Source organism: Myxococcus sp. AM011, assembly GCF_013372595.1.
In the GTDB taxonomy this organism is placed as follows: Bacteria; Myxococcota; Myxococcia; order Myxococcales; family Myxococcaceae; genus Myxococcus; species Myxococcus eversor.
On the sequence record NZ_JABXEM010000036.1, the window covers coordinates 1 to 54,824 of the forward strand.

Here is a 54,824-nt window from a genome sequence, read left to right on the forward strand (position 1 = left end):
GGTCACCGGAGACCTCCCCCGGCCAGGAGCGCCCGAGGGCGGGGTCGGAATACGATGACGCGATGACCGCGAAACCGCCCTCCACCGCGCGCAGGCGCGTCCCCTACTCCGGCCTCTGGCTCGATGGGTTCAGCCTGACGGCCGTTGCCAGCGGGGCGCTGCTCGCGGGGGGACAGGGCTGGCACAAGGACGGCGGTGGCTCCACGCCCCGGACCTCCGCGGGCGCGGCGTTCTGGGACACCTCGCGGGAGGAGTGGCTGGAAGTGCCCGGGCTGCCCGAACCCCGGCAGGACCACGCCGCGGTGGCGCTGCCGGGCGGCCGCGTGCTGCTCATCGGCGGGAGGGACAACCCGCGCCCGGAGCTGGACAGCACCCTCTTCTGGGAGCCGGACACCCGACGCTTCGTTCCGGGGCCGACGCTGCTGGCGGCGCGCTCGAACCCCGTCGCGCACGTGCTGCCGGACGGCACCGTGGTGGTGCTGGGCTCGGACCACGACCATGACCTGGAGCGGGGAACGCGCGCGGAGCTGCTGCGCCCCGGCGCCACGGCGTGGGAGCCCGCGGGCCAGACGGTTCGCATCTTCCACACCGGCCCCGTGTGCGTGAGCGGCGAGCGAATCATCATCGCCGGTGGACGCGACAACGGCTTCGGCTTCGCCATCATCGAAGGCCAGCATCTGGCGCCCCCACTCAACCTGAGCACCGAGGTCTGGGAGCCCTCGGGCCGGACATGGAGGACCGCGCCCCATCCGCTCACCGAGGAGCGGGACGATGCCGCCGGCGTCACCTTGTCCGACGGACGCATCCTCGTCGTGGGCGGCTGGAACCACGGCACCGTGCTCATGAGCGCCGAACTCTTCGACCCGCGCACCGAGCAGTGGACCGCGACGGGCGCGCTCGGCCTCGCCCGCTCCAGCTTCACGCTCACCGCGCTCGCGGACGGACGGGCCGCGGTGTCCGGTGGGCTGCGCTCGGACCCCTACGGTGAAGCCACCGACGTGGAGGTGTGGAGTCCGGACACCGGGCGATGGAGCCCCGGGATGCCGCTCGCCGTCGGCCGCGCCGGGCACCTGGTCGTCCCGCTGGGCGACGGCGCGTACCTGGTCGCGGGCACCACGCGCGTGGCGCCCGATGGCTCGCTGGAGACGACCTCCGAGGTCTGGCGGCCCTGAAGGCCGTCCCTCTTTCCCTCAGCACACACCCCGACGGAGACAGCATGGACAACCCGGAGCTGGCTCGCATCCCTGGCGTCAACCCCCACGTGCCCGACGCCGCCCGCATCTACGACTACACCCTGGGAGGCACCCACCATTTCGAGGTGGACCGCCAGGCCGCGGAGTTCATGTTCTCGATGGTGCCCTCCACCCGGAAGTGGCTGCGCATGCTGCGCGGCTGTCTGCGCACCGCCGCGCTGCGCCTGTCCTCGGACGGCTTCCGGCACTGGGTGGACTTCGCGTCCGGCCTGCCCACGAGCGACCACGTCCACTCCGTGCTGCCCAAGGCCAAGGTGCTCTACAGCGACATCAACCCGCTCACCATCGCCACCGGCAAACACCTGCTCGGGGACAATCCGAACACGCGCTACCTGGAATGCGACATCCGCTCCGCGGGCGACTACCTGAAACGCCCGGACGTGCAGGCCTTCCTCGACGGAGAGCGGCGCGTGGCCTTCGGCGCCAATGGCATCACCGTGTTCCTCTCCTCGGAGGAGAACCGGAAGTTCTTCAAGGATTTGTATGACTGGGCCGCGCCCGGCTCGAAGCTCTTCGCGACCTTCGAGACGAAGGCCCCGGGATTGAGCACGCCGAAGTGGGAGCAGTTCGTCGGCATGTTCCAGAAGATGGGCGAGTCCTTCCAGCTCTACTCGCTGCGCGAGTACCTGGACCTGTGCGGCCCGTGGACGCCCGGCCCCGGCGGGGTGATGACGGTGCGGGAGTTCCTGGGCCTGCCGCTGAACCACATCACCGAGGAGGACCGCGAGGGCGTCGGCATCGAGTTCTACGCGGTCATCCTCGAGAAGCGCTGAAGCCCGCGCGACGCTTGGGGAGAGCAGGCCGGCGGGCGAGCCCTCTCCCGAGGTGTCGCCCTCCAGGAGACCGACACGGCCATCGCCCGGCTCCTGGCGGATCGAACACCCGAAACCCCGCAGTGCCGTCTGCCTCACCACCGCTGAGTGCCTACCGTGTCGAGCAGGCAACGCAACGACTCGCGACAGGTGAGGAGGAATCATGTTCCGGAACAGAAGACGTCAGGTGCTGACGGGTGTGGTGTTGGGGACGGCCCTGGTGCTCGGCGGATGCAGCTCATCGCGCTCCGCGAGCAAACAGCAGGTCGACGAGTCCTGGATGGCGCGGGTGCCCGAGTCGCAGCTCGGCGACGTGCGCAACGCCCAGGCGGAGCGCCTCAAGGCCCAGGACGAGGTGAAGCGCGCGGAGGTCGCCGTGAAGGACGCGGAGCGCGCGGCCCAGGTCGCCGAGCGCAATGAAGAGGCCGCCAGGCTCTCCACGGATGCGAACAAGACGGCCGTCGAGGCCGCGCAGGCGACCGGCCGGGCCTCCAACATCTCGCAAGCCCAGTCCGAGCTGAAGACCACGGAGACGAAGCAGGCGGCCGCTCACGCCCAGCTCCTGTGGCGTCAGCGCGCCATCGATACGCAGAAGGCTCGCAAGGACCTGCGTCAGCGCGAGCTGGAGCTGGCCGACGCGCGCCTGCGTCAGGCCGAGCTGGTGGCGCTGCGCAACAGCGATGACGTGCGCGCCAAGGAGCTGTCGGAGGCCGAGTTCACCAGCGCGGTGGCCAACGCCCAGCGCAACACGGAGGAGGCGCAGCGCCAGGTGGACGAGCGCCTTCGCGTGGAGCGCCAGGCCCGGAGCGACTGGGAGAAGCTGAACGGCGAGGCACGGGGTTACGGCGGCAGCGGCCCGTCCGACGGCGAGTGACGCGGGACGGAGTCCTTCCGGCCGGCCGCCGCTACCTGGGCGGCGGCCGGAAGACGTACTGGAAGACGGGCTCGTCCTGGCCGGGTGGGTACTGCGCGTCCAGGAACGCGAAGTACGCGTGGCCCGCGATGAAGGGGTCCCCCAGGCTGTCGTAGAGCACGCTCACCTGCGTGGCCTTCCCGGACGCGTCCACCTGGACGCCGAGCTTGAGGTTGCCCTTGAGCTCCGGCAGCTCCTTGAGGCGCTCCATGTAGAGCGCCACCAGGCCCAATGACACCCGGTTGTAGATTTTGTCCGACGCGCCCCTGGCCGGCGTCGCGGGCAGGCGGAAGCGCCGCACCAGGTCCGCCGTCTCTCCTTCCGCCTCCGGCACCTTCCGCTCCGGGGCCGCCAGCGCCGCGCGGTAGGACACCAGCGCGTCCTTCCAGCGCTCCTGCTTCATGCACAGCCGGGCCCGGCGCACGTGGATGTCGGAGCGCTCCGGCGCCCGCTCGGACGCCTTCACCAGGAAGCCCTCGCTGGCGGCGGCATCCCCGCGTGCCTCGGTCAGCTCCGCCAGTCGCAAGTGCGGCTGCGCGTCCTTCAGCTCCACGTCGATGAGACGGACCAGGGCCTTCTCCTCGTCCGCGGGCCGCGACAGCTCCGCGTAGACACGGGCGAGCAGCGACAGGGCCCCGGGCTCCGCGCCCCCCAGCTCCACGTACCGCTCCAGCGAGCGCGCGGCCTTGTCCTTCTCGGACGCGGCGAACCACAGGTCCGCCTGGAGCCGGTGGGCCTCCCTGTCCGCGGGCTTGAGGGCGACCAGCTTCTCTCCCGCCGACGCCGCCGCGCGCACGTCCTTGGCCGCCTGGGCCAGCGAGGCCAGCTTGCGCAGCGCCTCGGGTTGCTCCGGCCACGCGTCCACGGAGCGCGACAGCTCCGCGCGCGCCTCCGCCTCCCGACCGGGCTTCGCCGCCAGCAGCAACCCCAGCGCGGTGCGCACCTGGGGCGCGTCCAGCCTGGACAGCGACTCGCGCAGGCGCGCCTCCGCCTCCGCGGGCTTGCCCTCCGCCTGGAGCAGCAGCGCCTCGCCCCACAGCGCGGGCGCGAAATCGGGCGACGTCCGCTTCGCGGCGGCCAGCGGTCCTCTCGCCTCCGACAAGAGGCCCCAGCGGATGTAGATGAGCCCCATGCCCAGGTGCGGCCAGGGGTTCTCCGGCTCCAGCGTGGCCAGGGCCTTCAGCTCGTTCCAGCAGGTGTCCGCCGGGAAGGTGAGCCATGCCCGGTAGACGCGCGGCATGAGGTCCCGAGGCCGGGTCCGCCCCTGCTCTTCCAAATCACTGTCGAGCACGCGCAGCGTCCCGCGCACCCGGGCCGTCTCCACCTTGCGCAGCATGCCCATGACCTCGTCGGCTGCGGGCTGGGTGCTCTTTCCACTGGCCGCGCTGGCCGGAGCGGCCAGGACCAGGGACAGCAGCAGCAACACGCGCGGCGGGAGCAGGGACATCATGGAGTCGCGCGGAAGATACCAGACGCCCACTCGTCCGCCTTCGCGGTCTTCCAGACCCCAGGGCCACGCCCGTTCCCAGGGGGACCAGTGGACCTGCCGGGCTCCAGCGCGTGGGCCTCACGCTTCGCCCCCACCGCGCGCCGGGTTTCACACCCTGGCGCGCGGCGGCAAGGCCCGAGCCGCCCCTGGCGCACGGGCCAGGAGCGACTCGTCACGACAGACGACTCAGCCGATCTCCACCTTGCAGGTGGAGCTGCAGCCGTCGTTGCTGTTGGTGTTGCCGTCGTCGCACTCCTCGTTGCCCGGAGCCTCCGACTGCGTCTTGCCATCGCCGCAGCGCGGGCCGAGCACGCAGCCGGGCGCGCACTGGCCGTAGCCACCGGCGTTGACGATGTCGTCGCACTCCTCGCCCGTGTCCACCTCGCCGTTGCCGCACGTGGCGGCGCAGACGGTGCGCTTGGTCTCGAAGTTGTTGAGCGTCAGCCGGTAGGACGACGCCGACGTGTGGCGCTCGGCCTGGAACACCACGACTTCGTAGATGCCGCCCACCGTCAGACCGAGCGCGGCGGCCTGGGTCGACACCCGGACCTCGCCGTTCTCGGCGCCATGGACGCCGCCCAGGTCCAGCGCGAGCGTTCCGTTGATGAACACCCACACGTCGTCGTCACCCCGGAAGTTCAGCAGCTCGGTGCCCTTGTACTGGAACCAGTAGCGCACCTCGCTGGTGAAGCTGAAGTTCTGGCTCCGCTGGGGCTGCCCGTTGTCCAGGCGCAGGTTCTCCAGGCCTGCGGCCACCCAGCTATCCGGATGGTCGTTCAACGGGAAGAACCGCCCCTGGTCGAACTCGTACGAGCCATTGCCCTGGCGCACCATGTCCAGCGTGCCGACGACGGTCTTGTTGTAGCCAGGGGTGTCCGTGTACCACTGGTGGAAGGCCGCCGCGCCATGCGTGGTGCCGGAGGCGACGCCCGTCTTGGCGTACTCGGGCTTGCCACCCGGGTAGGACTTGCCCTCGAGCGTCGTGGCCAGCTTCGTCTTCACGATGCCCTTCTCGGCCCCGTTCCCGTTCTCGAAGTCGATGTGGCCACGCGGAGTCGCGCCCTGCGCCTGCAGGTCATACCCGCGGAAGTCGCGGAAGACGGCGGCGAGCGCGATGGTCGCGGGCGGCTCCGTCTGGATGACCTGGCACACGTAGCCCGACTCCAGCTTGCACGTGGACGAGCAGCCGTCGTTCGAGCGGGCGTTGCCGTCGTCACACTGCTCGGAGGTGTCGTTGGGCAGGATGATGCCGTCGCCGCAGGTGGCCTGGCACACGCCATTGGCGCAGCGCGGCTCGCGCTTGCACGTGGGCGAGCAGCCATCACCCATGTCCTTGTTGCCGTCGTCGCACTCCTCGGTGCCCTCGATGACGGTGTCACCGCACGTCGTCTTCGCGCAGGCCGCGCCGACCGTGGGGCACTTCCAGCCCTCCTCGAGCTTGCACGTGGGCGAGCAGCCGTCATTGGGCGTGACGTTGCCGTCCTCGCACTCCTCCTCGCCGACGCGGTAGCCGTCGTTGCACTTGGCGGCGTGGCACCGGCCGCCGACGGAGGGGCAGTTCCAGCCCGGCTCGATGGTGCACGTCTCGCTGCAACCGTCGTTGGACAGCACGTTGCGGTCATCACACTGCTCGGGGGTCTCCACCTTGCCGTTGCCGCAGCCGAACAGCTTGACGCAGGCCTGACCGGGGACCTCGCAGGACCAGCCCTCTTCGATGGTGCACGTCGCGGTGCAGCCGTCACCGCTCACCTTGTTGCTGTCGTCGCACGCCTCACCCGTCTCGCGGGTGCCGTTTCCGCAGGGGTCCGACGTACAGGGGCCGCCGTCACAGAGGACGCCGCCATCACCACCGTCGGGGAGGCCACCGCCACCGCCGTCGGGCTTGCCATCACTGCCACTGCCTCCGCAGGAGGATGCGATTATCGAGAAGAGAAGAGAGGCGAGTACGAGACTCGCGAGCCGCGTTCCAACAGGGGGGACGGTCGCCATGGACACCGATGCTGGAAGTGCACGCGGTGCGTGTCAACGCGGTTGCGCATCCACCATCCCGCACCACCCGTGAAAATGCGGGGATTGCGAAGATGTGAAGGAAGAGCGGACTGAATCACCTGTTTTCGTGTCTCAAACCCACATCCCCGTCCATGGCGCACGTGTCGGACCCGGACTCGGCCGCCCTGACCTGGATGCCAGGGGGCCTGTCTCAAGCGGTGTCTCAGCGCGCGGCGTTTCGGAGGTATTGGGCGTAGAAGCGGACGGCCTGCGCGTAGGCCGTCACCGCGATGCGCTCGTCCTTGCCGTGGATGCGCGGCAGGTCCTCGCGCTGAAGTAGCACGGGGAAGAAGCGGTAGACGTTGTCGCTCAAGCCCACGAAGTGCCGCGAGTCGGTGGCGGCCACGTTGAGGTACGGCGACACGAGGACCTCGGGGAACACCTGGCGCAGCGAGCGCTCCAGTTCGCGCCAGGATTCGGAAGTGGTGGGGGACACCGGCGAGGGCTCGCTCTGGAAGTCCAGCGTGCCCACCTCCACGCGCGCGTCATCCACGGTGGCCTTCACGTGCGCGAGCACGCTGTCGACGCTGTCGCCCGGGAGGATGCGGAAGTTCACCACCGCGCGAGCGCTCGGAGGCAGGACGTTGTCCTTCACGCCGCCCTGGAACACGGTGACGGCCGTCGTCGTGCGCACCGCCGCGTTGGTGGTGGGCCTGGCGGTGAGCTGGGAGACCACGAGCGGCTCGGTGAGCCAGAGGTTGGCGAAGAGCAGCCGCATGCCGAACGGCATCTCCGGCCCCACGCGGGTGAACAGCTCGCGGCTGCCACCCTGGAGCCGCGTGGACATGGGCGCGGCCTCCAGCCTCGACACGGCGGAAGCCAGCACGCCCACCGCGGTGCTCGGCGGCGGCATGGACGAGTGGCCGCCCTCCCCCTTCACCGTCAGCACCACGCTGACGAAGCCCTTCTCGGACGTGCCCACCAGCGCCACCGGCGCGCTCACGCCGGGCACCGTGCCGGACGTGATGACGCCGCCCTCGTCCAGCACGGACTCCAGCCGCACGCCGCGCTCCTGGAGCAGCTTCGCGATGACCACCGCGCCCGCCTGGCCGCCGACCTCTTCGTCCGCGCCGAACGCGAGCAGCACCGTGCGCCGGGGCTTCTCCCCCGCCGCCAGCAGCGCCTCCACCGCTTCCAGCTGGGCCAGCACGCTCCCCTTGTCGTCCAGCGCGCCGCGCCCCCAGACGAACCCGTCCGCCACCACGCCGTCGAACGGGGGATGGGCCCACGCCTCCTCCGTGCCGGGCGTCACGGGCACCACGTCCAGGTGCCCCAGCAGCATCATCGGCCGCAGGGAGGCGTCCGTGCCCCGCCACGTGTAGAGCACCGAGTGCGCCCCCACCGGCTCGCGCTTCAGCTCGGCATGGACGCGCGGGAAGTGCTCTCGCAGGTAGGAATGCAGGGCCTCGAACGCCGCGTCGTCCGCGGGAGTGCCCTCCGATGCGGCCACCGTCTTGAGTCGCAGCGCCCCCGACAGGCGCGAGGCCAGGGCCTCCGCGTCCACCGTCAGCGCCGTCGCCGGCTCCGGCACCACCTGCCGGGAGCGGAACGTCAGCGTCCGGACGACCAGCACCACGACGAGGAGACTGACCCCAAGGGCCACGGACAGGAGGAGTCGTTTCATGAGCGGGTGCGCCCAACCTAGCAAAGGAGCTACCGGGCGACCTGGGAACGTCCATTTCCCGGCCTTCGGTTTCTCAAGATATGAGACGAGGCCAAACCCTTGTCCTGGGGTAATCACATGCAGTATTGCTACACAATTCCAGCACAGGAAATGTCAGGCTTCCCCGTATAATCGGTAGCTTGGTCCATGAGGTGCGCAGGTGAAGACTCGACACGCAGCGCAGTGGCAGCTCGTCCTGGCGGTGGGAGTGGGGGCGCTGCTCGGGGGATGCGGCAAGAGTGACGAGGGCCCGGGCCTTCCGGCCGAGCCGTCCGCGGTGGAGGCACAGGCAGCGGACTCCCAGGCGCTGGTGACGTGGACGCCTCCGACGAGCGACGGGGGCCATCCGCTCCTGTACTACGTGGTGCGCTGCCAGCCCGCGTGCGGCGGCGCCATCGTCAGCGCGGGCGAGCGTCAGGCCACGGTGATGGGCCTCAACAATGGCTTCGAGTACCTGTTCAAGGTCTCCGCGGTGAATGCCCGGGGCGAGGGCATCTCCTCCGTCCCGTCCGTGCCGGTGATGCCGATGCCGGGCATGTCCATCAGCAACCCCACGGTGCCCGGGCAGCCGCGCTCCGTGCGGGCGACGGCGGGCAACGGGCAGGCCTACGTCAGCTGGCTGCAGCCTGCGAGCTACGGGGGCCGCGCGCTCACGAAGTACGTCATCACCGCCGAGCCTGGGGGCAGGTCCGTCACGGTGGACGCGCCGGCCGCGAGCGTGAGCATCCCGGACCTGACCAATGACAAGCCGCACGTGTTCACGGTGAGGGCCGTCAACGAGGTGGGCGAGGGCCCCACGGCGATGGCCGGCCCGGTGACGCCGCGCCCCGGTGGTGCGCCGGCGAGCTGGGTGTCGGGCTACTACGTGGGCTACCAGCGCGACATGCTGAAGCCGGCGGATGTGGATTTCAGCGGGCTGACCCACATCGTGGTGGGCCGCGTGCGCCCCCGGTACGACGGGACGCTCTTCACGGACTTCGACGTCACCGCCTACGAAGGGCCCATCATCGCCAAGGCGCTGTCGGCGGGGGCCCGGCTGGCGGGGAAGAAGTCCCTGCTGATGGTGGGCGGCTTCGGTGAGCACGACGGGTTCGTGCTGGCGTCCACGGGGGAGAGCCGCATCGTCTTCGTGAAGGAGCTCATCCGGGCGATGGAGGAGCTGGGCTACGACGGGCTGGACCTGGACTGGGAGCCCATCAACCTGCCGCCCGCGGGCAATGACGGAGAGCTGCTCATCGCGCTGATTGACGAGCTGCGCGCGGCGCGCCCGGACATCATCATCACCGTGCCGGTGAACTGGCTCAACTCCAACTTCGGGATGCCGGAGGTGGAGGAGAAGTTCATGGCCCGGCTCGCCGAGCGCGTCGACCAGCTCAACATCATGTCCTACAAGATGAGCGGCCACTGGGGCGGCTGGGAGAGCTGGCACTCCAGTCCCCTCAAGGACGAGGCCCCGAACCGCCCCACCTCCGTCGCCTACTCCGTGGAGGGCTACCTGAAGGCGGGCGTGCCGCGCGGCCGGCTGGGCGTGGGCATCGGGTTCTTCGGCACCTGCTGGCAGGGCGTGACGGAGCCTCGCACGCCGCTGGACGGCCGGCCCGACGTGCTCGAGGGCCAGAGCGACAACGCGATGAGCTACGCCAACATCATGAAGAACTACTTCCCGATGGCGGAGCGGCACTGGGACGAGAAGGCCGCCTCGCCCTACCTCTCCTCCCCTTCCGTGAATGGCCCGGGCCACTGCAACTACATCTCCTACGAGGATGGCCAGTCCGTCTTCGCCAAGGGCCAGTGGGCGCGCTCGCAGGGCCTGGGAGGCACCATCATCTGGACCATCAACCAGGGACACCGGGACGGGGAGCCCCAGGGCAAGCGGCACGAGCTGCTCATGGACGTGAAGCGCGCGTTCCTGGACCCCTGAAAAAGCTCCGGGGGCACGAAGCGGCGGATGGCCGTGCTTCGCGCCCCCGGGGGTGTCACCGGACGAAGTCGCTCAGGGCTGCGACTTCGTCTGCGCGGCGGCGGGCACCGGGAAGCCGCGCTTGCGCATCAGCGCGTTGATGCCGGCGTCGCGCCCGCGGAAGGCGCGGTAGCCCTCCGCCGGGTCCACGGTGTTGCCCACGGCGAAGACGCTCTTGCGCAGCTTCTCCGCCACCGCCTTGTCGTAGGCGCCCTTGCCCTCGGTGAAGCCCTCGAAGGCGTCCGCCGTCAGCGTGTCGGACCACAGGTAGCTGTAGTAGCCCGCCGAGTAGCCGTCGCTCGCGAAGACGTGGCCGAACTGCGGCGTGCGGTGGCGCATGACGATTTCCTTGGGCATGCCCAGCGCCTTGAGCGTGTCGCGCTCGAAGGCATCCGCGTCGATGTTCACGTCGCCCGCCAGGTGCAGCTTCATGTCCACCAGCGCGGAGGACAGGTACTCCACCGTGCCGAAGCCCTGGTTGAACGTCGCGGCCTTTTCGATGCGCGCCACCAGCGCCTGGGGGATGGGCTTGCCCGTCTGGTGGTGCAGCGCGAAGGTGTTGAGGACCTCGGGCGTGGCCAGCCAGTGCTCCAGGAGCTGCGAGGGGAACTCCACGTAGTCGCGCGCCACGCTGGTGCCGGCCAGCGACGGATAGGTGACGGACGAGCTGAGGCCGTGCAGCGCGTGGCCGAACTCGTGGAACAGCGTGCTCGCGTCCTCCCAGGAGATGAGCACCGCCTCGCCGGGCGTGCCCTTCACGAAGTTGGAGTTGTTGGAGACGATGGTCGTCACCTCGCCCCGGAACCGCTCCTGGTTGCGGTACGCGTTCATCCACGCGCCGGAGCGCTTGCCCGGGCGCGCGTACGGGTCGAAGTACCACAGGCCCACGTGACGGCCGGTGGCCTGGTCCTTCACCTCCCAGACGCGGACATCCGGGTGGTAGACGGGCACGTCCGTCACTGGCGTGAAGGCGAAGCCGAGCAGCTCACCGGCCACCCAGAACATGCCCTCGCGCAGCTTCTCCAACTGGAGGTAGGGCTTCACCTCGTTCTGGTCCAGGTCGTACTTCGCCTTGCGGACCTTCTCCGCGTAGAAGCGGTAGTCCCAGGGCTCAATCTTCAGCTTCGCGCGCTCCTTGTCGGCCACCTTCTGCATGTCGGCGACCTCCTCGCGGACACGGGCCACGGCGGGCTTCCACACCGCCTCCATCAGCTCCATGGCGCGCTCGGGCGTGCGGGCCATGGCGTTCTCCAGGCGCCAGTGCGCGTGCGTGGCGTAGCCCAGGAGCTTCGCGCGCTCGGCGCGCAGCTTGAGGACCTCCGAGATGATGGCGTTGTTGTCGCGCGCGTCTCCGTTGTCGCCCCGGTTGACGTAGTTGCGCCAGACCTTCTCGCGCAAGTCACGGCGCGACGAGTAGGTCAGGAACGGCTCCATGGAGGAGCGCGTGTTGGTGATGATCCACTTGCCCTTCTGGCCCCGCGCCTCGGCCGCGGCGGCGGCTCCCGCGCGCACGGAGTCGGGCAGGCCCGCCAGGTCCGCCTCGGACTCCAGGACGACGGTGTAGCCCTCCTCGTCGCCGAGCACGTGCTGGCTGAAGGACGTGTAGAGCGACGCGAGGCGCTGGTTGATGGCGCCCAGCCGCGTCTTCGCCGCCGCGTCCAGCTTCGCGCCGGAGCGCACGAAGCGCGTGTAGTGCAGCCACGCCAGCCGCTGCTGCTCGGGCGACAGCTTCGCCTTGTCGGGGGACTGGTAGACGGCCTCGATGCGCCGGAAGAGGCCCTCGTTCTGGGTGACCTCGTCCTCGAAGGCGGCGAAGCGGGGCGCCATCTCCCGCTCCACGGCCTGGAACTCCGGGCTGCTCAGGGACGAGCCCCAGATGCCGTAGAGCGTCTCCACGTTCGCGTACGTCCGGCCCGCGTTCTCCAGCGCGGCCAGCGTGTTCTCGAAGTCGGGCGCGGCGGGGTTGCTCGCGATGGCCGCCAGCTCCCGGCGGTACTCGTCCATCGCCGCCGATATCGCGGGCTTGAAGTCGTCCACCTTCACCTGGGCGAAGGGAGGCACGCCGCCGTGCGGGCCGGACCACTTCGCCAGCAGGGGAATCTGGGGGGCCACCGGCGCGACGGCCTCGCTCGGAGCGGCCGGAGCGGCGACTTCGGGGCGAGGCTCCGGGGACGTCGTCGCACAGCCGGAGGAGACGAGCGCGGCCACGCCCGCGCTGGCGAAGAAGAGGTTGCGCATGAAAAGTGTTTCTCCCGACGAAAAGGGGTGTGCACCAAAGCACGGAATCGGGGCGCCCAACACGTTCAGGGGGCGGACTCTTCCCGGCCGCGGACACACGCCCCGCCGTCCGGGTGAGCGCCCCCTTGAAGCGGGCTAGAGCATCCGTCGACGCGGTCCGGGCGACTCACGCCCCCCTTCGTCGGCGGGAGCGCCCCATGTGGAACGTGACAGGAAGACGCCAGTCCAGGGCGAGGACGTCGCTGCCAGCACTGGTCGCCCTCCTGCTCGTCGCCGCCCCCGCCTTCGGGTCGGATTGGAGATGGGAGTTCAGCGCCCCCACCCCCTTCTTCCTGGACCGCAGCTACGTCTTCGGCTCACCCAGCCACATCCGCCGCGTGGGAGACCCGTATTCACCCGCGCCGCTGCTGTTCGAGGCGCAGGTCGCCCCCAATCTCTTCTTTCCCCAGCTCCACGCGGGTCACTTCCGGAAGAAGACGGGCGAGTGGTTCCTGTCGGCGGTGCTCACGCCGTCCATCCATCTTCGGCTGCTCAACACGCCCAGCGCTCCCGTCATCCCGCCGTCCTACATCCCCAAGGCCACGTTCCAGGTGGCGCACCTGCGCATGCTGCCGGGCCCGAAGGAGAACGCCCGCGCGCGGCGGGGCCTGATGCTCGCGGCCAACCTCATCGTGGGCCACTACTCGAATGGCCAGGACGGGTGCTACTTCTCGAATCAGATGAGGGTGAACGGCGCCTGCTCGCCCCCGCCCGAGCAAGGAGAGCTCCCGCTCAACGAGCTGACCGGCAGCTTCTCCACCAACTTCCTGCGCGGAGAGCTGCACGCACTGGGCGCCCTGGCGGCGGATCAGGAACTGGACAGCGCCTGGCTCGTGGGCGGCGGCAGCTTCCTGGAGCTGAACACGGCCGTCGGTCCCGGCGGCATCGCCGACTACCAGCGCAACGTCTACGGCGACGGGAACTGGGGGGTGAGCGTGCTGGGCGAGCGCCTCTGGAATCAGCACCGGTTCCAGTTGGAGATCGCCGTGTCAGCCCCCTTCGGAGAGACGCCCCACCGAGGGGCCACGGTGAGCGCCGAGGCCACCGCGCTGCCGTACTGGGGCGCGGGCTTCGGCGTCTTCGCGCGCTACATCCACGGCCAGGACTACTACAACATCCTCTTCCTGGAGCGGGTGAATCTCTGGCAGTTCGGGCTGGTGTTCGAGCTGTCCCCAGGCGCCCGCCTGAAGGTCGATGACGACGAGTCGGACGAGGACAAGCGGCGCCCCCCGGGCTTCCGCTGAGGAACCGGGCACGAGTGTGTCATCCTCCCGCCGCCCATGAACGCACCGAGCACGCTGAAGGACCGCATCCAGAACGCCGGCCTGCTGGCCAAGGTCGTCCCCGTCGAGGAGGCGGTGAAGCACGTCACCGATGGCTGCACGGTGGCCATCAGCGGCTTCACCAAGTCGGGGGAGCCCAAGACGTTCTTCCCCGCGCTGGCCTCGCACCTGGCACGGACGGCGCCCCAGACGCGCATCACCCTCTTGTCGGGCGCCTCGCTCTCCGAGGACGTGGAGGGGCCCATGGCGCCCTTCATCCGCAAGCGCGGGCCCTACATGTCCTCGTCGGCGTCGCGCCGTCGCATCCACGCGGGGGAGATGGACTTCACGGACGTCCACCTGTCCGCCTTCGCGCGCAACCTGATGTACGGCTTCTACGGCGACATCGACGTGGCGGTGGTGGAGGTGTCGCGCATCCGGCCCAACGGCAGCGTCATCCTCGGCTCGTCGGTGGGCGTCAGCGCGGAGGCGCTCGCGAAGGCGAAGAAGATCATCCTCGAGGTGAACACCTCCGTGCCGGACTACACGGGGTTCCACGACATCGTCCTGCCCACGGTGCACCCGCACGTGGGCTGGCCGCTGCCCCTGCTCAACGTGAGGGACCGCATCGGCAATCCCTACGTGGAGATTGACGCGAGCAAGGTGGTGGCGGTGGTGGAGTCGCGGACGCCGGACCACCCGGTGCCCTTCAAGGCGGCGAACGCGACGGACAAGCGGATTGCACAGAACGTGGTGGAGTTCCTGCTGCGCTGCCGTGAGCAGTTCCAGTGGGGCAAGCGCATGCCGCCCATCCAGTCCGGCGTGGGCAACGTGGCCAACGCCATCATCGGCGAGCTGTACGCGTCACCCTTCCAGAAGATTCGATTCTGGACCGAGGTCTTCCAGGACGGAATGCTGCGCTACGTGGAGGACGACGCGAAGTTCGAGTACGCGTCCGCCACGGCGGTGTCCTTCTCGGCCGAGGGGCGCGCGAAGTTCCAGCAGATGTTCGAGCGGTGTCGGGAGCGGCTGGTGTTGCGGCCGATGTGGCTGTCGAACAGCCCCGAAATCATCTCCCGCCTCTTCGTCATCGCGATGAACACGCCCATCGAGGTGGACATCTACGGGCACGTCAACTCGACGCACATCGACGGCTCGCGCATCGTCAACGGGCTGGGCGGCTCCGGGGACTTCTTCCGCAATGCGTACCTGAGCATCGTGCACACGCCCTCCGTGCGGAAGCTGAAGGACGGCCGGACGGTGAGCTGCGTGATGCCGTACGTGCGGCACATCGACCACACGGAGCACGACATCAAGTGCGTCGTCACCGAGCATGGCTACGCGCTCAACATGGACATCCGCTCGCCGAGGCGGCGGGCCATGGACATCATCGACCAGTGCGCGCATCCGCACTTCAGGCCGCTCCTGCACGCATATCTGGAGATGGCGGGACCGGGCGACGAGCCCCAGACCTCGGACATGAAGGTGCTGGATGCGTGGTGGCGTGACTACGACGCCCTCTGCCGTGATTTCCCGGGGGAGTCCGAGGCGGAATGACGAAGCGGGACGACCCAAGGCCTCGTCCACTGGAGCGGCCGGAGGACGGTGAGCGCAATGGACGCGAGCCGTGTCCTCCCGACGTCGCGGAGAAGCTTCGCGAGCTGGACCGGCTGCGCAGGAGTGGCCGGTACGCGACGGCGCTCGCGTTGGCCCGCTCGCTCGCGGAGGCGAATCCGAAGCTGGGGCGTGTGCTGCTGGAGCTGGCGATGACGCTCGGCATCTGGGGGAGCGCGCCCGCCGAGGCCCTTCCCTGGTTCGAGCGCGTCCTGGAGCTGGCGCCTGGACACCGGACGACCCGCCTGCACCGGGCGCTGTGCCTCGCCCGGCTCGGTCGCCATGTCGAGGCCGTCGCGGACTTCGATGCGCTGGTGGACGGCGGCTATCGCAAGGCGCTCGTGCTGCACATGAAGCGCGCCGAGTCCCTGGAGGCGCTGGGCCGAGACACCCAGGCCGAGCAGGACTGGACGCTCGCGCTCGCGGAGGACCCGGACAACCCCTGGCTGATCCAGCAGCGGGCCACCAGTCGCGCCCGCCTGGGGAGGCTCGCAGAGGCCATCCAGGACCTCACGGCCGCGCTCTCCCTGCAACAGGGAGAGGGCATCGACCCCGAGCTGCTTCACGAGCGCGGCGTGCTGCGCGCACGGCTCGGCGATGTCGACGGCGCGCGCACGGACTTCCAGGCGGGGCTGTCCGCCTTGCGCCGGGGAGACCCGGACACGCTGCCAGCCGCGCTGCGTTCGGCGCTCGACGCGCTCTGAATCCAAGCCATCTCAAGGTGTCGAAGGGAGTGCCATGGACAACCGTCTTCGTGTTTGTCCATGCGACCCGTGGAGTTCAACCGCTCCACGGCGTCGAGCTGGAACCATTCGTTCCCGAGAGAGGATGGAAGACGCTCTTCGGGGGCTTCGCCAAGGGGGTGACCGAGAAAAACATCTTCTCGGGGCGGAAGCGACTGGGAAACCCGAGCAAGGCCTGCGGAATCCTGTCGACTGGCAATGAGCAACTGTTTGCGGTGGATTGCAACGGCAGCTACGCCACCCTCTTCATGCAGACGTCGTAGGGCTCCTGACGGCCCCGGCAGCGGCTCCGGCTCCAGGCAAACCAAAGTCTTTCACATACCCTGGATCGAGTTCGCCCACCTGCAACCGCGCAAGGAGTTGTGGCATGCTGCTCATGCAACAGCCACATGGAGCGCCTCATCCCTCTGGAGGAGCAATGCGTTCATTGTTGATGCTGGGTCTTACCGTTCTCGGATTTCAGTTCGGCTGCGGAGCTGGCGAAGCCGACCCAGGGACGCCGTCCGATTTGACATCGCGCGAAGACACATTGCTTCGCTGTACGGCCGATTATTCTATCACTTATTACAGCGACGCCACCTACACCACGGTGGTCGGCTACGAGCAGTGCGTTTGCGACAGAACACCTACGCGTACTGGCATCAGAACCCCCTACCAGATCCAAGACTGGTATGAAGAGTGCTTCTGACGCGCGGCAACAACCCCAAAAATCCAGACAGATGCCACTTGCGCTCCCCTGAGCGGCGCCAGCGCACCCAGTAGCTACGCGGAAGCAGCACCCGGAGGGCCTCGGCGAGGAGGCCCTCCAGTCCTCTTCAGAGGCTGGTCACCTGCCCACCCCACCATCCCTTGCCATCGAACCGGGCGACGAGCCGCCCGCCGAGGCCGAAGAGATGGTCCCCAATCGCACTCAAGCGATAGAGCGTGACGTCCTTGATCTTTTCGAGGCCCCGGGGGCCCAGGCAGAAGACGCCGTCCTTGCCCGCTGCGACATACAAGGCGTCCTGATACCAGGCGAGGCTGGTGATGTTCACCACGGGCGCATTGAGCTGCTCCCAGGTATCGCCGTCTCCCTTGAACAACACGCCGCGCGCCCCTGCGATGTAGACCTCCCTGGGCGAACGACAGAGGACCGTGAGCAAGGTGTAGTTGGTCGGAGACTCCAGTTCCGACCATGCCTGTCCCTGATATCGGAAGAGCGCACCCTTCTCACCGACCATGTAGACCTCATCCGCGGAGCAGCCATGAACGGCGTTCAGCCGACGCTCCTGTTCGTCCCGGACGACGTCCACCTGCTTCCCGGAGACCCGTACGCGCTCCCCGTGGTCCCCGGCGACGAACATCAGGTCATCCGACGCCACCCAGAGCGACACCAGTCCATCCGGACAGCCGAGGTCCCGGCTCTTCCAGCCCCCCTTCGAATCCGTGAAGTGAAGCTGCCCTTCCATGTCGACCGCATACAGCCGTCCCGAGGAAGACCGTGACAGGTCCGTCGCCCAGACATCGACCTCCTGCAGCTTCGTCCACGTGATGCTCCCCTCATGGACCATCGATACGATGACCGTGACAATGGATTCGGGGTCATCCACGGGTGGCGACAGGTTCGCCAGCATCTGCAGATCACGGAGGTTCGTCCCGACGATGCTGATGAAGCTCGTATGATGGTCCGGCGCGGTGCTCATTCCATCCCTCCAGAATCCCATTCAAGTCCGGAGCAACTAGAAAGTCGCTCCCTCGTTCGCTCCCGTGGGTGCCGCTGAAGGCTTCCACTTCTTTCGCAGGCCGGGAGGTCGAAGCTCCAAGTTGCCAGTCCCTCCACAGATCTCAATGAATTTCCTGTCGACCTCGATGAGGATGCACTCGGCTTCTTCCTTCGTCAGTCCGGGTCCGGGAGGCGGTGAGCAGAGCTGGTCCTGGCAGTCCTCGCGGGCTTCCGGGTAGGTGACATTCTTTCCCGTGGCCTTGTGGCGCCGCCGATAGAAGCGGGCGCGGTCCTTCTGCATCCGAGAAAGCCACCCATGCTCGGTGGTGATGTCGGACCCATCGTCGAGCGGAATGCAGGGCCCGGCATTCTCCGTGTAGTTCGGGCACCCTCCGGCAACCGTCATGGGGCTGCCCGAACCACGCCCCTCCTGGAAGTGGGCGTTCTGGACGACATGGTGGGACTGAGAACCCTCATGCGGCCCCTTCATCTTCTTCTTCTGCTCCCCATAGGACTGCACCGGATAGCGGGCCAGGACCTCGGCGCACTTCCCCGGGTCTGGCGGCGCCATGGCCTCCAGTTCGGGCGTGGGAACGGATTCGTTGCCAGGTGTGCTCGCGTGATTCGAGGTCGTCATGTCCAGGTGACGAACAACGTTCTCACCCTCGAACTGCACGTCCATGGACCACGACGCGAAATACACCTTGCCTGAGAGCTGGTGGGTGACGACGCCCTGTCCAAAGGACTTCGTGGCCGCCTCGTCCCCCGTGCATTTCTTGAAATAGGACTTGTCGCGGAGCATCGCCTCCTTGCCGCCAATGAGCACCGTCTTGCTCCCGCCCGTCATGTCCGACGAGGAGGAGAAGAGCGGGTATGGCAAGGGAAGGGGCCCCGCGGGCGGCCCCGGCGGCGAAAGACAGACATCCGGAAACGCGGCCGTCACCTGCCCCGACCCTGTCTTGCAGGAGATGGAGCGTCCATTCGCATAGGTATTGTTTCCCATCATCCGCTCCTTCCGGGCGCAGCCACCACACACGCGGCTCGCTCCGCACCTCGTGACGACGCGAACAAGAGGGCCGTGCAGCCCGGTGCGTCTCCGTGCGCCATGCCCACGGCCGTGAGAACCAACATGCACGCGGGAAGCGCGGCCCCTACGTCCCCCAGGACTTCCGCGGGAAGCCAGAGCGGAAATGACGGTCTCGGCTCGCGAAGGAGCCGGGCAAAGGCGGTGGAGGCCTCCATGAAAGCCGTCCTCTCACCCGCGACATCTCCCACGCGAAAGTCCACGTCGCCCAGCGAGAGTCTCGAATCAACCAAGGCCCGGCGCAGCGCGAGGGCCAGCCCCTCCGCCAGATTCGCGGCGTCCTGCTTCCCGAACGACGGCTCCTCTGAGTGCCCCATGCCCAGGATGTCCAGCAGCGAGGGCGTCTGCGGCCTCGCTCGCGTCACCCAGAGCGCCGCGGCGGCCTCGGAGGGAATCACGCCATCCGAGTTCGTCTCCGTCTTCAGGCGGTCCTGGAGTTCGAGCCAGTGAAGCGCCTTGTGGGTCACCAGCGAGTCCGCCGCGGCGACGAGGCAGGCATCGCACTCGTGACGCGCCAACATTCCTGCCGCCGTCTCCAGGGCGTGGAAGATACCGGCTGCTCCCATTCGAAAGGCGCGTGACCCCGGACCGAACGGCTCCGCGCACTGTGACTGGACCTCTTTCAGGACCCGAGCGCCCAGATCTTCGGGAAGGTCGTCTCGCTCCGGTCCGGCGAGCGCGAGCAGCAAGGGCACGGGCTTCTTCGCGGCCCCCACCCAGCTCTCGTGACGCGCTCTGCATTCCTCCAGCGCGCGAACCAACAGGGGCACACATCGACGGAAGCCCTGGACCGAGCGAGTGGCTTCGGGAACATGAGCGCCGATGATAGGGCGATGCTGTGTGTCGTGGAATGGGAGCTCCTGGAAGCGGCGGATGCGAGCCCGCACCGCGGCGCTGGCCGAGGCAGCGTCCATGCCGACGGAACACACCATGCCCACGCCCTGGACCAGCAGCTTCGCCCCCGGCGCCCCGCGCTCCAACACGCTCATGCCGCCCCCCGTCCCCAACGGATGTAGCGTTTGCCAGTTCGCGCCGCGCGCTCACGCCCAGGGGTCGTGCCCACCTGGACTTCTCGAAGATGGGTGGGCTTGCCTTCCAGTCGGGCGGTGGCCCTCCAGACCAGCGCGCACCGCTTCTCGTCGGGAAGGAGCACGAGGGTGTCGAGCCGTCCCGGGAACGTGCGTGGGCCCGAGTGGTAGTGCAACGTGACGGGAACGGAGCGGACGGGGAGCGTGAACTGCCAGCGGCCCTCGGGAGTCATCCCCGTGAGGATCACCTGCTCACCGCCTTCGAGGTGTGCACAGGTCTGGTCCTCCGGGGCGCCCTGAAAGTAGAGGTCGTCGAAGTCGAGCGGGAGGAAGGGGTAGCGCGAGTCACGCCAGTCCTGGTCATACGTGCCCGCATAGGTGCGCCTGGGCAACCAGTTGCGTCCGATGAAGCCCAGCCCCATCGGCCGAGGCCGGTCCGTGGGACGGGAGATGAGCTGCTGCGGGTCCTCCAGGTTGGGCAGTGGCGTGTCACGAATGCCCTCATGGCCACGGGCATGAAGGCCGACGCCCACGAGGTTGGCTTCCTCGTACACATGCCGCCGAGCATCCGAGTGGGTGCGATCCGCGCCCCCGAAGGCTCGTTCGTAGAGCAATGGCACCTTGAGGAAGGGCCGAGGGCTCGACGGGCGCAGTCCTCCCACCCATCCGCGCTCCCAGACCCTGTCCCCGAAGACCTGGAGGACCTTGCGCACGGAGCCGAGCTTCAGCCCCACCAGCAGCGACTCGGTGGGCTTGCCACCGGGTGCCCAGGCGTGGCCCAGCACGAGGACATCCGTGCGGGGCTTTCGCAACGCGAAGTCCGACTCCCATCGCTCGCTGCTGAGACCTGGCTCCCCATGAAAGAGGTCGGCCCTGACGAGAGGCCGCTGCTCCGCAGCGGGCGTACACGTCCCATCGGGCCCGACGTCGAACGTGCCCTTGACGACGGCGACGACGTGCTCGTGGCCGTGTTTGTCCGTGGAGAGAGCCAGCTCCGCCTGGAACGGTGCCAGCAGGTTATCAATCATCATGCCCCCTCCAGGGCCTCCAAGAGCCAGCAGCGCGTCCTGCTGACGCGAGCAGTTCCTGGAGGTGTGTGAGTTGTCGTCGTTGTCGGCGCGTACTCGCGAGAGTGTTCAGCCGGAAGGCCCCACGGCTCTCGAGCGCCAGTTGCCTGGCGAGCACGTGTCGACGCCGCATGGGCACCGTCTCGAGCGCCGCCATGAGGACTTCGCCGCTCCAGGGCCTGCCCTCCAGGTAGCGAGTCTTCACGTCGAAACGACTCCGCTGCGTCCGCCACCACTCGCGGATGGCCTCGGGCTCCGGCACCGGCAGGCTGGCCTCGGGAGTGAGCGCGAGGTCCGCGTCGAGGTCCTCCTCCAGAGGGAGGTCCTCCGGTCCATCATCGGGAGATTCCTGGACGAATGGCTGCTCCAGCACCAGTCCGGTGATGGCGCGGAATGCCTCCGCGGCAACGCGCCCGTGGAGCTTGTCCCCGAGCAACTCCACACACGCATCGGCAGCCTCCACGCGTCCGCTGAACCCCAGCGCCCAGAGCACCTCCCCTCTCAGCCGAGGCGTCTCGAGGTGCTCGACCAACCATCGAAGGTCCTCGCGTCCGCCCAGAAGCGAGGTCAAGACGTACAACGAGCGCTCACACGGCACACGCGCGGCGACAGCCTGTGAACACTGGGTCCAGGCCTCTCGATGCCCCCGCAGGAGTCCCACCGCGAGGGCCGACTCGCGAAGCGCCGGGTGCGCGAACAGCTTTCGCAACACGTCAGCCCCGATTGGGAGCTGAGGAAGGGCCTCGAGCAGGTGTAAAGCAGACAGCGCGACGCGGGGGTCCTCTCCAAGCAGGAAGGCCTCCAGCGACACTTGAGGCGCCTCTTCACGAAAGGCCAGGACCTCCAGCACGGCGGACTGGAGCTCTGGCCCACCCTCCACGAGGTACGGCCCCAGGCGTCTGGCGACATCCCGCCGTTCGCTGAACTCCAGGGCCCGCTGGAGAGCACTTCTCAGGACCGGGCCAGCACGCGCGAAGGAGTCGAACACCGCATGGGCCGCGGGCTCATTCCAACCATCCAGAAGCACTCGCGCCCCGGCGCTGACACGCAAAGGCTCCTCCTCCACGGAGTCCTCTTCGAGTTCGAGCAACGGCAACAAAAGCCGCTCGGCCACCGGCGCGCCTCCCACCACCAACCCCTGGAGATGCGCCAGCAATCGCGACTCCAGGCGCTCCTCCAGTTCCGCCAACGTGAAGTCCACCGTGAAGAGGTGCCGAGCCCATTGCTCCCACAGGAACGACGCCTCTTCCAGATGCCGCTCGACGACATCCCACAGTACATCCTCGGGACGCCGCTCCATGGCAAAGATTGATTGGGCCAGGGTGTTCATCCCCCCAAAGACTACACAATTCCCGGGGAAGACTGTCCACGCGGAGTGAACCCAGGCAGCCTACATCCCTGGCAACCCTCGACGCCTGGCATCACGACGAGCGCAGGCAAAAATGTACAACGCGAGCGTACGGCGCGGCAGTCCGGCCCAATCCATGCGGCCGGAAATGCCCGGGGCTTCGGGAGACCTCCGGCGCTTGTGAGTCTTTTCCTGCTGATTCAGCGAAACGCGATGGGCTCGAAGCGCTTCCCGTCGCTCGATGACGCCAGATGGTGGGGGAACACCGTCCACAGCCGACCGCCAGCGACGACGAGGTTGGCGAAGCCAGGAGCGGGGGCGGGCAGCTTCAGAGCGACGCCGCGGTGCTTCTCCATCCGGAGCACCTTTTCTCCGACACTGACAAACAGCCGGTTCTTGAAGAAGGCCAGCGAGTGGATGCCGCCCTTGGGGAGCGGGAGCTTCCGGGCCCTGCCCTTCCGAGGCAGGTACCAGGCGTGCGCGTCCGTGTGCAGGTAGACGCCCTGCTCGGGTGCCGCACACATGCTCCGCACTTGAGCGCGCGAGGCATGACGCCGCACCAGGGCTCCGTCCTGGAGCATCCACACACCATCGCGGCCGAAAGCGAAGAGCGTGCCCCCGTGGGAGAAGAGGCCGCGCAGGCCGGACTGCCCTTCCCTAACGAGTTCGAGGCTCAGGCCCTTGCCCTCGGGCACCAGGCGCCCCAGGCCGTTCTGTGAACAGAGCCCGAAGAGGACGCCGTCGTGCACCACGCCGTCCACTAGGTCCAGGCCCTCGGGGCCGCTGACCTCCTTGAGCTTCCAGCCCTTGCCGCCGCCCTCGAACGCGAGCGCGGACACACCGAAGCCGGACAGGCCCGACGGCGCCCCCAGGTCACGCAGGACGACGCCCGCATAGACGGCGAAATCGGCCCCATGAGCAAGGCCGATTTGTCAAAGCCAGCCATGCGAATAGGACGGTGCGTCAGCCCACGAGCGTCAGCCACCGCACAAGAACGCATCAGACCTCCAGTGATTGCCGACACCGCAACCCTGGCCCTCGCGAGCTGTCTGGCCTTACAATCGTGGTCGCGCACTCACGCGCGCTCCACCAGGAACGACAGAATGAAGAGAGCAGGCATGTGGTTGGCCGCAGTGACGGCGCTCGGTCTGATGGTTGGATGTGGAGCACCGCTGCCCGAGGAGTCGCAAGTCCCTGTGAGCGAACAGCCAGCGGAGGCCGACTCCAACGTGAGCGCCCAGGCTTGTGAGGACAATCAGGCCTGCCTCTGCAATCGATTCTGTCGCCAGCGGTGCGGCACCAACGACCCGGCGTGTACGACGGCGTGCCTCGCGGACTGTCTGTAGGGGGCTCCCCTTCCGGCGAGGCCGCGCGACGCACGGAAGCAGTCCCAGGAGAGCGCATGCGGTCCGGAGTCGAACGACCTCCGGGCCGTGCGTCAACATGCTCAGGGCCCAGCTGCGCAGTCTACGGCCTCGGGAGAGAAGCGGAGCCGCACGGTGCCGTCCTTCTCCAGTACGAGCCGATAGCTCCCCGCATGAACGTAGTGAACGGGCAGCATCGTCCACAGGTCTCGCGTCAGCTCCGTCGCGCCGCGCACCGGGAAGATGGCCAGGCGGTGTTTCTTCGATGTGGCAGGCAGCGACGCGCCGAAGGCGACCAGACGCGCGCCCGACGGTGGCCCCACCTCGGACTCATAGGCATTTCGAAGCTCCGCCCAACCCAGTCCAGGAGCCACTTGTGCCGACGCCTCGATGGTGACGCACGCGGGCTGCTCTCCGCGAGCTCCAGACTCGGGCTCGATGTCGATGCGACCTTTCTGATCGCTGGCGGAGCGGAAGAGCCAGGCGTAGCGCAGTCGGTAGCGCGTGCCGGGAAGCAGGGGCATCCACTCCTCGCTCTCCTGGAAACCATCCATGTTCTTCCAGCGCACCCACAGCCGAACGGCACGCTCCGGGGGGACGTCGAGCATGGCGGTGGTGACGCCCTTCAAGGTCGGCTCGGAGCAACCAGGGCACAGGATGCGCCGGCCGTCGACCCAGACCTCATCGATGGAGCCATTCGTCCCGTTCCCGCCGGCCGCGGGCACGAGGCTCAGCGCGGCCTGGCCGATGGAGGCCCGAGGACGGGAGGGAGGCCGCAGGCGAGCAGCCCAGGCGCGAAGAAGCGGTCCCCAGAGCGGCTCGGCGGATGCGTCGACCTGGAGGGGGAGCAGCGATTCGAGCATCCTGACTCTCTCCGCGCGCCTTGTATCTCTTGGGTCCAGCGGGCCGGCCAGGTCCTTGTGAATCAGTTCCAGCACCAGTTGGCGCCAATCTCGTGAGACCCGCGCGGGAGGAGAAGACCGCAGGAGCTTCTCCCAGGTGAGGCCGAACTCCGTGAGCGACAGGAGCGCCATCCCGTGCTCGTCCTGCGACTCGAAGACCTGGGTGAAGGCACGGGCATCTCCGAGCAGGACTTGGAGGCGGTCCCTGAGCCCTGACTGAGCCGTGGGTGGAGAGGGAATGAAGAGAGCCCTCTGCCCGTGGGCCGCTTCCTCCCTGTAGGTAAGCTCCTGGCCCTCCCAGGTGACGTCCAGGAGGGGGAGGCCCGCGTTCTTCACGGAGGCCCGGAACCGCAACGGCGCGTTCTCCATCGTCAGTTCTCGCAACACCTGTCGGTCGGGGTCCGTCGTGAGCGACATCTGGATGCAGGTATCGCCTTCCCGCTTCCGCGCGGAGGGGGCGAACGTCACCGTCAGCGCTCCCGTCAACGGCGGCGGCAGCGCCAACGGCGCGCGGAAACGAGGGGGCGCGTCGGACCGAGGATGAACGGCGGTGAAGGACAGCTCGAGCTCCTCACGGGAGCCTGAACCCTCGACGGACTTGACCCTGACCTCCGTGAGCCACTCCTTCCAGTAGGGGTGGGTCAGGAGGCTCTCTTCTTCGAGTTCCTCCTCGCTCACCGGCCCCGCACAGGCCGATGGGGGCTCCTTCTCCGGAGGTGTCGCGGAGAGGAGGGTCATCAGCAACACATGAGCGAGCACGGAAGTCCTTGGGTCGAGGGACAGCGAACCAACGCATGAGCGAAGGAGTCCGATCCACCGACTGGGACGAACTGAGTGCGCGGGGCCTCTCCCAATCGCCCACGCTCCCGAGAAGTCGCGCGAGCAGCGGCCCCGCCAGGAGTGGGGCCGGGGACGAACTGGAGAGAGGCGGAGCCGACGTCCCCCTCACCCGTGCGGGATGACGACCCGCCCAACCGGAGGCGCCACCGGCAGCGCGATGCCCGCGCCGGGCACGAAGGTGGCCACCGGCTCGCTCTTGCCCTTCACCGCAACCGGGGCCGCTGGGGACCAGGTGAAGGTCTCTCCTGCGTTGGCGCGCGTGGCCGCGGACACGAGCAGCGGCGTTCCCACCTGCTTGGTGAGCCCTTCGATGCGGCTGGCCAGGTTCACCGCGTCGCCAATCACCGTGTACTCGCGCCGCTGCGTGCTGCCCACGTCCCCCACGACGACGCGCCCGGTGTGGATGCCGATGCCAATGCGCAACGCCTCCTCGCCCCGCGCCACGCGCTCCGTGTTGAGCGCCGTCAGCGCATCGAGCATCTCCAGCCCGCACGCCACCGCCGCGCGCGCATGGTCCGGGTGGTCCAACGGCGCGCCGAAGTACGCGAGGATGCCGTCGCCGATGAACTTGTCGAGCGTCCCGCCATGGCGGAACACCACCTCCACCATGCGCGTCAGGTACTCGTTGAGCAACGCCACCACCCGGGGGCTGTCCATCTGCTCGGACATGGAGGTGAAGTCACGGATGTCCGAGAACAGCAGCGTCACCTCGCGATGCTGGCCATTCGCCAGTCCCGTGCCCCGCTCGGCGATATGGCGGGCCACCTCCGGGGAGAAGTAGCGCCCCAGCCGCTCCAACCGGGACTGCTCGCGGGAGATGCCGTGCAAGAGACGCTGGATGCGGTGCGTGGCGTAACCGAGCGCCAGCGCCGTGACACCCAGGATGGCGACGAGCGTTGGAGCGAGGCTCCACACGCCTGGCGGGCCCATCTGCGTCAGGGCGACGGTGAAGCCCATGCTCATCACCGCGCACAGCGCCACGATGCCCACGTCCAGCGACAACACCGACAGCGCGAGGAGCGCGCAGTACACCCCGCAGGCCAGGGGACCCACGAGGTCCGTGGGCACTCCGCCCTGGAGGGTGACGTATTGCTGGAGGAAGACCATGGGCGCGTCCACCAGCGCCACGGCCATGCCCGCATACCGGCACGAGCGGACGAAGCCCGCCGCCACCGCCCAGAGCACCCCCGCGAGCACCAGGTATCCGCCCAGCGCCACCGGGGACGCGGGCCACGAAAGGCTCACGCTCAGGCAGAGCCAGGCGAGCACTCCCACGAAACGCAGCGCCCCCAGGCGCCTCGCCACGCGAATCTGCTCGTCGAGGAGGTTGCGCTCGAAGGCGATGGACAGGTCCGGCTCAGCCGGTTCGGGAAGAGGCGTCACGAGCTTCGATACCATGTGTTCTTCATGTTATCAGAGGTCGCCCCGGGTCATCGCGCCTGTATCCAGCAATCACAGACGCAAATCCCACGTCTCAGCCTTGAGAGGAATACAGCCAGGAGGTCCGAGCCCTGCTACGCACCCGAGGGGAGCGCGGCAGGGGCAGGCTGCTCCCGAAGCGGCCGCTCGGCCGGCCCCGTCAGCGGACCTCCTCGGCTCCGCTCGAGCACGGCGCGGCGCTCGGCAGCGGAACATTCCTGGAGGTCGGGCGGTGGAGCCCTTGCGACCCACCTTGTCGTATTGACTGGCATACGAATAGGCGCACATTCCGCCTGTCAACCGCTCATCGATAAATAATCGACCCTATATTGCCTCGGAGTCCCAGGCCCGCGACTCACGCGGGCTGACGCATTCGTTCGCCCACCTGAGCCGCAGCCCGTACGGCCCCGGTCTACCCCGGCGGGACGTCTAAAATGACGAGAGCGGGAAATCACGCGATGGGCATTCAGAACATTTCAGGCCCCCCCTCCACCACGCAGAGAACGTGCCGCCTTCAGGGCGGGGGCGACGCCCGTCCAGCAGAGGCGCGGGTCGCTCGGGCGGCTGGGGGAAGCCTTGCTTGATGAAGGTCAGCACGCGGCCTGTGTCGACGCCTGGCTCGACCGAGCCGGTGGGAATCTGTCGACAGAGGCTTTTCTCCAGCTCTTCGAAGCGGCACTCACGGTGCTCTGGAAACAGACGTTGACCACGCTGGGAGAAGTGACCCTGACCGCCATCGCTGGACGCGTTCTGCACAATGCCTCCGAGCAGTTCCCGCTCTTCTCCTCCCTCAAGGTCGAACGGCCGACGGGGCTGCATTTCGGAGCGCTTCGGGAGCGGATCCGCGCCGGGGACGACTCCGGGTTGAGGGAGGGCAGCCGATTCGTGCTCGTGGAGTTCCTCACCGTGCTCGGCAACCTGACCGCTGAAATCTTGACGCCGGAGCTGCATGCGGAGCTCTCCAAAGTCGCACTTCCGGAGGCGGTTCGTCCACGCGTCGCCGCGGGCGAGGACACAACTTCATGACGAAGCGATTCGAAATCCCGCGCCTCCAGACGGGCGTCCCCAACCTCGATGAACTCTTCAAGGGCGGCCTGCCCAAGGGCTCCGTCACCGCCGTGTGCGGCCCGCCCGGCTCGGGCAAGACGACCCTCACCCAGCAGCTCTGCTTCCACAACGCCTCGGCCTCCCACCGCGTCCTCGCCTTCAACACCCTCTCCGAGCCGACCGCGAAGACGCTGCGACACCTCCAGCAGTTCTCGTTCTTCGACCCGAAGAAGTTCGAGGAGGGCGTCCAGTTCGTGGACCTCGGCGCCATGCTGCGGCTGAAGAGCTTCGATGCGGCCCTCACGCTCATCATGGACAACCTCAAGCAGGTCAAGCCAGACATCGTCGTCATCGACAGCTTCAAGGCCTTTGACGACCTGGCGACTTCGAGGGAGGAGCTCCGGACGTTCGGCTATGAAATCGCCGTGAACCTGATGGCGTGGGAGACCACCGCGCTGCTCCTCGGCGAGTACGGGCCCGCCGACTACGAGAACAATCCCCTCTTCTCCATCGTCGACGGCCTCCTCGTCCTCTCCCAGCGCGTGTCCCAGGGCGAGCAGCAGCGCTTCTTCCGAATCGTCAAGATGCGGGGGACGGACCACAGCCGGGACGAGCATCCCTTCCTCATCACCTCCAGCGGCCTGGAGCTGTTCGCTCCCCGCGAGGCCATCAAACGCGAGTCGATTCCGGAGGAGTCACAGGAGCGTTGCAAGACGCACATCCCCAAGCTCGACGAGATTCTCGGGCCCGGCATCCCCTGGGGGTCGAGCCTCCTGCTCAGCGGCGTCGCGGGCACCGGAAAGACCGTCCTCTCCCTCGAGTTCATCTACCGGGGCGCGCTCGCGGGCGAGAAGGGCATCCTCTTCTCCTTCGAGGAGAGCGAGGAGCGCCTGCGCGCCGCCGCGAAGGGCCTCGGCTGGGAGCTCGACCGGGAGATTGAGCGCGGCATGGTGGAGATCATCTTCATCCCCCAGCCCGACATCATGGTGGAGGCCCACCTCCTGATGATTCGCGAGCGCATCAAGGCCATGAAGGCCCGGCGCGTGGTCATCGACTCCGTCTCCGTGTTCCTGGACAAGGTGACGGACCCGCAGCTCAGCCGCGAGAAGATCTTCCACCTCTGCAGCATCGTCCAGAACGCCCAGGCCGTCGGCCTCTTCCCCACCGACATCCCCTACGGCTCCCATCAGGTCAGCCGGAGGGGCGTCGAGGAGACCGTGGTGGACGGCGTCATCATCCTCAGCTCCACGGAGGAGGGCCTGGAGCGCGAGCGCTACGTCGAGGTGTACAAGCTCCGCAACACCGCTCACCTCAAGGGCCGACACGCCATGGCCATTGGCGCCGGGGGGGTCTCCATCTTCCCTCGTTACGGGGAAGAGCTCCGCGTGGAGGCCCCTCCCCCCGCGCTGGAGATCTCCTCCCGATTGGGCTCCGGCACTCCCGGACTCGACGGGCTGATGGGCGGTGGGCTGCTCAGACGAAGCGCCACCCTCGTCTCCGGCAGCGCGGGCGTGGGCAAGAGCACCTTCGGAATCCAGTTCCTCCTGGAGGGCGCCAGGGTCGGGGAGCCGGGCCTCCATGTGTCGATGGAGGAAGGGCCCGAGCAACTGCTCGCCAGCGCCGAGGCCCTGGGATTGCCGCTGCGCGCGCAGCTCGACGCGGGCCTCATCCAGGTGCTCTACGTCTCCCGGGAGCACCTGCGCGCGGGCCAGTTCCTGACCGTGCTGTCGGACCGCATCAAGGCGCTGAAGGCCTCACGCGTCGTGCTCGACGCCGCGACGCAGTTGCTGACGGCCCACACACCCATCGACGAGTTCCGTCACGTCCTCTACAAGCTGGTGGTCCGCTTCAAGACCCTCGGCATCACCAGCGTCCTCACGCTCGAGTCGTCCTCGCTCTTCTCCATGGAGCGAGTCACCGACCAGGGGCTCTCCCCCATCGCCGACAACCTGCTCATGCTGCGCTACGAGGAGGCAGCGGGCCGGCTGGCGCCTACGCTGACGGTCGTGAAGACGCGCGGCAGTGAGCATGATCGCCGCACCCACTTCATGACAGTCGCCCGGGGAGGGCTGCGAATCGGTTCGTCCGTGAGCGAGCTCCAGACGCCTTCCTGGGCAGCCCACGAAGACACGAGGCGCTGATGAGCTCTGGTCGGCGAAAGAAGGGCCCGTCCCCTGATTCGCGAGCAGCGACGGACGGGCAGCGCACGCGGGACCCACCCCCCTTAGACCCTTCGCTCGCGAGCCTGGAGCAGGCCTACCGGCGGCTCGAGCACCTGTATGAAATCAGCAAGCTCTTCGCGAGCTTCGAGAGCGTCGCGGAGTCCTTCGACCCGGCGCTTGGCATCGTCGCGAAGTCGCTGCCCTTGCACAGCGCGGTCCTCATCGAGACGGAGAACGGCCACTCGAGGATGATCATCTGGCCGTCCGAGCTTCGTGACTCCGAACGGCTGCGAGCGGTCAAGGAACACGCGGAGGCCTCCTACGCCTACCTCGTCGGGGCGAAGTCGACCGAGTCGCTCGGCCTCAGTGAGCAACCGGGAAAGACCCTGTTGCCCTGGCAGGCGCAGTTGGGAGGGGACCATGAGAAGCGGTTCATCGTCATCCCGCTCGTGGTGGCCCAGCACTCGCTCTTCGGAGCCCTTCAACTCGAAGGAGCCCTCTCCCTCGACAAGAAGGACCTGGTCTTCGTCAATGCCATCGCCAATCAGCTCGCGATCGCGCTCGAACGTGACCGCGCGTGGCGCAAAGACATCACACGGCGCGAGGACGCCGAGGAGGAGCGTGCCGAGGCGGAGGCACGAGGCGCCGTGGCTGACCGGGGCCGCCTTGTCGCCGAGAATTCGAGTGACAGATACGAGGCGCTCGCCAGGGAGAACGCCCGCCTGTACCAACAGGCGCAGGTCGCGGTGAGAGAGCGTGAGCAGATCCTCAGGGTGGTGTCTCACGACCTGAAGACTCCCCTGTCGACCATCATCATGACCACCGGGGCGCTCGCACAGCAGGGTGCCGCCGCGAAGCGGCGAACCGAGCTTCCCGTTCCCCAGGGGGTCGAGCGAATCCAACGCGCGGCCGAGCGCATGATGCGGCTCATCAGCGACCTGCTCGACTTCGCGAACATCGAGCGCGGGCACCTCTCCATCAAGCATCAGCCGAATGACGCGGGCACGCTGGTCAACGAGACGCTGGCGAGCTTCGAGCGCATCGCGCAGGAACAACGACTGACCCTGACCGCCGAGGTCGCGCCTCGCCCCCTGCTCATTCTTTGCGACAAGGACCGCATCCTCCAGGTCCTGGCCAATCTGGTCGGCAACGCCACCAAGGTCACAGCGGAGGGCGGGAGCATCACCGTCACGGCCGAGGCGCGCGAGCACGAGTGCATGTTCGCGGTCGCGGACACGGGTCCAGGGATTCGGGCCGAGGACCTCAAGCACCTGTTCGACCGGTACTGGCGCAGCGACGAGGCGCGGTACGAGGGGATGGGCCTGGGGCTCGCCATCTCGAGCGGAATCATCGAAGCACACGGCGGCCGCATCTGGGCGGAGAGCGACTGGGGACACGGCGCGACGTTCCGCTTCACGGTTCCCCTGGTCGAGGACGTCGGCACGGTCGCCACGTCGTGACGCCGCTCCCAGGCAGTCCCTGGGGAGCAGTCCTGGCGAACCGCATCGACTGAGCCCTGTCCAGGGCCGACCCCGCGGGAGCCGGCATCCCTCCCTGGGCCTCCGCGGGGTCGCGCGCGGTATCCCGGGCGATTCGGAATGTCAAAACAGGCACCACACCTGGCATGCCCGCCGTGACATCTCCGAGCCGTCCTGGCGTGTCTCCTGAAATAGGGTATGGGCGGTCTCCCGGCGGTTCCACAGTTGCATCAGTTACGGACATACCGTGGCTCGCGCCGGCTTCCAGCGGAGACTCCATGCGGAACCCAGAGACAACTCGTGTGAGAACGTTATTGATTGCAGTCTGTACGCTCGGGCTGCTGGCCTGTGGCGGCGAAGAGGCTGTTGCTCCAGAAGAACCTTCCTCCCGGCTCCAAGCCGCCAGCGGCTCCATCGACCTGGATGGCGTCTATCCGCCGCGCCCATGGACGGCACCCACGGTGCTCGTGGACAGCAACTTCCCGAATGGCGTCTTGAACTTCGGGACGGCCAGCAACTTCATCGCCTTCTACGCCGCGATGGATTCAGTCACCGGCGGGAGCGCCACCAGCACCGGCAGCAGCGGCCTCACCCCCTTCAGCGCCTCCGCCACGGCAAGCACCACCACCAACGCCCCGAGCTTCCTGGTGAGGCTGTACGCCGGACAACTGTTCGAGGTCGGCACCTGCGACCTGGACGGCGCCTCCTTCACGGGAGACACCCTCCTTCGCCTGTCGCTCGTCGGGGGCTCCGAGGTCGCGTCCAGCGATGACGCCTGCGGCGGCACTGGCAGCCGCATCTCCTACACGGCCCCCAGCGACGGGGTCTACGAAGTCCGGATGGGCTGCTATTCAGCCGGCGCCTGCAGCGGCAGCGTCAGCTACTCGGTCCTGTCACCCGACGCGAACGGGGCGCTCATCGGCGCACGGACCTTCACGGGCTCGAACACGAACAACGCCAGTGCCAACTATTCCACCCTGGTCCTCAACCTGACGCAGGGGCAGGTGCTCGACGTTGGCACCTGCGGCCTCACGGGCTCGGGCCTGGTGGGTGACACGTACCTGAAGCTCATCGACGCCGACGGCAATGTCGACATCTTCGGCAGTGACGACGCCTGCAGCGACCACGGCAGTCGCATCACGTACACCGCGGACCGCACGGGCACGTTCGAGGTACGGCTCGGCTGCTTCTCGACGGGCGACTGCCAGGGAACGGTCGTCTACACCATCACCGCGGCGCCCGGTCAGGACCAGATGCCGCCGGCCGGGTTCGTGAGCGCGAAGACGTATCTGGACAACGCCCGCCCGGGAGAGCAGCCGGGGAATGCCATCGTCGACGTCGACTACGCCGAGTTCGTCGATGACCTCAAGGCCTTCCTCGCCGAGGACGACACCCTGCGTCGCATCGTCGACAAGGACCTCCAGGTGATGATCGAAGGCCAGCTCTACCAGCTCACCAACCTGGGCGTGTTCCAGGTCGACGCGGCGTCCATTCCCGCCTATCGCGCCTGGTTCAACACCCATGCCTATGCGATGAACACCGACCCCAACTTCCTGTCGATTCCAGGAGAGGTCGCCCTCCCCAACGGCTCGTATCAAGTCCTGCCGGGGGTCATCCGCACGGTTGGAAACTTCGGCACGCCGTCGGTGAAGTTGCTCGGCGTCGATGCCGAGGGCGGCGGCGGCGGCGGCGGCGGCACCGCGCTGACCATGGCGGACTTCGCCGGAGAGCCCTCCGCGGCGAGTGGGGCTGCACAGGTCGCGGACTTCCTCGGTCGGCAACGGGGCGCACCCCAGGCAGAGGATGACTCGCGGGTCCGGGCGCTGGGCGACAAGGGCACGGAGCTGGGTCGAATCTCGTATTGGTCCGGCAAGGTCAACGCGCACAAGGCCGCGGGCGGAGCCTGGCTCAAGGACTCCGATTGCAGCTCGGGCGCCAGCATCGCGCCGCTCACGTACTGTCGGAAGTTCTTCCCGGGGACGAGCTCGGTCACCGCGGTGCCCGTCACCGCCAAGCCCCCCAACCTGTGGAACACCGCGGGCTGTACTCAGACGTACTCCGGCACCGGCCTCCAGGAGTGGATCTGCGACGGCGCCAGCACGCCACCGGCCAGCTGCAACCAGACGCCGCCTGCGTTCAACATGCCCGTCTACACGGTCGGCTCGAACTTCAGTCGCTCCGAGTCGGTCGGCATGCCCGACAACAGGCGCTTCGTCTTCAAGGCCCAGTCACCCGGCTTCCAGTTCAAGATTCTCGGCATTGAAATCGGGTTCCACAAGATCGACATCAAGGCCAAGCTGCAGCGCAAGAAGCGCTTCTTGGGCATCGGATACTGGGGACCGTCCTACGGCGACGAGCTCGTCGTGGGAATGGACAACATGAAGCTCGAGACCAGCTACATCGTTCCCTATCCCCAATACTTCAACACCCTCGTCAAGCCGAAGCTCAGCAGTCTGGCTGACTACAAGATTGGCAACTGGGTGGTGAAGGCGGCGAACATCGCCGTGAATCTCAATCCTCCCGGCCCTGGTGGCCCCATCACCACTCAGGATGTCGCGGGTTGGATCAGCGGGGCCATCAACACGCTCATCGGAAATGTCTACACCAACATCTGGAAGACCATCGAGCGGCACGTCATGGATGCCATCGACTCGACCTACAACACGCGGTACGCGGCGCACACCAAGATGGTGAGTGACATCAACGAAGCGCACAAGCTCAGGTGGGTCTCCGGCCAGGGTGAGAAAACCCAGTGCTACAGCCACGAGAACACCTGGTGGTTCGACGCGAATGCGGGCATCCGGTACATCAAGAATGGCGGCGTCGCCGGGCCTCCGGGCACCCCGCCCACCCAGGTCAACTACAAGTACTCGATGAAGGCCGGGAGCTTCTACGGTCGCACCCGCATCGGCGGCTCCTGGTACGGCCTGCGCTTCGTTCGCCTCCCGTAGCACGGCCAGCGGGCTGACCCCTGCGTCATGAACAAGAGGGGGGCCTCGGGCACGGTCAGGCGCTCCGGGGCCCCTGCTTCATCCAGCCGGGAGGCCTGCATCCCGAACGCCCTCCAGCGACCCATCCTCTCAGGGCCACTGATTGAAGCGCCGCGCGAGCACCTTCGCGGCCTTGGCGACCACGTCACGCGCTGAACCCTCTCACGCGACAAATTGTCACTCCATGGGATGCACGCCCAGAAACGTGTGACAGATTGACAAAGCTGCTTGGGCAAAGAAAAGCGTGATGAATATTCGGAGCGTGTCCACGTCGGTGCGCCACCACCCTCATTTCCTGGTGCCCTGATGAACTGTCGCACGACTGTCCTGGTGATGTTCGCGGCCCTGGCCCTCACGGCATGCGGAGGCGGTGAAGACGAGAACGAAGGGAGCAAGGACGGCATCTATCAGCTCGAGCTGGTGAGGGAGTCCGACACCTGCACGCCCAAGCGGAGCACGGGCGATTTCGGGCAGGTGCCGCTCACGCACGAGCCCGACCAGTACACCCTCTTCTATCCCCTGGTAGGCGAAGGAGAAGTGCCGATTGGCTTCTTCATCGAGAGGGTTCCGAAGGACCGCCCTTTCGAAAAGGAGTCCGTGGGCATCCACGACTGTCCGGAGCTGCGGCGATGGATGTCCCTGGAGCTGTTGAGTGACGTGGGTCCCGTCGAGGTCCGCTACAAGACACGCTATTCGGACATGGCGAGCTGCGGGCTCACTTCAGAGAGCCGGTTCGAGGGACTGCCTGACAGCGACTGCGAGGCTTCGCTTCTGTTGAGGTACAGCCTCGTGCAGGTGTGTGAGGAGCCCTGCACCATCCGCCCCAACCCCTCCCCCGAGAGCTCACCAGGCACCTACATCTGCGACTGCAAGTGAGCGTCCGCCGGCACCTGTCTCGCGGTTGTGCACGCCGGTGCGCAATTGGCGCACGACGGGCCCGGCCCCCGCCCATTCCTTCTCGATTCGAGCGTGATTCGACACATGACTCACGCCGAGACATGGGACAGCGCGCCTGGAATCACGAGTGAGGATTTGATAGCTCCAGCGTCGCTGCGCTGCTGCAATCCATTGCGAGCGAGGAGCTGTCCATGGTGCGAAGGTCTCGTGAGGCCCGGAGGCTCCTGACGGGAGGGGCCTCGTGGCGGCTCCTGCTGGGGTTGTGGGTGGCCGCGCTCGCGAGCGGCGGCTGCGGCGTCACCCTGGAGGAAGAGCGCGAGCTGTTGGAGGGCAGCGACTCCTGGGCCGCGGTGACAGCGAGCGATGGCGGCCCGGCGTTGGACGCGGGTCGCGACGCGGGAGCGCCAGACGCGGGCTGTGCCGGCGACGGTGGACGCGACGGCGGCTGTGGGAGCCTCGATGGTGGCCCCGCCCAGGACGGCGGGGGCCCGGGCGCGGATGGTGGCCCTCGGGATGGCGGCGCGGGTGGCGACGGTGGCGCGGGCGGTGACGGCGGCGCGGGCTCGGATGGCGGCGGCGCGGGCTCGGATGGTGGTGGCGGACCGGGCTCGGACGGTGGCGGTACGGGGCCCGGTGGCGACGGAGGCACCCATCCCGGCGACGGCGGTGGCACCGGACCTGGAAGCGACGGCGGCACCGGTCCAGGCACGGATGGCGGCCAGCCGTGCAATGGCGCCACCAATTGCAGCGACGACAACGCGTGCACCAAGGACTGGTGCGACTACGGCAAGGGCTGTCAGCACGATCCGCTGCCGCCCTCGGCCTGCGACGACGGCAACGCCTGCACCACGGACTACTGCAACCCGAAGAACGGATGCACCAGCGCGGCCATCCCTTGCGATGACCAGAACGCGTGCACCTCCGATTCGTGCAATCCCTCCACCGGGGCCTGCTCGCACGAGCCCGCGGAGGAGGGCGCCTGCCAGCCTCCAGGCCCCTGCTACACCGGTGGGGCGTGCACGGAGTCTGGCTGTGATTACCAGCTCCTGCCGGACGGGACGGCGTGCGACGACGGCAACTCCTGCACCGGTGGGGACGTCTGCATCCAGGGCGGGTGCGCGGGCGCGACGGGCTCCGCCTGCGAGCAACTGGCGTGCGAGGTCTACAACCAGTGGCTCGGCGGCGACGGCATCATCCGCTCCGGCGAGTGGTATCAGACGGGCCGCATCGTCTCGACCCAGAGCGGCGACTTCTGGGATGGCGAGAACGAGAGCGGCGAGCCCGCCACCACGCTGAGGCCCACGCAGGGCTGCGAGTCCGGCCTCGTCATCTCGGCCGGCTACGTCCAGAACAGCGGCCGGGGCTACCCGGACACGGGCGGCACGGTGATGCTGGCCATGGCGGATGGACCCGTCCGTCCAGCCGCGCCCAAGCCCGCCACGACGCGCCAGCGGCCGGCGGCCATCTCCGCACCCAAGCCCGTGGCCTCCGCGACCGAGATGCCCAACGGCCGCCTGCTGCGGCTGCGGGAGGGCTATGGCTTCAAGCTGGAGCCGTACACCCAACAGATAAAGTCGCTCAAGGGTTCGGGCTTCCAGTCCGAGCACCTCCTCCAGGATGCCGTGTACGGCAAGGACCACGGCGGACGGGTTCCCCGGGGGGATTCGCCGTGCCTTCCCGTGTACGGGCGGGCCTCGCAGAACCTGGTGGACCCGGCCTATCCAGGCCACAGCGCCACGGACCCCGGCTCCAACGTCTCCGCGCACTTCCTCAAGCACCGCACCTTCGAGAAGGGCTTCCGCGTCAACGGCAACGACGTCTGCGTGGGCTTCTGGGAGTACCGGGCAATGGGCCGCCGCAGCGGAGGCAGCCCCGTGCTGACCCAGGACATGGGCCGGGTGGTGCAAGGCAAGCGGTTGGGCACCGACACCAACGGCGTCTATCCGCAGGGCCATAGGCCGACGCACGGCGAGTACCTCACGCAACTGGAGACCTCCATCCGCCGCATGAATGGCTTCTCGCAGCAGGCGGAGCCGATGGTGACCCAGGTCCGCCACCGGGCCGTGGAGACCATCCTCGAGTACCACCCGGAATTGCGGCCCAAGGGGCCCGACGGACAGCCCGTCCCCATCTGGGTGAATGGCGGCCAGCTCAACCCGGCCATCCAGGTCAACCTGAACCAGAACTACGTGCCCAATCTGCCCGCCAACCCCGTGGGAGGACACCCACGAGATTGACCCCGGAGCGCCAGGAGGGGGGCCTCACTCCTGGCGCTTCAGCCACAGCGCGTAGTGCGGCTCCAACTCCTCGTCGGGCGCGGGCATGGGGGGCGCGGCCTCGAGCACGCTCGGGACGGCCACGTCGTCGAGGAACCAGCGGAACACGGGCCGGGGCGGAGCGCGCAAGCCCTGGGCGAGCACACGCACGCGCCAGCGGCGTCCCCCGGGGTCGGTCAGCGTGTGGCCCGTATCGAAGAAGCGCCGCTCCCGGAGCGAATAGAGCGCCATGTCCAGCAGCAGGCCCTCCACGTCGCCCAGCGGGCGGCCCGCGCGGGGGATGCAGGCCTCGAAGTCCGGCAGGTCCAACTGCTCCATGCCGACGGTGTCCACCAGGGCCCAGTCCGGCGTGGGCGCGAGCGTGGCGCGGCGCGTGTTGCACCACAGGGGCAGCGGGAGCGGCCCGCCCTGGCGAAAGGCCTCCACGGCCTGGCGCGCCTCTCGCGGTGAGCGCAGGCTCTCTCCCCCGGGAAAGAACACCGCGAGCGCTCCGGGCAGCGCGAGCAGCGCCGTGACGACGTCGGTGAGGCAGCGCAGCTCCAGCAGGGCGTCATAGCGCTCGGGCAGCAAGGGGCTGTGCTCATGGCCCTGGCTGTACGAGGTGAGCACGCGCACGAAGCCTTGATGCCGCCGCGTGGCCTTCACGAGCGCCTTGTCGGGGCCGTGTTGGAGCGCGCGCTCCAGGGCGCCGGGCCAGGCGAAGGGGCCGAAGGCGCCCAGGGCCCACGCGGAGAACAGCGGCGCGTCCTCCGTGTCCCCCATGCCGTCCGGAAACGGGCTCGGGATGGTGTCGACGAGGATGGCTCCGCCCGAGTCTTCCGGGAGGGGAATGGCCAGCGCGCCGGACTCGAACAGCCAGGGCGTGCCCGTCGCGGGCCGGTGGCCGGGAGCGAATGGCCCCAGGACGGCGAGGGCCTCGTCGAGCCCCACCCGCCGGTCCATCAGGATGCAGGCCCCTTGTGTGAAAATCCCCTTCACGGCTCCTCCCGGCTCGCGCGGAACGGACTCTAGGGGGCCCGGGCGCCAGCGGCACGAGGATATGAAGCGAGGAGGTCCACGGACGCGGTGCACCGGCGTGCACAGTTGGCGCACCCGGAGGGCCATCGGCGCTCGAGAATGCTCATTTCGAGCCTGGATGCGCGCAAAGACAGCCATGCCTGGGGTGGATTCGCACGAGAGCGGGCCTGGACCCGGGGTGATGAATCTGCTACCCGTCTCTTCACGACTCAATGCAAGTCATTGCGCGACCGAGGAGGTTGCCATGAGCAGTCGGGGCTCTTTGTCGCACCTGCTACTCGGCTTCGCGCTGCCCCTGGCGGCGCTGCTCGCCTGTGGCGACGTTCCCGCGTCTCGGGATGAACAAACGACATGGGAAGACGGCGAGGCGCTGGCGGCGGCGGACGGGGGAGTCGTCGGCACGGATGCCGGGGACGCGGGCCGCGACGCGGGCTGTAGCTCCGACGGGGGGCGCGATGGCGGCTGTGGGGATGGCGGCATCCCGGACGCCGGTCGCGACGGAGGCCCAGGGGATGGAGGCGCGGACGGCGGCGCGGATGGGGGTCCCAGGGACGGCGGCTCCGGTGATGGTGGCTCCGACGGCGGCCCCGGTGACGGTGGCGGTGGAGACGGTGGCAGTGGAGACGGCGGCTCGGGAGACGGAGGTGCGGGGGACGACGGCGCCGGGGACGGTGGCGGTGGCGATGGTGGCGCCGGGGACGGAGGCAGTGGAGACGGCGGCTCGAAGGGCGACGGCGGCTCCGATGGCGGCTCCGGCGACGGTGGGACGCGCGACGGTGGCGGTGGAGACGGCGGCTCGGGGGACGGCGGCCCACCCGGCGGCGGACCCGATGGCGGATGCCCGCCGGGCGGCTGCGTGCCTCCGACGGGACCGTGTCCCTGCACCGTCCAGCATTGCGATGACAACAACCCCTGCACCGTCGACTCGTTCACCTGCGAGTCGGGGTGCAAGCACGTGGCGGTGAGCAACGGCGCGGCCTGCAATGACCGCAACGCCTGCACCCAGTCGGACGTCTGCTGGAATGGACAGTGCGTGGGGCAGAGCGGCGTCTTTTGCGAGGACGGCAAGGCATGCACCCTGGACGAATGCGACCCCGCCCTGGGCTGCATCCATACGACTCCCAACGGCACCACGTGCAACTGACGAGGAGAGGCTCGATGCGAATCGTGCGATTGCTGTGCGCGGCCGCGTGTGTCGCGCTGACCTCCTGCGGACCCGGCGACGCGCTGGACGCCGAACCCACCGCGCTCCGCTCCGCGCCGGCACCGGGAAGGCAGCCCGCAGCCATGTGCGCGCCCCAGGCCGCGCCCCCCAAGTGCGTAAGCGACAAGATGCCCCTGGCCACGGGCATCGCCGTGCTCTCCGACGAGCACCACGTGCGCCACAACGAGCACATGGACGGCACCATCCTCCCCTGCCCCAACAGCGCGTGCGCGGACAAGCAACTGCACGGCACCAAGGTGTGGTTCAAGTGGAATGCCTGGTGTGTCCCCAACCCCAACTACGAGCCGGGCAAGACGATGCCGGTGGTGACGGAGAACGGCCTGGAGGAAATCCAGGTGCCGGCGTGTCTGGCGAACGCGGAGCGGGTGACGCAGAGCCTGCGCGGGTTCAACAACGTCGCGGGAGGAGACACGCGGCACTACTGGAACTTCCTGGGCGAGGCCTCGTGCGTCTTCGTCAACAACCGGGCGGCTCCCGGCCACCGGAAGTTCTGCACGTCCAAGGGCGCGGCCTCGCTGGAGATCTGGCCCCACACCCAGTTCATGCCCCTGTCGACGAACAACAACCCGTATGGCTCGTCCATCCTGCTCGGCGTCGGGTACGCGGCCAAGCACACCGACCAGCCCCTCACGGGGGGCATCGACGTGGGCATCATCTTCGCCTCCGGTCCCACGGGCTTCATCTTCACGCCGCGCGTCGCTCCGGACGCGGACTTCTCCCACCACATGGGCTACGTGGTGGACCTCAAGTGCGAGGAGCGCGAGGCGGGAAAGAACGTCTACTACCCCGTCAGGAAGCCGGCGCGCTTCGCCAACCAGGACAGCGGAGACGAGGTCCTCTCCGAGGAGAGCGGCGAGCAGTAGGGCTCACTCCTCCTGGCCCTTCTTGCGCGGCCGGGGCAGGCCCAGCGCGTCCAGCTTCTTGAGCAGACCCCGGCGCGAGAGCTGGAGCAGCCGGGCCGCGCGCGTCTGGTTGCCCGCGCACTGCTCCAGCGCCTCCAGGATGTGCTGGCGCTCCGCCGCCACCAGGTGGGCGCGCAGGCCGGGCGGCTCGCCGGGAGGCGTGGCCACGGTGCCCGCTCGCCGTGGGGCGCTCGGCGCGAGCACGCTCAGCGCGAGGTGCTCCGGGCCCACCGGCAGTCCCCCACAGAAGACGGCCGCGCGCTCCATGACGTGGTGGAGCTGGCGGATGTTGCCGGGCCAGGGGTGCTCTCGCAGCGCTTGCAGCGCGGAGGGAAGCAGGCGCGCCTCATGGCCCTGGAGTCGCCGGGTGGAGCGCTCCAGGAAGTACCGGGCCAAAGCCTCGATATCGTCGGGGCGCTGGCGCAAGGGCGGCAGGTACAAGCCGAGCCCCGCCAGCCGGAAGAAGAGGTCCGCCCGGAAGCGGCCCGCGGCGACCTCCGCCTCCAAATCCCGGTGGGTGGCGCAGATGAGCCGCACGTCCACGCGGCGGGGCGTCACGCCTCCCACGCGGACCACCTCGCCGCTCTCCAGGAACCGCAGCAGCCGCGCCTGGAGCGGCAGCGACAGCTCGCCGACCTCGTCCAACAGCACCGTGCCCGAGTCCGCGGACTCGAACAGTCCCGCTCGCGAGGGCTCCGCGCCGAACAGCTCGCCCTCCTGCTGCGATTCGGAGCATGCGGCGCAGTGGGCGCGCAGGAAGGGTTGGCCGGCTCGCGCGGAGCGGGCATGGAGCGTCCGCGCGTAGACCTCCTTGCCCACGCCTGTCTCGCCCATCACCAGGACAGGCAGGGGGCTCGCGGCGAAGGAGTCGATGAGCCGATACAGATGCAACATTGTCGCATCGCGCAGGCCGCCAGGATGCTCGTCCCGGGTCCCCGTCAGCGCCAGCCCAGGGGCTGACTGGCGCGGAACGGTGCTGTCTTGCTTCACCTGAACAACGGTACTGACCGTCATTTCCCAATAATATTTGATTTCTCGGAAAACGAACAAGGCACGGACTGGATGACGCGAAGCATGAGACGCCCGCTCCGTCGTGGGCGGGCCTGGGTGGCCGCACCGCGTTGTGCTCGTCGCGGTGCGGGTGGCGCGGTGCGCCGTCCTCGACGTCGAGGACCTGGCCCGCTACCGCGCGGAGGAAGCAGCGGGCCGGCCCGCGCGAATCACGGAGTGAGGAACAGGGTGCTGGCGACCTCCGCGCTGTGCTGGGGCAGGTAACTCCATGAGCTGAACGGGTAGCGCTCGACGTCGAAGCCCGGCGCGGCGATGGCGCTCACGCGCAGATAGTAGATGGAGGCAGGGTCCAGCATGTCGGGCGGCAGCCGCACCTGGGTGACGGAGCCGGGGACATAGAGGGAGCTGCGGTACACCGGCTGGTTCAGGCTCGGCTCGTACTCATAGACGAACACGCGGTACGCCGAGGGAACACCCACGCTCGGCGGACTCCACGCGAGGACCGGGTTGGTGGAGAGCACCTTGCGCACCGTGAACGCGGGCATCCCGTCGAGGGTCAGCGACAGCGGCGGCGTCATCTGGGGCGCCACCGGCCCCGCGCTGAGGTCCTCGATAGACACGAACGACGTGAGGGCCCCCCGGACGTACACGGCATTCCCCGAATCATCTGGGACTGGCCGCAGGCTGCGGAAGGGATAGGTCACGGCGGCGGCGACACCCCAGTCCGAGGGGAACGGATTGCCAAACCGCAGGGGGGCCGAGAAGTCGAACGACGAGCCGAGGGGCAGATACAGGTTGAGCAGCTCGCCGGAGTACCCCACCCACCCGTTCGCGAGGCCGTGCGCCGCGGGTGAGATGGAGAGGACGGGCACGACACCCCGGGCCCCGGGGTGCACCTCGTTCGCATGGCGGGCGTACTCGGGCAGCCGCCAATCCACCGAGACCTCGCGCATCGGCACCGGCTCCAGCACGCCCGTCAGCGGCAGGTATCCCCCAGGGTAGGCGTTGAACGCCTCCGTCTCCACGGAGCGGACCACCGCGGAGTAGCCCAGGGCCGTACCGTCAGGCAGCGTGCCCGCGCTGAGCTCGCTGAGCTGGTTGATGTAGACCTTGTCGCCCTCCGCCGCCTCGAACATGGGCATCACCCCGAAGTACGAGGAGGCCCAGGCCATGTCGGTGTGGATGGACGTCTGCCCCGCGAAGGGCTCTTCGAAGAAATCTATCGGGCCGGAGACGTCCACCTGCCTGGAGACGAACTGGAGGCTGGAGCCCGGATGCTGGTTGTTCACGCGGGGCTGCCACGGCGCCAGATTCTCCACGTGGACCTCCGCGTACGTGGAAGGGGCATCCGGCGTGTAGATGGCATACATCCGCCCCAGTCTGTTGTTACCGATATCCACCTCGCGCTCGCCCGTGAGGATGTAGGTCGTCCCCGTGCGCAGGAAATACGGCCGCGAGGGAACACCCTGGAAGAACCACTCGCCTCTCCGCGCCGAGCCGAGGTTCCGGGTGAAGGTGGAGCCGTCCTCGCTGGGGATGAAGAGCACGGGAGGGTCGACGGGCCAGCCCCCCTCGGCCTGCTCACCCTTCCCCACCGCCGTGAAGAAGCGCGTGGTGCGCTTCACCGACACCGTGTCCGCCGCACGGACCAGCGGGCCAGAGACTGATTCCGGCTGGGAGGCGATGACGCCCGGCTCGCCCCCTCCGAGCTCCGCCGCCGCATCCACTCCGCCGCCCTGGCACGCCACCAGCCATCCGACAGACGCCGAAACCCACAACACGAGCCTTGTCCGCACGAGAACCTCCCGGAAAAGAAAGACATCCGAACCGCGCTCGGACAACCCCGGTCCCCCATTGGAGGCGCCAGATGCCTCTCACGGCGCAAGCACCCGCCCGCTGTTTGCGCAATCTCCTTCCCCTGGGTGTCATGCCGCGCCCTTTCCGCGAGCCGCCGCGAAAAGTGGGGCCGAAATCCGGATGAGTATCCGGAGCAGGTCCACGTCGCTGCGCCACCTCCCTCGTTTCCTGGGGCCCTGATGAGCTGTCGCGCGACTGTCGTAGTGATGCTGGCAGCCCTGTCTCTCACCGCGTGCGGAGGCGGAGGCGAGAACGAGGAGGGAGGGGACGGCATCTATCGACTCGAGATGGTGAGGGAGTCCGACACCTGCACGCCCCGGCGAGTCGACGGGGACATGGGCCCGATGCGAGTCTTGGACTCGCATATCAGCTCGCCGTGTTCCAGGCGGAGCGCCACACCACGGGCTCCTCCTACCGGTCCTCGCTGCGGGGACGGAGTCGTCCACCTCGCCGCCGGTGAGCAGTGCGACGATGGCAACCTGCGCGGCCAGGACGGCCGCAGTGCGTCCTGCCAGCTCGAGCTTCCCTGAAGCCTGACGCCGCCGATCCGAGGCACTTCGTCCTCGGAGCTGTGGCGCGCAACGCCAGCAACATGGGACAGAGGAATCTTCCAGCGGGCTTGTCGCCGCGAGGCAGATGGGTTGGAGGGTGTCGGGGCGACTCGATAGCGTGAGGCTCCCATGCTCCCAGCCCACTCCCTCATTGTCTCCGTCCTGGCGCTCCTGTCTGGAGATGCCTTCTCCCTCCACTCCGACCGCTGTACCGCCCCCGAGCCCGCTCCCTCTTTCCGGGGGGCCAGCTTCGCCCCTTCGGATTGCTCCATGGACCAGACGGTTCCGGGTCCGCTGTGGCAGCCCACGGCGTTGCGGCGCATCCCCGTGGTGGTGCATGTCATCTCGGATGCGGCGTGCGCGAATGGCAACGTCACGGATGCCCTGGTCCACAGTCAGCTCACGGTCCTCAACGAAGACTTTCGCGCCGTGGCGGGCAGCCCTGGCGGGGCTGGGGTGGACAGCAAGATTGAGTTCTTCCTCGCCACCGTGGACCCGGCGGGCAATCCGACGACGGGCATCCGGCGCTATTGCAACACGACCTGGTACCAGGACCAGGGCAGCTATTGGCTCACCATCGCATGGGACTCAACGCGCTACCTGAACCTCTACACCAACAGCGCGGGTGGCTCGCGTGGGTATGTGCCCTTCCTCCCCGCGGACCCGGCGGGCGCGGTGGGACAGCCTCAGGACAGGGTGGTCATCAACTGGCTGGCATTCGGACGTGTCGGCCCGTTTCCGCCGTACCACAATGGGAGGACCGTCACCCACGAGGTGGGCCACTACCTGGGCCTGTTCCACACGTACTACTCGGGCTGTGGCACCGCCACCGCGCCGGCCTGCTACACCACGGGCGACCGCATCTGTGACACGCAGCCCAACGCCACCTCGCACAAGGGCTGCACGGCGAGCACGAGCTGCGGTGGCGTACCCGTCCCCATCCAGAACTACATGGAGCTGACGGACGATGCCTGCATGACGGGCTTCAGCGCGGAGCAGGTGCAGCGCATGCGGTGCACCCTGGCCTCCTTCCGCCCCGCGTTGGCGCAGTAGCACCCCTTGGAGGGGCGACAGTCATGAGGACGAAGCTGGCTGTCACCTTCGTTGGAATTGCTTCCATGAGCCGTGGAGCTCGGCGCGAGACAAGGGGGACCGCTCACGCCGGGCCGCGACCGTCCACCCGCCTTCCGGAGCCCTTCCAGCCCACGTTGGACCGCTCGGGCTCGACGGCGCCGCTTCGCCAGCGGGCACCGAGAGGATGGAGGGCATGGCGCCCTCCGCCCTGGCCTCCGAGTCACGACCTTCCCCTCACGCCCTGGCTCAAACGGCGAGGCCTCCGAGGTGGGGCAGCCGTCTGGCGTTCTGCCTGGGGCTCCTCATGGCGCCCGTGGCGCTGTGCCTGGGAGGGCTCGCGGCGTGGGTCGGGGCCTCGGTTTCCGGCTGGGGCTACGTGGCGGGCCTTGGGGGGCTCTGCCTGGGGCTCCTGGTCCGGGGGCGCCGGTGGCTGTGCTGGGCGGGCCTCGCGCTGTTGCTCCTCGTCGTCTCGACGAGGCTCGTGTTCGCGCGGGGCACACACCTGGACACGCTTCATCTGCCGGGCGGCGGCCATCGTTGGGTGAATCGAGTCGTCGACGAACAGGATGGGACGCTGCTCGCGGCACATGCGCTGCTGCTCACCTGGAGACTGCCGCGCTCGGACGCGCGCGACTTCCTCCTCTCGCTGGAGGGCGCCTTCGACCGGATGGACTCCGCCGAAGGGCTGGTCGCCACGCCCGCCATCGCCACCTACCTGGGGCTCCAGTCCGCGGACTCCTTCGACGCGCTCGTCGTCTCACCGGAGGGCGAGGCCGCGCCGCGCACGGCCGTGGTCTTCCTCCATGGATATGCCGGCAACTTCGCCGTGTACTGCTGGGAGATGGCGCAGGCGGTGCAAGGCATCGCCGCGCTCACCGTCTGTCCTTCCGTGGGACCCGCTGGGAAATGGTGGGAGCGCCAGGGTGAGGACACGCTGAAGGCCACCTATGCGTGGCTGGCAAGCAAGGGCATCCGCCGCGTCTACCTGGCCGGACTCTCCAACGGGGGTGCGGGAGCCAGCGTGCTCGTCCGCCGCGTCCCCCATCCAGGGCTCGAGCTGCGCGGGCTCCATCCTCGTGTCAGGTGCGTGGACCGACGCCCCCATCCCTCAGGTGCCCACGCTGGTGGTTCAGGGGCGGACCGACACGATGATGCCCACCGCGTCAATACAGGCCTACGTCCGGCGGCTGGGTGACATGGCAACCTACGCGGAGGTTCCTGGCGGTCATTTCGCCTTTCTCGACCATCACGAAAAATGCAGACAGGCCATCTCCACCTGGCTGCGCCAGAGCGAGAAGTAGCGGTGGACGATTCCCCAGGGGCGCCGTCGACTTCAGTCCCTGCTGTCGCGGCGCGCCGGTCACTGCCCGCTCTGACGGGGTCCGCGAGAGGGATTGCGCGTCTTCGGACGCTGAAGCGGGAGTGCGTCCCACTTCGTCCCTGGTGAAATTCAATTCATCCCTGGCTCTCTTCGCTTCGTCCCCGGGTCTCGGACAGGCAGGAAGGACTCGCTTACCTTTGGCTCCGTGGCAGGGGGACAACCCTGCATCCACCCCAGGGGAGCCTGCCAGCTCCTCGCCACACGGAAACAAAGGTTCTGCGATTTCCGCTGCGTCAGGGCTTCAAGAAAGGTCTCCGCGTCCTCGCGGCGGCCCGGCTCATGGGCGCGACCCGCGCTCTGAATCACCAGGAGGAAACAACGATGATGCGTTCATATGGATGGATTGTGATTGGCTCGATTCTGCTCGGCGCGTGCGGTGGCGCGGAAGACGCCACGAACGTCGAGGTCTCGGAGACGAGTGCCCTGAGTGCCCAGAAGATGGACCCTCGGGACTGGGTGACAGGCGAATACTTCGTCACGGGGCTGATGTACTTCACCGAGAATGGTCAGACGGACGCGATGGAAACGGAAGACATCTTCGCCATCCTCCCCGAAGGTCCCTCGCCACGACTGAAGGTCGCCCCCCTCTCCTTCGACATGTGCGGGCCCCCGGCGGTGATGGTGGGCCCGCGCTCCTTCCTCGTCCTGCCGGGCGCCTGCACGGCGAGCCCGGAGCCGGGCTGCTCCATCACGATGAACTACACCCTTGGATGGGGTTCCCTCGATACCAATGACGTCCTCAGCCTCGCGCTCCATGCGGTCCTCACGGGCGAATGCGGCCGCGGGCCGGTGGTCATCGATGTCTACTCGGAGCTCTCCGGTCCGCCCGTGGAAGACCCCGCGGTTTCGGGCCCACGGGCCCAGGCTGACTCCACGAAGACGGGGACCGCCGCCCTCCTCCAGCGCGTGAAGGCCGGCGGCCGCTGAGCCCTCTTGTGTCTCACGGGTCCTGGGCCTCATCGACCCAGGACCCGCGGCCTCGCGGCCGATGACCAATGCGCTACTGATAGACGTCGAGCGAGGGGCAGTAGGTGGCGAACCCGTGCCCGACGAAAGTGCCCTCCTCGTAGGAGGCGTTCACATCGAAGGCCACGAAGTGTGACGCGGGAGGGGTGCCTTCCTTGGCGCAGGTGGGGCAGAGCGAGGCCGCCACGGGCGTGAAGGTGAGCTGCGTACTGTGGACGAAGAAGGCGGTGCTGAGCTCGCCCTCGAAGTCGACCAGGGTTGCCCTCGGTTCACCCGCGGAAGTGCCGGTCTGCGGCGTCACATCCACCGGCACCGTCACCGAGTAGACATTGATGAGCTGGGGCGGAACCTCTGAGTCCGGGGAGGGGCAAATGCCCGGGGTGCCATTGTTGAGCTCGATCCACAGCGTCCATGGGTCGCTCGGGTCCGAGGGCTCCTCATAGCCGAAGTAGGCACTGGTCAGGACACGCTCGTTGCCGTTCATCTGCACCGTCGCCTCGGTCTGCCGGCAGGTGCCCTCGCAGACGGTGAAGGGATCGGGCGGCGTCCCCGCATCCTGCGCGGTACCAGCATCCTGCTCGCTTCCAGCGTCCGACTCAGTGCCTGCATCGGACATCGTCCCCGCGTCGACCTCGGTGCCTGCATCGAACTCAGTGCCTGCGTCGAACTCAGTGCCTGCATCGACCTCGGCGCCTGCATCGAACACGGTACCCGCGTCGAACACGGTACCGGCGTCGAACTCAGCGCCTGCATCGAACACGGTACCCGCATCGAACGCGGTACCCGCATCGAACCCGGTGCCTGCATCGAACCCGGTGCCTGCATCGAACCCGGTGCCCGCGTCGAACTCGGTGCCGGCGTCGAACTCGGTACCGGCGTCGAACTCGGTACCGGCGTCGAACGCGGTGCCTGCATCAGACTCGGTGCCCGCATCGGACCCGGTGCCCGCGTCGGGCTTCGTGCCAGCGTCAGACCCCGTGCCAGCATCAAGGCCCTCGTCCGGCGTCGGAGTGTCGTCATCGGAGCCACAGCCAGAGAGTGCGGGAACGGTTGCGAGGGAGACAACCAACAAGAAGAGGAGCGAGCGTCGCAAGTGCATGGCGGGGAATGTTACGGGTTCCACACGGCGATGCGACCCTTCGCGTCATGGATGTGACGCGTTCAGCTGTCGATGGCCGGGGCCGCTCCACGGAAGCCCATGATTCCCAGAGAAGTACCCTTCCAGACCAGCGCGAAGGGCTCCATCCACACGCACATTCGCGCCTCGGGCGGGCCACGGCCTCCATCCCGTCCATCAACCCCAAGTAACCACTCATTCATCTTTAGTGGTTGCAACCGCCCGACACAGGGCCTACCCTCGAAAAACCACCAATACGCATACAGTGGTTACCCATTGACCCGAGGAGTGTCCATGCCCCCGCCCATCGCCCTCATCGCCGCGCCCTCCGGTCTGGGACTGAGTCGCCCTGACAGCCGGACACCCCGGGTGGACCTGTTGCCGGAGGCCCTGCTGGAAGCCGGCCTGGGACGCCGACTCAAGGCCCAGGTCGAGCACACCGTGAAGCCCGGTCCCTACGTCCCCCAGCGCGACCAGGAGACCCGGGTCATCAACCCGCGCGGAATCGCGGAGTTCAGCTCACGGCTCGCCGACGTGGTGGAAGAGGTCGTGCGGGACAAGCGCTTCCCGCTGGTGCTCGGAGGTGATTGCAGCATCCTTCTCGGCTGCCTCCTCGGACTGAAGCGCACCGGCGCCCACCACGGCCTCGCCTTCATGGACGGGCACACCGACTTCTGGCCCCCCGAGGCCTCCGAGCTGGGCGGCGTGGCCGGCATGGACCTCTGGTTCTCCTCCGGGCGCGGCCCCGCCGTGCTGTCCAACCTGGAAGGACGAGGGCCCCTGGTGCGGGACGCGGATGTGGCCGTGCTCGGCGTCAGGGATTTGGAGCACTGGGGCGCGCAGGTCTCCGCCGAGCACGTGCGAGACACCGCCATGGGCTGGCTGGACCTGGGCACCTTGCGCCAGCAGGGCATCGCCGCCAGCGTGGAGCAGGCCGTCGCGCGGCTTCGCGCCTCCGGCGTCAGCGGCTTCTGGATGCACCTGGACGCCGACGTCATGGACGACGACGTCATGCCCGCCGTCGACTCCCGCCAGCCCGACGGCCTGAGCGTGGAGGAGCTGGGCGAGCTGGTGGCCCACCTCGTCGCGTCCGGACTCGCGGTGGGAATGGACGTCACCATCTATGACCCGAGCCTGGACCCGGAGCGGCACGCGGCCCGCGCGCTGGTGGACAGCCTGGCCACGGGGCTGGGGGCCCTGGTGCCCACGCCCAGGACGCGATAGGCCCCAGCCATGGCCGATGCGCAGAGCCCCGGGCTTCCGACGGATGTCGTGCTGCTGCTCGACTTCGTCAACACGCTGGACGTGGAGAAGCTCGTCGACGCGGTGCCCACCTCGGACGCACTCGCCACCTGGTCCCGCGCGCGCGGCCTCCTGTCCCCCGGAGAGACCTTCTCCCCCGAAGCCTTCAAGGCCGCCATCGAGGCCCGCGAGGCCCTGCGCGCCGTGCTGCTCTCCCACACCGGAGAGCCCCTGCCCCCCGCCGAACTCCGCACCCTGGACCGCGTGGCCGCTTTGAGTCCCCTCACCCTGGGCTTCAGCCCGGACAGCGTGCGGCTGCGTCCCGCCGGTACCGGAGGCTGGAAGGTCCTGGGCGGACTCTTCGCCGCCATCGTCTCCACCCAACAGGACGGCCACTGGCCCCGGATGAAGGTCTGCGCGGCCGGCGCCTGCCAGGAAGCCTTCTTCGACACCTCCAAGAACCGCTCCGGACGCTGGTGCTCCATGGCTGTCTGCGGCAACCGCACCAAGCTCCAGCGCTTCCGCGCCAGTCCCTCCAAGCGCTGATCCACCGCCTCGACGTGGCGTGAGCACGCCAGCCGCACGGCCGGTGACTCCCCACGCCCCAGGTACGGGCACAGCTCCGCTTTCTCACTCCGTGACAGGGCTCCCAGGGAAAAACCTCCGAATTTCCAGCCGGGACGCAACCTCCAGCCCCATCTCCCGAGAATTGGGAAATCCGTACGACTTCGAGGAGACACACCATGGGTACCGAGCGCATTGGCGACGGTGGAGCCGCCGCGGCGGCACGTCAGGCGGCGGAAGCGGCTCGCAGGGCAGCGGAGGCCGCGGCGCGTCAGGCGGCGGAGGCAGCGCGCAAGGCGGCGGAGGCAGCGGCGAAGCAGGCCGCCGCGGCGGCTCGCAAGGTGGCGGAGGGACTGAAGAACCAGTCGTCCTTCGAGCCCGCGGGCGCCAAGAACAAGCTGAAGCTGGACGGCCAGGGCGCCCCCTCGTCGACGCTGTTCAATGAGAACAGCAAGGACAGCAAGGTCAACTGCCTGGACAAGGCGGCGGACTTCGTCAGCAAGTCCTCGCCGGAGCTGCAGAGCCGCTCGGACCTGGTGTTCCTCAAGGACTCGCGCCCGGGCGCCGAGGGCCAGTCGGGCCACGTCGTCGTTCGCCAGGGCGAGCGCGTGTTGGACCCGAGCAACGGCAAGAGCTACGAGGACATGCCGGCGTACCTGAAGGACCAGCCGCACTACAGCGAGGCGGGCACCCTCTCCGGCACGTCCGCCGCGAAGATCTTCTCCACCGAGGCCGGCTCGCCCGAGCGCGCCCAGGCCCTGGCGGACGCGAACGTGTCCCCCGAGCTGCAGAAGATGATGGTCGCCGACTCCCCGGCGGACATCGGCGCCGCGCCCAACGCCGCCACCACCGAGCCGCACGAAATCAAGATTCCGGGTCAGGCCGGGCCGGTGGAAGTCGAGTTCAGTGACACGCTCGAGAAGGACGTGAAGAAGGAGGACGGGTACGTCACCGTCTCCATCACCGCCGAGACGTCGGTGTCCGCGACCGGGTCGGTGGAGTTCAAGAAGGCCAAGGTCGGCGTGGGCGCCTCCGTGGAGGGGAGCGTCGAGGCCGGCAAGACGATGACGTACGAAGTGAAGATGAAGGAGGCGGACTACGAGAAGCTGAAGGCGGGCGAAATCGCGCCTCCGCATCCGCTCAACGCCGAGACGATTCCGGACGGCGCCTCCGTGAAGATGGAGCAGAGCCAGTTCGCCGGCTACGGCCTGGACGTGGGCCTGTCCTACCACGCGGCCGAGCTGGGCATCTCCGGCGACGTGAAGTCCGGCAAGGGCATGTCCATCGAAGTGAGCCGCAACGGCGACAAGCTGTCGATGACGGCGGGCCCCACGGAGTTCATCGAGAACAACGGCAAGGTGAGCCTGGGCGTGGGCCCGGTGTCCGTGAGCGTGGGCCGCTCGGACACGCTGAAGGAGTACAAGCTGCGCACCGCCGAGTTCGACCTGTCCAACCCGGACGGGAAGAAGGCCTACGAGGCCTTCGCGAAGGACGGCCGGATGCCGGAGAAGGAAGGCCCGGGCGTGGCCAACACGCTGCGCTTCGACAAGATCAACTACGAGTCGACGGGCGGCAAGGTCGGCATCGACGTGGGTCCCTTCAGCATCGAGTCGGACGGCACCACGAACACCGGCGAGTACCTCATCACCCACCACCCGGATGGGACGAAGTCGATGACGTCCGACATCACCTACGGTGGCGACCACCCTGACATCACCATCGAGCAGAAGTACGGCACCGACGGCAAGCTCATCCCCGGCTCCGAGAAGTTCGCGATGAAGTTCGACACCACGGACGACAACGCGCGCGAGCTGCTGGTGTACTCGTACACGGGTGACGCGGAGAAGGCGAAGGCCGCTCGCGAGCACGACCGGCCCATCACGCTCAACCTCACCCCCGACGACGTCAAGGAGCTGCAGCGCCGCTCCGGCATCCAGGCGGAGAACGGCGGGCACATGGGCATCAACATGATTCTGACCGACTACGACGGCAAGCCGACCGACGCGTTGTGGGCGGTGCGCACCATGGCCTGCTCGCCGGCGTACAACGAGTACAAGCTGGCGGAGAGCTACTTCGGACTGTTCATGGACGGCGGCAAGCAGCCGCTGCCCGGCGAGCTGGTCATCGGCTGAGCCGGACCGCTTCGCCCAAGGCCCGGGTCCCCGCGAGGAGGCCCGGGCCTTGTCTTGTCTTGAGGGGAACACGCGCGTGACAGGTGTCTCTCCGCGCTGGACGTCGGTGACAGCGCGGGAGAGGGTTCGGCGGTCACCTCACGCTCCTCCTGGAGACACCCGATGCCGCAGGCCCCTGGCTCCGAGCATGGCCAGTTCGTCGAGTACCCCCTCGCGTCCGCATCCACGGGCCCCTACGGAATCGTCGGGGGAGCGGACGGGGCGCTGTGGTTCACCGAGGTTCACGCGGGCCGTGTGAGTCGTATCGACATCCATGGCCGGGTGACGGGCTTCCCGCTCCCGACACCCGAAGCCGGGCCGTCCATCATCACCGCCGGGCCCGATGGCGCGCTCTGGTTCACCGAGCAGAAGGCGAACCGCGTGGGCCGCGTGACGATGAGCGGAGCGGTGACGGAGTTCACGTTGCCGACGCCGCAAGCCGGTCCATTCGGCATCTGCGCCGGACCCGATGGTGCGCTCTGGTTCACGGAGATGACCGTGCATCGGATTGGACGCATCAACCTGGAAGGCGACGTCACCGAGTTCGCGCTCCAGGCCGGTTGCTATCCCTCGTTCATCACCCCGGGGCCGGATGGCGCGCTCTGGTTCACGGAGAATCAGGGCAACCGCATCGGGCGCATCACCGTGGATGGACAGGTCTCCGGCTACGACTTGCCCACGGCCAAGGCGGGGCCCGTGGGAATCACGTGGGGGCCGGATGGCGCGCTCTGGTTCGTCGAGATTCTCGCGGACCGGATTGGCCGAATCACGACGGAGGGGCACATCACCGAGTACCCATTGCTCCGCGCGGGAGCGCGTCCCCACGCCATCGTCACGGGGGCCGATGGGGCCCTGTGGTTCACGCAGTGGGGCAGCAATCACCTCGGACGGATGACGACGTCTGGAGTCGTCACCGAGTACGCCATTCCCACTCAGAAAGCGGAGCCCCACGGCATCACCGTCGGGCCGGATGGAGCCCTGTGGTTCGCGGAGGAGGCGGGACGCATCGGGCGCTTCTCGCCTCCCTGAGGACCGCCACGCCCGCGCCGACAGCGCGACGCGGCGCTCAGGCAGCGACGTCCGCTTCCGGCTCGCGACGCACCTTCGCGAGCGCGGCCACCACCACCTCCGGCCCCGCGCCCGGCTTGTGCGCGTTCTCGCTCAGGTGCCTGCGCCACGCGCGCGCACCCGGAAGTCCCTGGAACAGTCCGAGCATGTGCCGCGTGACGGCGCCGAGCGGCGCGCCCCGCTGACGGCTCCGCTCGATGTACGGGAGCATGGCCTCCACGACTTCGTGCCGCTCACGCGGGGCCTCTTCCGCGCCAAAGAAGCGACGGTCCGCCTCCGCGAGCAGGTAGGGGTTCTCGTAGACGGCGCGGCCAATCATCACCCCGTCCACCTGCGCGAGGTGCTCAGCGGCGGCGTCCAGCGTCTTGATGCCGCCGTTGATGCTGATGTCCAGGTGGGGCAGCTCCTGCTTGAGCCGGTGGACCAGGTCGTAGCGCAAGGGCGGCACGTCCCGGTTCTCCTTGGGGCTCAAGCCCTGGAGCCACGCCTTGCGCGCGTGGACGATGAAGCGCGTGCAGCCCTCGGCGGCCACCAGACGCACGAAGCGCTCCAGCGTGGGCCACTCCTCCATCTCGTCGATGGCGATGCGCGACTTCACCGTCACCGGGATTTTCACCGCCGCGCGCATGGCGCCCACCAGCCGCGCCACCAGCTCCGGCTCCGCCATCAGACACGCGCCGAACCGGCCGGACTGCACCCTGTCGCTGGGGCAGCCCACGTTGAGGTTCACCTCGGTGTAGCCCCACGACTCGGCGATGCGCGCGGACTCGGCCAGGGCCTCCGGCTCCGAGCCTCCGAGCTGGATGGCCACCGGGTGCTCGGCCGCCTCGTAGCCCAGCAGCCGCTCGCGGTCTCCATGGAGCACGGCGCCCGTGGTCAGCATCTCCGTGTACAGCAGCGTGTGCCTGCTGATTTGACGGTGGAAGTACCGGCAGTTCCGGTCCGTCCAGTCCATCATCGGCGCGACACACAACGGCATGAGTCGGGAAGGCATCGGACTTCATCTACCCGGCTTTCCCTCCCCTGCCCACCCCCCAGT

General features: G+C 68.2%; 43 protein-coding genes. 26 read left to right on the top strand and 17 right to left on the bottom strand.

The annotated features are described in order from the left end of the window. The 3 genes from HUW62_RS10045 to HUW62_RS10055 form a co-directional block, all read left to right on the top strand. Positions 1-1,172: Kelch repeat-containing protein (locus tag HUW62_RS10045; protein ID WP_368670378.1), on the top strand; the 1,172-nt coding region annotated here is incomplete at its 5' end. A 44-nt stretch (positions 1,173-1,216) separates the two neighbouring features. Further along, a complete protein-coding gene (locus HUW62_RS10050) occupies positions 1,217-2,026 on the top strand; it encodes an SAM-dependent methyltransferase (protein WP_176434286.1) in 810 nt (269 codons plus the stop codon). A gap of 202 nt (positions 2,027-2,228) precedes the next feature. After that, positions 2,229-2,939 carry a hypothetical protein gene (locus HUW62_RS10055; RefSeq protein ID WP_176434287.1) on the top strand — a complete coding sequence of 237 codons (711 nt, stop codon included), beginning with the start codon at positions 2,229-2,231 and terminating at the stop codon, positions 2,937-2,939. A gap of 31 nt (positions 2,940-2,970) precedes the next feature. Here the strand turns inward: HUW62_RS10055 and HUW62_RS10060 are convergent, their stop codons facing one another. The 3 genes from HUW62_RS10060 to HUW62_RS10070 form a co-directional block, all read right to left on the bottom strand. Next, positions 2,971-4,428 (bottom strand): hypothetical protein, encoded by a 1,458-nt coding sequence (locus HUW62_RS10060; RefSeq protein WP_176434288.1) that lies wholly within the window; start codon positions 4,426-4,428, stop codon positions 2,971-2,973. 225 nt (positions 4,429-4,653) lie between these two features. After that, a complete protein-coding gene (locus HUW62_RS10065; RefSeq protein ID WP_176434289.1) occupies positions 4,654-6,456 on the bottom strand; it encodes a DUF4215 domain-containing protein in 1,803 nt (600 codons plus the stop codon). A 223-nt stretch (positions 6,457-6,679) separates the two neighbouring features. Then, positions 6,680-8,140, bottom strand: coding sequence for a M20 family peptidase (locus HUW62_RS10070; RefSeq protein WP_176434290.1), 1,461 nt, complete (start codon positions 8,138-8,140; stop codon positions 6,680-6,682). 199 nt (positions 8,141-8,339) lie between these two features. Between HUW62_RS10070 and HUW62_RS10075 the strand changes: the two genes are divergently transcribed. Beyond that, entirely contained in the window at positions 8,340-10,100 is a 1,761-nt protein-coding gene (locus tag HUW62_RS10075) for a glycosyl hydrolase family 18 protein (protein WP_163870235.1), read from the top strand. 72 nt (positions 10,101-10,172) lie between these two features. Here HUW62_RS10075 and HUW62_RS10080 read toward each other — a convergent pair whose 3' ends face one another. Then, positions 10,173-12,377: a M3 family metallopeptidase gene (locus HUW62_RS10080; RefSeq protein ID WP_176434291.1), complete on the bottom strand. Its 2,205-nt coding sequence runs from the start codon at positions 12,375-12,377 to the stop codon at positions 10,173-10,175. Between the two features lie 197 nt (positions 12,378-12,574). Here HUW62_RS10080 and HUW62_RS10085 point away from each other — a divergent pair, with 197 nt between their 5' ends. The 4 genes from HUW62_RS10085 (at position 12,575) to HUW62_RS10100 (ending at position 16,723) form a co-directional block, all read left to right on the top strand. Continuing rightward, complete coding sequence (locus HUW62_RS10085) at positions 12,575-13,660, top strand: hypothetical protein (RefSeq protein WP_163870233.1); 1,086 nt, start codon at positions 12,575-12,577, stop codon at positions 13,658-13,660. 36 nt (positions 13,661-13,696) lie between these two features. After that, positions 13,697-15,235 carry an acetyl-CoA hydrolase/transferase C-terminal domain-containing protein gene (locus HUW62_RS10090; protein WP_176434292.1) on the top strand — a complete coding sequence of 513 codons (1,539 nt, stop codon included), beginning with the start codon at positions 13,697-13,699 and terminating at the stop codon, positions 15,233-15,235. Beyond that, on the top strand, positions 15,232-15,996 hold the full coding sequence (locus tag HUW62_RS10095; RefSeq protein WP_176434293.1) for a tetratricopeptide repeat protein: 765 nt from the start codon (positions 15,232-15,234) through the stop codon (positions 15,994-15,996). The genes HUW62_RS10090 and HUW62_RS10095 overlap by 4 nt, the downstream gene beginning before the upstream one ends. Before the next feature lie 406 nt (positions 15,997-16,402). Then, a complete protein-coding gene (locus tag HUW62_RS10100; protein ID WP_176434294.1) occupies positions 16,403-16,723 on the top strand; it encodes a hypothetical protein in 321 nt (106 codons plus the stop codon). 127 nt (positions 16,724-16,850) lie between these two features. Here HUW62_RS10100 and HUW62_RS10105 read toward each other — a convergent pair whose 3' ends face one another. From HUW62_RS10105 to HUW62_RS10140, 8 genes are all read right to left on the bottom strand, one after another. Further along, on the bottom strand, positions 16,851-17,717 hold the full coding sequence (locus HUW62_RS10105) for a hypothetical protein (RefSeq protein WP_176434295.1): 867 nt from the start codon (positions 17,715-17,717) through the stop codon (positions 16,851-16,853). Positions 17,718-17,753: 36 nt separating this feature from the next. Next, on the bottom strand, positions 17,754-18,743 hold the full coding sequence (locus HUW62_RS10110) for a PAAR-like domain-containing protein (RefSeq protein ID WP_176434296.1): 990 nt from the start codon (positions 18,741-18,743) through the stop codon (positions 17,754-17,756). After that, a complete protein-coding gene (locus HUW62_RS10115) occupies positions 18,740-19,810 on the bottom strand; it encodes a hypothetical protein (RefSeq protein WP_176434297.1) in 1,071 nt (356 codons plus the stop codon). The genes HUW62_RS10110 and HUW62_RS10115 overlap by 4 nt, the downstream gene beginning before the upstream one ends. Next, entirely contained in the window at positions 19,807-20,880 is a 1,074-nt protein-coding gene (locus HUW62_RS10120; RefSeq protein WP_176434298.1) for a DUF2169 domain-containing protein, read from the bottom strand. The genes HUW62_RS10115 and HUW62_RS10120 overlap by 4 nt, the downstream gene beginning before the upstream one ends. Beyond that, positions 20,870-22,216 carry a TIGR02270 family protein gene (locus tag HUW62_RS10125; RefSeq protein ID WP_176434299.1) on the bottom strand — a complete coding sequence of 449 codons (1,347 nt, stop codon included), beginning with the start codon at positions 22,214-22,216 and terminating at the stop codon, positions 20,870-20,872. The genes HUW62_RS10120 and HUW62_RS10125 overlap by 11 nt, the downstream gene beginning before the upstream one ends. A 248-nt stretch (positions 22,217-22,464) precedes the next feature. Beyond that, positions 22,465-23,103: a hypothetical protein gene (locus HUW62_RS10130; protein WP_163870224.1), complete on the bottom strand. Its 639-nt coding sequence runs from the start codon at positions 23,101-23,103 to the stop codon at positions 22,465-22,467. Positions 23,104-23,711: 608 nt separating this feature from the next. Further along, positions 23,712-25,268, bottom strand: coding sequence for a hypothetical protein (locus HUW62_RS10135; protein ID WP_176434300.1), 1,557 nt, complete (start codon positions 25,266-25,268; stop codon positions 23,712-23,714). Positions 25,269-25,475: 207 nt separating this feature from the next. Continuing rightward, complete coding sequence (locus tag HUW62_RS10140) at positions 25,476-26,768, bottom strand: adenylate/guanylate cyclase domain-containing protein (RefSeq protein ID WP_176434301.1); 1,293 nt, start codon at positions 26,766-26,768, stop codon at positions 25,476-25,478. A 597-nt stretch (positions 26,769-27,365) separates the two neighbouring features. Between HUW62_RS10140 and HUW62_RS10145 the strand changes: the two genes are divergently transcribed. From HUW62_RS10145 to HUW62_RS10170, 6 genes are all read left to right on the top strand, one after another. Continuing rightward, positions 27,366-27,815 carry a hypothetical protein gene (locus HUW62_RS10145; RefSeq protein WP_163870221.1) on the top strand — a complete coding sequence of 150 codons (450 nt, stop codon included), beginning with the start codon at positions 27,366-27,368 and terminating at the stop codon, positions 27,813-27,815. Further along, on the top strand, positions 27,812-29,977 hold the full coding sequence (locus tag HUW62_RS10150; protein WP_176434302.1) for an ATPase domain-containing protein: 2,166 nt from the start codon (positions 27,812-27,814) through the stop codon (positions 29,975-29,977). The genes HUW62_RS10145 and HUW62_RS10150 overlap by 4 nt, the downstream gene beginning before the upstream one ends. Further along, positions 29,977-31,458 carry a sensor histidine kinase KdpD gene (locus HUW62_RS10155; RefSeq protein ID WP_176434303.1) on the top strand — a complete coding sequence of 494 codons (1,482 nt, stop codon included), beginning with the start codon at positions 29,977-29,979 and terminating at the stop codon, positions 31,456-31,458. The genes HUW62_RS10150 and HUW62_RS10155 overlap by 1 nt, the downstream gene beginning before the upstream one ends. A 332-nt stretch (positions 31,459-31,790) precedes the next feature. Next, positions 31,791-34,427, top strand: coding sequence for a hypothetical protein (locus HUW62_RS10160; protein WP_176434304.1), 2,637 nt, complete (start codon positions 31,791-31,793; stop codon positions 34,425-34,427). 345 nt (positions 34,428-34,772) lie between these two features. Next, a complete protein-coding gene (locus HUW62_RS10165) occupies positions 34,773-35,342 on the top strand; it encodes a hypothetical protein (RefSeq protein ID WP_163870217.1) in 570 nt (189 codons plus the stop codon). 212 nt (positions 35,343-35,554) lie between these two features. Continuing rightward, positions 35,555-37,600: a hypothetical protein gene (locus tag HUW62_RS10170; RefSeq protein ID WP_176434305.1), complete on the top strand. Its 2,046-nt coding sequence runs from the start codon at positions 35,555-35,557 to the stop codon at positions 37,598-37,600. Positions 37,601-37,624: 24 nt separating this feature from the next. Here HUW62_RS10170 and HUW62_RS49915 read toward each other — a convergent pair whose 3' ends face one another. Next, positions 37,625-38,617: a DUF4261 domain-containing protein gene (locus HUW62_RS49915; RefSeq protein ID WP_163870215.1), complete on the bottom strand. Its 993-nt coding sequence runs from the start codon at positions 38,615-38,617 to the stop codon at positions 37,625-37,627. Positions 38,618-38,900: 283 nt separating this feature from the next. On the opposite strand from HUW62_RS49915, the gene HUW62_RS10180 reads away from it, so the two are divergent. Next, complete coding sequence (locus HUW62_RS10180; RefSeq protein ID WP_176434306.1) at positions 38,901-39,800, top strand: hypothetical protein; 900 nt, start codon at positions 38,901-38,903, stop codon at positions 39,798-39,800. A gap of 14 nt (positions 39,801-39,814) precedes the next feature. Then, a complete protein-coding gene (locus HUW62_RS10185; protein WP_163870214.1) occupies positions 39,815-40,744 on the top strand; it encodes a hypothetical protein in 930 nt (309 codons plus the stop codon). Positions 40,745-40,747: 3 nt separating this feature from the next. Here the strand turns inward: HUW62_RS10185 and HUW62_RS10190 are convergent, their stop codons facing one another. Beyond that, positions 40,748-41,677: a sigma-54-dependent Fis family transcriptional regulator gene (locus tag HUW62_RS10190; protein ID WP_176434307.1), complete on the bottom strand. Its 930-nt coding sequence runs from the start codon at positions 41,675-41,677 to the stop codon at positions 40,748-40,750. Between the two features lie 199 nt (positions 41,678-41,876). On the opposite strand from HUW62_RS10190, the gene HUW62_RS10195 reads away from it, so the two are divergent. Further along, the gene (locus HUW62_RS10195) at positions 41,877-42,014 is read left to right on the top strand and encodes a hypothetical protein (protein WP_176434308.1); all 138 of its coding nucleotides are present in this window, start codon (positions 41,877-41,879) and stop codon (positions 42,012-42,014) included. On the opposite strand, the gene HUW62_RS10200 is transcribed toward HUW62_RS10195, so the two are convergent. Beyond that, on the bottom strand, positions 42,004-43,590 hold the full coding sequence (locus tag HUW62_RS10200) for a hypothetical protein (RefSeq protein ID WP_176434309.1): 1,587 nt from the start codon (positions 43,588-43,590) through the stop codon (positions 42,004-42,006). The genes HUW62_RS10195 and HUW62_RS10200 overlap by 11 nt on opposite strands. Before the next feature lie 405 nt (positions 43,591-43,995). On the opposite strand from HUW62_RS10200, the gene HUW62_RS10205 reads away from it, so the two are divergent. From HUW62_RS10205 to HUW62_RS10220, 5 genes are all read left to right on the top strand, one after another. Then, entirely contained in the window at positions 43,996-44,181 is a 186-nt protein-coding gene (locus HUW62_RS10205) for a hypothetical protein (protein ID WP_255203346.1), read from the top strand. Positions 44,182-44,472: 291 nt separating this feature from the next. Further along, complete coding sequence (locus HUW62_RS10210) at positions 44,473-45,255, top strand: M43 family zinc metalloprotease (RefSeq protein WP_240357086.1); 783 nt, start codon at positions 44,473-44,475, stop codon at positions 45,253-45,255. Positions 45,256-45,580: 325 nt separating this feature from the next. Next, positions 45,581-46,471 (top strand): alpha/beta hydrolase, encoded by an 891-nt coding sequence (locus HUW62_RS10215; RefSeq protein ID WP_255203342.1) that lies wholly within the window; start codon positions 45,581-45,583, stop codon positions 46,469-46,471. Further along, complete coding sequence (locus HUW62_RS48610) at positions 46,401-46,577, top strand: alpha/beta fold hydrolase (protein ID WP_368670379.1); 177 nt, start codon at positions 46,401-46,403, stop codon at positions 46,575-46,577. Before HUW62_RS10215 ends, HUW62_RS48610 begins: the two co-directional genes overlap by 71 nt. Before the next feature lie 401 nt (positions 46,578-46,978). Continuing rightward, on the top strand, positions 46,979-47,584 hold the full coding sequence (locus tag HUW62_RS10220) for a hypothetical protein (RefSeq protein ID WP_176434310.1): 606 nt from the start codon (positions 46,979-46,981) through the stop codon (positions 47,582-47,584). 73 nt (positions 47,585-47,657) lie between these two features. Here HUW62_RS10220 and HUW62_RS49625 read toward each other — a convergent pair whose 3' ends face one another. Then, the gene (locus HUW62_RS49625; protein ID WP_176434311.1) at positions 47,658-48,722 is read right to left on the bottom strand and encodes a hypothetical protein; all 1,065 of its coding nucleotides are present in this window, start codon (positions 48,720-48,722) and stop codon (positions 47,658-47,660) included. A gap of 312 nt (positions 48,723-49,034) precedes the next feature. Between HUW62_RS49625 and HUW62_RS10230 the strand changes: the two genes are divergently transcribed. From HUW62_RS10230 to HUW62_RS10245, 4 genes are all read left to right on the top strand, one after another. Next, a complete protein-coding gene (locus HUW62_RS10230) occupies positions 49,035-49,964 on the top strand; it encodes an arginase family protein (protein WP_163870207.1) in 930 nt (309 codons plus the stop codon). Positions 49,965-49,973: 9 nt separating this feature from the next. Beyond that, positions 49,974-50,528 carry a CGNR zinc finger domain-containing protein gene (locus HUW62_RS10235; RefSeq protein WP_176434312.1) on the top strand — a complete coding sequence of 185 codons (555 nt, stop codon included), beginning with the start codon at positions 49,974-49,976 and terminating at the stop codon, positions 50,526-50,528. A gap of 197 nt (positions 50,529-50,725) precedes the next feature. Next, entirely contained in the window at positions 50,726-52,678 is a 1,953-nt protein-coding gene (locus tag HUW62_RS10240; RefSeq protein WP_176434313.1) for a hypothetical protein, read from the top strand. Between the two features lie 162 nt (positions 52,679-52,840). Then, positions 52,841-53,746 carry a Virginiamycin B lyase gene (locus HUW62_RS10245; protein WP_176434314.1) on the top strand — a complete coding sequence of 302 codons (906 nt, stop codon included), beginning with the start codon at positions 52,841-52,843 and terminating at the stop codon, positions 53,744-53,746. Positions 53,747-53,783: 37 nt separating this feature from the next. Here the strand turns inward: HUW62_RS10245 and dusA are convergent, their stop codons facing one another. Beyond that, positions 53,784-54,779, bottom strand: a complete 996-nt coding sequence (gene dusA, locus HUW62_RS10250) for a tRNA dihydrouridine(20/20a) synthase DusA (protein ID WP_163870204.1) — start codon at positions 54,777-54,779, stop codon at positions 53,784-53,786. Positions 54,780-54,824 lie beyond the last annotated feature (45 nt).

Excerpts from the sequence above, each read along its gene's own strand:
- HUW62_RS10050 (WP_176434286.1), top strand. The coding sequence starts at position 1,217 with ATGGACAACCCGGAGCTGGCTCGCATCCCTGGCGTCAACCCCCACGTG.
- HUW62_RS10055 (WP_176434287.1), top strand. The coding sequence starts at position 2,229 with ATGTTCCGGAACAGAAGACGTCAGGTGCTGACGGGTGTGGTGTTGGGG.
- HUW62_RS10060 (WP_176434288.1), bottom strand. The coding sequence starts at position 4,428 with ATGATGTCCCTGCTCCCGCCGCGCGTGTTGCTGCTGCTGTCCCTGGTC.
- HUW62_RS10065 (WP_176434289.1), bottom strand. The coding sequence starts at position 6,456 with ATGGCGACCGTCCCCCCTGTTGGAACGCGGCTCGCGAGTCTCGTACTC.
- HUW62_RS10070 (WP_176434290.1), bottom strand. The coding sequence starts at position 8,140 with ATGAAACGACTCCTCCTGTCCGTGGCCCTTGGGGTCAGTCTCCTCGTC.
- HUW62_RS10080 (WP_176434291.1), bottom strand. The coding sequence starts at position 12,377 with ATGCGCAACCTCTTCTTCGCCAGCGCGGGCGTGGCCGCGCTCGTCTCC.
- HUW62_RS10085 (WP_163870233.1), top strand. The coding sequence starts at position 12,575 with ATGTGGAACGTGACAGGAAGACGCCAGTCCAGGGCGAGGACGTCGCTG.
- HUW62_RS10090 (WP_176434292.1), top strand. The coding sequence starts at position 13,697 with ATGAACGCACCGAGCACGCTGAAGGACCGCATCCAGAACGCCGGCCTG.
- HUW62_RS10095 (WP_176434293.1), top strand. The coding sequence starts at position 15,232 with ATGACGAAGCGGGACGACCCAAGGCCTCGTCCACTGGAGCGGCCGGAG.
- HUW62_RS10100 (WP_176434294.1), top strand. The coding sequence starts at position 16,403 with ATGCTGCTCATGCAACAGCCACATGGAGCGCCTCATCCCTCTGGAGGA.
- HUW62_RS10105 (WP_176434295.1), bottom strand. The coding sequence starts at position 17,717 with ATGAGCACCGCGCCGGACCATCATACGAGCTTCATCAGCATCGTCGGG.
- HUW62_RS10110 (WP_176434296.1), bottom strand. The coding sequence starts at position 18,743 with ATGATGGGAAACAATACCTATGCGAATGGACGCTCCATCTCCTGCAAG.
- HUW62_RS10115 (WP_176434297.1), bottom strand. The coding sequence starts at position 19,810 with ATGAGCGTGTTGGAGCGCGGGGCGCCGGGGGCGAAGCTGCTGGTCCAG.
- HUW62_RS10120 (WP_176434298.1), bottom strand. The coding sequence starts at position 20,880 with ATGATGATTGATAACCTGCTGGCACCGTTCCAGGCGGAGCTGGCTCTC.
- HUW62_RS10125 (WP_176434299.1), bottom strand. The coding sequence starts at position 22,216 with ATGGAGCGGCGTCCCGAGGATGTACTGTGGGATGTCGTCGAGCGGCAT.
- HUW62_RS10135 (WP_176434300.1), bottom strand. The coding sequence starts at position 25,268 with ATGACCCTCCTCTCCGCGACACCTCCGGAGAAGGAGCCCCCATCGGCC.
- HUW62_RS10140 (WP_176434301.1), bottom strand. The coding sequence starts at position 26,768 with ATGGTATCGAAGCTCGTGACGCCTCTTCCCGAACCGGCTGAGCCGGAC.
- HUW62_RS10150 (WP_176434302.1), top strand. The coding sequence starts at position 27,812 with ATGACGAAGCGATTCGAAATCCCGCGCCTCCAGACGGGCGTCCCCAAC.
- HUW62_RS10155 (WP_176434303.1), top strand. The coding sequence starts at position 29,977 with ATGAGCTCTGGTCGGCGAAAGAAGGGCCCGTCCCCTGATTCGCGAGCA.
- HUW62_RS10165 (WP_163870217.1), top strand. The coding sequence starts at position 34,773 with ATGAACTGTCGCACGACTGTCCTGGTGATGTTCGCGGCCCTGGCCCTC.
- HUW62_RS10170 (WP_176434305.1), top strand. The coding sequence starts at position 35,555 with ATGGTGCGAAGGTCTCGTGAGGCCCGGAGGCTCCTGACGGGAGGGGCC.
- HUW62_RS10180 (WP_176434306.1), top strand. The coding sequence starts at position 38,901 with ATGAGCAGTCGGGGCTCTTTGTCGCACCTGCTACTCGGCTTCGCGCTG.
- HUW62_RS10185 (WP_163870214.1), top strand. The coding sequence starts at position 39,815 with ATGCGAATCGTGCGATTGCTGTGCGCGGCCGCGTGTGTCGCGCTGACC.
- HUW62_RS10190 (WP_176434307.1), bottom strand. The coding sequence starts at position 41,677 with ATGTTGCATCTGTATCGGCTCATCGACTCCTTCGCCGCGAGCCCCCTG.
- HUW62_RS10205 (WP_255203346.1), top strand. The coding sequence starts at position 43,996 with ATGCGAGTCTTGGACTCGCATATCAGCTCGCCGTGTTCCAGGCGGAGC.
- HUW62_RS10210 (WP_240357086.1), top strand. The coding sequence starts at position 44,473 with ATGGACCAGACGGTTCCGGGTCCGCTGTGGCAGCCCACGGCGTTGCGG.
- HUW62_RS10215 (WP_255203342.1), top strand. The coding sequence starts at position 45,581 with ATGGCGCCCGTGGCGCTGTGCCTGGGAGGGCTCGCGGCGTGGGTCGGG.
- HUW62_RS10220 (WP_176434310.1), top strand. The coding sequence starts at position 46,979 with ATGATGCGTTCATATGGATGGATTGTGATTGGCTCGATTCTGCTCGGC.
- HUW62_RS49625 (WP_176434311.1), bottom strand. The coding sequence starts at position 48,722 with ATGCACTTGCGACGCTCGCTCCTCTTCTTGTTGGTTGTCTCCCTCGCA.
- HUW62_RS10230 (WP_163870207.1), top strand. The coding sequence starts at position 49,035 with ATGCCCCCGCCCATCGCCCTCATCGCCGCGCCCTCCGGTCTGGGACTG.
- HUW62_RS10235 (WP_176434312.1), top strand. The coding sequence starts at position 49,974 with ATGGCCGATGCGCAGAGCCCCGGGCTTCCGACGGATGTCGTGCTGCTG.
- HUW62_RS10240 (WP_176434313.1), top strand. The coding sequence starts at position 50,726 with ATGGGTACCGAGCGCATTGGCGACGGTGGAGCCGCCGCGGCGGCACGT.
- HUW62_RS10245 (WP_176434314.1), top strand. The coding sequence starts at position 52,841 with ATGCCGCAGGCCCCTGGCTCCGAGCATGGCCAGTTCGTCGAGTACCCC.
- dusA (WP_163870204.1), bottom strand. The coding sequence starts at position 54,779 with ATGCCTTCCCGACTCATGCCGTTGTGTGTCGCGCCGATGATGGACTGG.